At 74.2% G+C, this 44,483-nt stretch carries 41 protein-coding genes, 1 pseudogene and 1 riboswitch; of the genes and pseudogenes, 21 read left to right on the top strand and 21 right to left on the bottom strand.

Features of this window, described 5'->3' with window-relative positions; all coding sequences use genetic code 11:
• From ACFWA9_RS18485 to ACFWA9_RS18475, 3 genes are all read left to right on the top strand, one after another.
• Positions 1 to 1,102: hypothetical protein (locus ACFWA9_RS18485; protein WP_380388277.1), on the top strand; the 1,102-nt coding region annotated here is incomplete at its 5' end.
• Positions 1,103 to 1,109: 7 nt separating this feature from the next.
• A complete protein-coding gene (locus tag ACFWA9_RS18480; RefSeq protein WP_380388275.1) occupies positions 1,110 to 2,138 on the top strand; it encodes an N-acetylmuramoyl-L-alanine amidase in 1,029 nt (342 codons plus the stop codon).
• 210 nt (positions 2,139 to 2,348) lie between these two features.
• On the top strand, positions 2,349 to 3,284 hold the full coding sequence (locus ACFWA9_RS18475) for a hypothetical protein (protein WP_329487413.1): 936 nt from the start codon (positions 2,349 to 2,351) through the stop codon (positions 3,282 to 3,284).
• 114 nt (positions 3,285 to 3,398) lie between these two features.
• Here ACFWA9_RS18475 and ACFWA9_RS18470 read toward each other — a convergent pair whose 3' ends face one another.
• From ACFWA9_RS18470 to ACFWA9_RS18460, 3 genes are all read right to left on the bottom strand, one after another.
• Positions 3,399 to 4,478 carry a prenyltransferase gene (locus ACFWA9_RS18470; RefSeq protein WP_329487414.1) on the bottom strand — a complete coding sequence of 360 codons (1,080 nt, stop codon included), beginning with the start codon at positions 4,476 to 4,478 and terminating at the stop codon, positions 3,399 to 3,401.
• Entirely contained in the window at positions 4,475 to 5,287 is an 813-nt protein-coding gene (locus tag ACFWA9_RS18465) for a class I SAM-dependent methyltransferase (protein ID WP_380388273.1), read from the bottom strand. Before ACFWA9_RS18465 ends, ACFWA9_RS18470 begins: the two co-directional genes overlap by 4 nt.
• 126 nt (positions 5,288 to 5,413) lie before the next feature.
• Positions 5,414 to 6,724, bottom strand: a complete 1,311-nt coding sequence (locus ACFWA9_RS18460) for a glycosyltransferase family 4 protein (protein ID WP_352289552.1) — start codon at positions 6,722 to 6,724, stop codon at positions 5,414 to 5,416.
• A gap of 235 nt (positions 6,725 to 6,959) precedes the next feature.
• Between ACFWA9_RS18460 and ACFWA9_RS18455 the strand changes: the two genes are divergently transcribed.
• From ACFWA9_RS18455 to ACFWA9_RS18430, 6 genes are all read left to right on the top strand, one after another.
• The gene (locus ACFWA9_RS18455; RefSeq protein WP_380388271.1) at positions 6,960 to 7,601 is read left to right on the top strand and encodes a TetR family transcriptional regulator; all 642 of its coding nucleotides are present in this window, start codon (positions 6,960 to 6,962) and stop codon (positions 7,599 to 7,601) included.
• Between the two features lie 290 nt (positions 7,602 to 7,891).
• A riboswitch (cobalamin riboswitch) is annotated at positions 7,892 to 7,968 on the top strand.
• 109 nt (positions 7,969 to 8,077) lie between these two features.
• Positions 8,078 to 9,343 (top strand): hypothetical protein, encoded by a 1,266-nt coding sequence (locus ACFWA9_RS18450; RefSeq protein ID WP_380388270.1) that lies wholly within the window; start codon positions 8,078 to 8,080, stop codon positions 9,341 to 9,343.
• A gap of 125 nt (positions 9,344 to 9,468) precedes the next feature.
• Positions 9,469 to 10,140 carry an SCO2322 family protein gene (locus ACFWA9_RS18445; protein ID WP_352289561.1) on the top strand — a complete coding sequence of 224 codons (672 nt, stop codon included), beginning with the start codon at positions 9,469 to 9,471 and terminating at the stop codon, positions 10,138 to 10,140.
• 597 nt (positions 10,141 to 10,737) lie between these two features.
• Entirely contained in the window at positions 10,738 to 11,907 is a 1,170-nt protein-coding gene (locus tag ACFWA9_RS18440; protein ID WP_380388268.1) for a CbiQ family ECF transporter T component, read from the top strand.
• Positions 11,904 to 13,517 carry an ABC transporter ATP-binding protein gene (locus tag ACFWA9_RS18435; protein ID WP_380388267.1) on the top strand — a complete coding sequence of 538 codons (1,614 nt, stop codon included), beginning with the start codon at positions 11,904 to 11,906 and terminating at the stop codon, positions 13,515 to 13,517. The genes ACFWA9_RS18440 and ACFWA9_RS18435 overlap by 4 nt, the downstream gene beginning before the upstream one ends.
• Positions 13,518 to 13,675: 158 nt before the next feature.
• Positions 13,676 to 14,446 (top strand): ECF transporter S component, encoded by a 771-nt coding sequence (locus tag ACFWA9_RS18430; RefSeq protein WP_380388265.1) that lies wholly within the window; start codon positions 13,676 to 13,678, stop codon positions 14,444 to 14,446.
• Positions 14,447 to 14,719: 273 nt separating this feature from the next.
• Here ACFWA9_RS18430 and ACFWA9_RS18425 read toward each other — a convergent pair whose 3' ends face one another.
• Entirely contained in the window at positions 14,720 to 15,070 is a 351-nt protein-coding gene (locus ACFWA9_RS18425) for a DoxX family protein (RefSeq protein WP_329487421.1), read from the bottom strand.
• Positions 15,071 to 15,162: 92 nt separating this feature from the next.
• Between ACFWA9_RS18425 and ACFWA9_RS18420 the strand changes: the two genes are divergently transcribed.
• Positions 15,163 to 15,594: a winged helix-turn-helix transcriptional regulator gene (locus ACFWA9_RS18420; RefSeq protein ID WP_380388263.1), complete on the top strand. Its 432-nt coding sequence runs from the start codon at positions 15,163 to 15,165 to the stop codon at positions 15,592 to 15,594.
• A gap of 214 nt (positions 15,595 to 15,808) precedes the next feature.
• Here ACFWA9_RS18420 and ACFWA9_RS18415 read toward each other — a convergent pair whose 3' ends face one another.
• Both ACFWA9_RS18415 and ACFWA9_RS18410 read right to left on the bottom strand, forming a co-directional pair.
• The gene (locus tag ACFWA9_RS18415) at positions 15,809 to 16,141 is read right to left on the bottom strand and encodes an antibiotic biosynthesis monooxygenase (RefSeq protein ID WP_329487423.1); all 333 of its coding nucleotides are present in this window, start codon (positions 16,139 to 16,141) and stop codon (positions 15,809 to 15,811) included.
• 247 nt (positions 16,142 to 16,388) lie between these two features.
• Entirely contained in the window at positions 16,389 to 16,766 is a 378-nt protein-coding gene (locus ACFWA9_RS18410) for a cupin domain-containing protein (protein ID WP_359839469.1), read from the bottom strand.
• A gap of 60 nt (positions 16,767 to 16,826) precedes the next feature.
• Between ACFWA9_RS18410 and ACFWA9_RS18405 the strand changes: the two genes are divergently transcribed.
• On the top strand, positions 16,827 to 17,303 hold the full coding sequence (locus ACFWA9_RS18405; protein ID WP_380388261.1) for a MarR family winged helix-turn-helix transcriptional regulator: 477 nt from the start codon (positions 16,827 to 16,829) through the stop codon (positions 17,301 to 17,303).
• Positions 17,304 to 17,377: 74 nt separating this feature from the next.
• Here ACFWA9_RS18405 and ACFWA9_RS18400 read toward each other — a convergent pair whose 3' ends face one another.
• Positions 17,378 to 19,444, bottom strand: coding sequence for a DHA2 family efflux MFS transporter permease subunit (locus ACFWA9_RS18400; protein ID WP_380388259.1), 2,067 nt, complete (start codon positions 19,442 to 19,444; stop codon positions 17,378 to 17,380).
• Between the two features lie 316 nt (positions 19,445 to 19,760).
• Here ACFWA9_RS18400 and ACFWA9_RS18395 point away from each other — a divergent pair, with 316 nt between their 5' ends.
• Positions 19,761 to 20,849 carry a hypothetical protein gene (locus tag ACFWA9_RS18395; RefSeq protein ID WP_380388257.1) on the top strand — a complete coding sequence of 363 codons (1,089 nt, stop codon included), beginning with the start codon at positions 19,761 to 19,763 and terminating at the stop codon, positions 20,847 to 20,849.
• Positions 20,850 to 20,856: 7 nt separating this feature from the next.
• Here ACFWA9_RS18395 and ACFWA9_RS18390 read toward each other — a convergent pair whose 3' ends face one another.
• From ACFWA9_RS18390 to ACFWA9_RS18375, 4 genes are all read right to left on the bottom strand, one after another.
• Positions 20,857 to 21,444, bottom strand: coding sequence for a TMEM165/GDT1 family protein (locus ACFWA9_RS18390; RefSeq protein WP_329487428.1), 588 nt, complete (start codon positions 21,442 to 21,444; stop codon positions 20,857 to 20,859).
• Between the two features lie 210 nt (positions 21,445 to 21,654).
• Positions 21,655 to 22,434 carry an ABC transporter permease gene (locus tag ACFWA9_RS18385; RefSeq protein ID WP_359802854.1) on the bottom strand — a complete coding sequence of 260 codons (780 nt, stop codon included), beginning with the start codon at positions 22,432 to 22,434 and terminating at the stop codon, positions 21,655 to 21,657.
• Positions 22,435 to 22,437: 3 nt separating this feature from the next.
• Entirely contained in the window at positions 22,438 to 24,063 is a 1,626-nt protein-coding gene (locus tag ACFWA9_RS18380) for a dolichyl-phosphate-mannose--protein mannosyltransferase (protein ID WP_380388255.1), read from the bottom strand.
• A 151-nt stretch (positions 24,064 to 24,214) separates the two neighbouring features.
• Positions 24,215 to 25,510 carry an MFS transporter gene (locus ACFWA9_RS18375; protein ID WP_359802858.1) on the bottom strand — a complete coding sequence of 432 codons (1,296 nt, stop codon included), beginning with the start codon at positions 25,508 to 25,510 and terminating at the stop codon, positions 24,215 to 24,217.
• Positions 25,511 to 25,668: 158 nt separating this feature from the next.
• On the opposite strand from ACFWA9_RS18375, the gene ACFWA9_RS18370 reads away from it, so the two are divergent.
• Complete coding sequence (locus ACFWA9_RS18370) at positions 25,669 to 26,229, top strand: MarR family transcriptional regulator (RefSeq protein WP_329487432.1); 561 nt, start codon at positions 25,669 to 25,671, stop codon at positions 26,227 to 26,229.
• Positions 26,230 to 26,470: 241 nt separating this feature from the next.
• Here ACFWA9_RS18370 and ACFWA9_RS18365 read toward each other — a convergent pair whose 3' ends face one another.
• The 3 genes from ACFWA9_RS18365 to ACFWA9_RS18355 form a co-directional block, all read right to left on the bottom strand.
• Positions 26,471 to 28,291, bottom strand: a complete 1,821-nt coding sequence (locus ACFWA9_RS18365) for a glycosyl hydrolase family 18 protein (RefSeq protein WP_352289598.1) — start codon at positions 28,289 to 28,291, stop codon at positions 26,471 to 26,473.
• A gap of 299 nt (positions 28,292 to 28,590) precedes the next feature.
• A complete protein-coding gene (locus tag ACFWA9_RS18360) occupies positions 28,591 to 29,232 on the bottom strand; it encodes a hypothetical protein (protein ID WP_380388252.1) in 642 nt (213 codons plus the stop codon).
• 224 nt (positions 29,233 to 29,456) lie between these two features.
• Complete coding sequence (locus ACFWA9_RS18355) at positions 29,457 to 30,017, bottom strand: DoxX family protein (protein ID WP_329487436.1); 561 nt, start codon at positions 30,015 to 30,017, stop codon at positions 29,457 to 29,459.
• A gap of 117 nt (positions 30,018 to 30,134) precedes the next feature.
• Between ACFWA9_RS18355 and ACFWA9_RS18350 the strand changes: the two genes are divergently transcribed.
• Entirely contained in the window at positions 30,135 to 30,455 is a 321-nt protein-coding gene (locus ACFWA9_RS18350; protein ID WP_329487437.1) for a barstar family protein, read from the top strand.
• A 22-nt stretch (positions 30,456 to 30,477) separates the two neighbouring features.
• Positions 30,478 to 31,113, top strand: a complete 636-nt coding sequence (locus ACFWA9_RS18345) for a MarC family protein (RefSeq protein ID WP_352289604.1) — start codon at positions 30,478 to 30,480, stop codon at positions 31,111 to 31,113.
• Between the two features lie 25 nt (positions 31,114 to 31,138).
• Here ACFWA9_RS18345 and ACFWA9_RS18340 read toward each other — a convergent pair whose 3' ends face one another.
• Positions 31,139 to 31,573 (bottom strand): Lrp/AsnC family transcriptional regulator, encoded by a 435-nt coding sequence (locus ACFWA9_RS18340; protein WP_329487439.1) that lies wholly within the window; start codon positions 31,571 to 31,573, stop codon positions 31,139 to 31,141.
• Between the two features lie 234 nt (positions 31,574 to 31,807).
• Between ACFWA9_RS18340 and ACFWA9_RS18335 the strand changes: the two genes are divergently transcribed.
• The 3 genes from ACFWA9_RS18335 to ACFWA9_RS18325 all read left to right on the top strand — a co-directional run bounded on the left by ACFWA9_RS18335 (position 31,808) and on the right by ACFWA9_RS18325 (position 34,566).
• The gene (locus tag ACFWA9_RS18335) at positions 31,808 to 32,638 is read left to right on the top strand and encodes a tryptophan 2,3-dioxygenase family protein (protein ID WP_329487440.1); all 831 of its coding nucleotides are present in this window, start codon (positions 31,808 to 31,810) and stop codon (positions 32,636 to 32,638) included.
• Between the two features lie 29 nt (positions 32,639 to 32,667).
• The gene (gene kynU / locus ACFWA9_RS18330) at positions 32,668 to 33,891 is read left to right on the top strand and encodes a kynureninase (protein ID WP_380388251.1); all 1,224 of its coding nucleotides are present in this window, start codon (positions 32,668 to 32,670) and stop codon (positions 33,889 to 33,891) included.
• 177 nt (positions 33,892 to 34,068) lie between these two features.
• Positions 34,069 to 34,566 carry a F0F1 ATP synthase subunit B gene (locus ACFWA9_RS18325; RefSeq protein ID WP_380388249.1) on the top strand — a complete coding sequence of 166 codons (498 nt, stop codon included), beginning with the start codon at positions 34,069 to 34,071 and terminating at the stop codon, positions 34,564 to 34,566.
• 343 nt (positions 34,567 to 34,909) lie between these two features.
• On the opposite strand, the gene ACFWA9_RS18320 is transcribed toward ACFWA9_RS18325, so the two are convergent.
• Complete coding sequence (locus tag ACFWA9_RS18320; RefSeq protein WP_380388247.1) at positions 34,910 to 36,403, bottom strand: choice-of-anchor A family protein; 1,494 nt, start codon at positions 36,401 to 36,403, stop codon at positions 34,910 to 34,912.
• Between the two features lie 214 nt (positions 36,404 to 36,617).
• Here ACFWA9_RS18320 and ACFWA9_RS18315 point away from each other — a divergent pair, with 214 nt between their 5' ends.
• Both ACFWA9_RS18315 and ACFWA9_RS18310 read left to right on the top strand, forming a co-directional pair.
• Entirely contained in the window at positions 36,618 to 37,328 is a 711-nt protein-coding gene (locus ACFWA9_RS18315; RefSeq protein WP_329487444.1) for a 4'-phosphopantetheinyl transferase superfamily protein, read from the top strand.
• A 163-nt stretch (positions 37,329 to 37,491) separates the two neighbouring features.
• Positions 37,492 to 37,974: a DUF2269 family protein gene (locus tag ACFWA9_RS18310; protein ID WP_329487445.1), complete on the top strand. Its 483-nt coding sequence runs from the start codon at positions 37,492 to 37,494 to the stop codon at positions 37,972 to 37,974.
• Positions 37,975 to 38,056: 82 nt separating this feature from the next.
• Here ACFWA9_RS18310 and ACFWA9_RS18305 read toward each other — a convergent pair whose 3' ends face one another.
• On the bottom strand, positions 38,057 to 39,049 hold the full coding sequence (locus ACFWA9_RS18305) for an Lrp/AsnC family transcriptional regulator (protein ID WP_380388245.1): 993 nt from the start codon (positions 39,047 to 39,049) through the stop codon (positions 38,057 to 38,059).
• Between the two features lie 119 nt (positions 39,050 to 39,168).
• Here ACFWA9_RS18305 and ACFWA9_RS18300 point away from each other — a divergent pair, with 119 nt between their 5' ends.
• Entirely contained in the window at positions 39,169 to 39,978 is an 810-nt protein-coding gene (locus tag ACFWA9_RS18300) for an inositol monophosphatase family protein (RefSeq protein WP_380388243.1), read from the top strand.
• Positions 39,979 to 40,049: 71 nt separating this feature from the next.
• On the opposite strand, the gene ACFWA9_RS18295 is transcribed toward ACFWA9_RS18300, so the two are convergent.
• From ACFWA9_RS18295 to ACFWA9_RS18280, 4 genes and pseudogenes are all read right to left on the bottom strand, one after another.
• Entirely contained in the window at positions 40,050 to 41,003 is a 954-nt protein-coding gene (locus ACFWA9_RS18295; protein ID WP_380388241.1) for an amidohydrolase family protein, read from the bottom strand.
• A complete protein-coding gene (locus tag ACFWA9_RS18290) occupies positions 41,000 to 42,676 on the bottom strand; it encodes an acyl-CoA dehydrogenase family protein (RefSeq protein WP_380388239.1) in 1,677 nt (558 codons plus the stop codon). The genes ACFWA9_RS18295 and ACFWA9_RS18290 overlap by 4 nt, the downstream gene beginning before the upstream one ends.
• Positions 42,677 to 42,812: 136 nt before the next feature.
• Entirely contained in the window at positions 42,813 to 43,442 is a 630-nt protein-coding gene (locus tag ACFWA9_RS18285) for a TetR/AcrR family transcriptional regulator (RefSeq protein ID WP_352289629.1), read from the bottom strand.
• A 251-nt stretch (positions 43,443 to 43,693) separates the two neighbouring features.
• Positions 43,694 to 44,483 (bottom strand): annotated as a pseudogene (locus tag ACFWA9_RS18280) (aminopeptidase); the annotation flags it as partial.

The raw sequence follows: 44,483 nt of genomic DNA, 5'->3' as shown, positions 1-44,483 counted from the left end.
CGGCCGCCCCGGCGAGGCGCCGCAGCCGCCCGGCCCGTCGCCCTTCCCGCCGCAGCCGCCCACGGCGGGCGGCGTCGGCGACCAGGGCCCGCCGCTGGCCGCCCGCCCGTACCTGGCCGGTGGCCAGGGCCACCCCGCCCCGCCCACCGGACCGCAGCCGCCCGCGTCCGGCTTCCCGGGCCACGCGGCCCCCCAGGGCCCCGCCGGGGGCGGCTACGGCTACCCGCCGCCGCCCCCGGCCCAGCCGCAGGCCCAGCCCTCGTACGACGCCGGCCCGTACCCCCAGCAGTACCCCGGGTACCCGGCCCAGCAGTACCCGCCGTACCAGCAGCCGGACTACGCCACGGACTACGAGGACCTCGACGCCGAGGACCGCCCGGCCAACCGGCGCGCCCCGCTGCTGATCGCCTTCGCGCTGCTGTTCGTCCTGGCCCTCGGCGGCGGCATCCTGTGGGCCGCGAAGGGCAAGGACGACCCGGCCGACCGGAGCGCCGCCCCGGCTCCCTCCGCGAGCGCCGGCCAGAGCACGGCCGGGAACCCGCCGCCCGCGCCGGGCCCCGACGGATCGTCCGGCGCGCCGAGTCCCGCCGCCACCGACACCGCGTCCGCTTCCGCGAGCCCGACCTCCGGCGCGGCCGGGCCGGGCGCGCCGGAGCAGGCCAAGGCCCTGGACGAGCTGCTGACCCAGGGCGAGAGCGCGAAGGCGCCGATCGGCAGCGCGGTCGCCAAGGTGAGCAGCTGCCCCGCCAAGGCCGACATCGACAGCGCCGCGCAGGTCTTCGACAGCGGCGCCAAGCAGCGCGACCAGCTGCTCGCCAAACTCGCCACGCTGACCGTCACCGACCTGCCCGGCGGCGCGGACGCGGTGCAGTCGCTGAAGTCCGCCTGGCAGCTGTCCGCCGACATCGACCGGGCGTACGCCAGCTGGGCCCGCGCCGTCTCCGCGCAGGGCTGCTCGGGCTCGGCCCCGAACACCGCCGACAAGAAGCACGCGGACGAGCTCAACCCGCAGGCCACCCAGGCGAAGCGGGACTTCGTGACGAAGTGGAAGGCGATCGCCGACCCGTACGGCCTGACCGCGCGCACCCAGGACAGGATCTGAACCACCCGTGACCCGCACCACCGCCGCTCCGCACGACGAACCGCCGCGCCGCTCCCGGCTGCTGCGCACCACCACCGTGGCCGCCGTCCTGGTGCCGCTCTGCCTGGCCGGCTGGCTGGGCTGGCAGGCCGTCGCCGACCGCGGCCGGGACGACACCGCGGCCGCCCACGCCGCCGGGGCCGCCGCCCCGCCGCCGGGGCCGTTCTCCGCGGCGCCGTTCTCCGCACCGGCGGACACCTCCCCGCCGGGGGCCCCCACCGCGTCGGCCGACCCGCCGACGGCCGCCCAGGCCGCTCCGACAGCCGACCCGACGACCGCTCCGACGGCCGCTCCGACAGCCTCGGAGAGCGCCGGGTCCGCCACCGCGCTGGCCGGGCGGACCGTCCTGCTCGATCCCGGCCACAACCCCGGCAACGCCGCGCACACCGCCGAGATCAACCGTCAGGTCGACATCGGCAACGCCCGCAAGGAGTGCGACACCACCGGCACCTCCACCAACGCCGGGTACAGCGAGGCCGAGTACACCCTGGACGTCTCCCGCCGGGCCCGCGCGATCCTCACCGCCCGGGGCGCGACGGTCGTCCTGGTGCAGGACGGCGACCAGTCCTGGGGCCCGTGCATCGACGCGCGCGCGAAGGCGGGCGCCACCGCGCACGCCGACGCGGCGGTCTCGGTGCACGGGGACGGCGGCCCGCCCGGCGGCAGCGGGTTCCACGTGATCATGCCCGCCCGGGTGGTCGCGGGCACGGCGGACAACTCCGCGATCGTCGCGCCCTCGCACCGGCTCGGCCTGCTGCTGCGCGACAGCTTCCACGCGGCGACGGGCGAGCCGTACGCCGACTACATCGCGAGCCAGGGTCTGGACACCCGCTCCGACCTCGGCGGGCTGAACCTCTCGACCGTGCCCAAGGTGTTCATCGAGTGCGGTAACATGCGCAATTCGACAGACGCCAAAAGGATGACGGACCCTCAGTGGCGCCAGCAGGCCGCCCAGGGGATCGCCGACGCACTGACGGCCTTTCTGACCACGCGGTAGCCGGCCCGGGCGGCCCGGCCCGCGCCGCCGGAAGGTGGACAGCATGGGACCGGGCGCGCGCAGTTTGCAACGACTTCGCCCCATTCCCGAGCCCGCTGTGCACCCGCGAGGCGGTTGGCCCTAGGCTTCTGGTCCGTTCAGAGTTTTCCGGACCGGTCAGCCGACCGCGAGATAACCGCCGTCCACGACACACCAACGAGGGGAACGTTAGTGAATCTGCGCGCTCTCACCAGGGGAGACGCCGCCGTCGCAGGTGCGGCCGTCCTGCTCTTCATCGCCTCCTTCCTGCCGTACTGGACCGTGGACTGCAGTGGCAGGTACTGCGGCGACACGTCGCAGAACGCCTGGGACAGCGTCCTGTTCCCCGTGCTGCCCTCGGTCTTCCTGCTCGGCATCCTCTCCGCCGTGCTGATCCTGGTGCAGCGCTTCCAGGGCGCCGCCGCCGCCACCCGCCAGGTGCTCGGCCTGCGGCTGGACCAGTGGGGCATCGCGTTCGCCGTCGCCGCGCTCTGGACCTCGATCTGGGCCCTGGGCGGTGGCCCGAAGGGTCTGGACCACGGTTTCGGCGCCTGGCTGGCCGTCATCTCGCTCCTGGTCCTCGCCGGTGCCGCCGCGGCCGGTCCGCTGGTGCCCGCGCTGAAGGCCCCGCTGGTCACCGACAAGCCGGCCGTCCCGCAGGGCTACCCCGGCGGCTACCCGGCCCCGCAGCCGGGCCAGCCCGGCCAGTACGGCTACCCGGCCCCGGGCCAGGACCCGCAGCAGGTGCAGTCGCCCGCGTTCGGCGGCCAGCCCGGCGGCTACGGCTACCCGGCCCCGCAGGCCGGCCAGCCGCAGGACGCCGCCCAGCAGCAGGCCGCGCAGCACGCCGCCGCCCAGCAGGCCGCGCACCAGGCCCCGGCGCCCACCCAGGCGCAGCCGGCCCAGGCCCAGCAGGCTCCGGCGCCCGACTTCGCGCCGTTCTGGTTCGCCGTCCCGGCGCCGCGCCAGCTGTCCCCGAAGGACAACCCGGCCGGCGCCCCGGTCGGTGAACTCGTCCCGGGCACCTGGTACCTGGCGGTCGAGCAGCGCGGTGCCGCGCTGGTCGCCCAGCTCCAGGACGGTTCCCAGGGCTTGCTGGCCGACACCACCGGCATCCAGCGCGGCTGACGCACCGCCAGGCACGGCGAAGGGGCGGGACCGGATCGACTCCGGTCCCGCCCCTTCGCCGTGCGTGTTCGTCGTGCGTGCGCCGCGGTGTGCGGGCGGGTCAGCGGCGGCCGTTCAGCAGCAGTCCTGGACCACCAGCCCGGTGGGCAGCTGGTCACCGCCGAAGACCGTCACCGTGGCCGGGTCGCCGCCGAGCGCCGCGACGGCCAGCAGCAGCGCCCCCGCCGTCCAGGTGGTGCGCTCCTCGGGCCAGATGGCGTCGTCCTCGAACACGTAGCCGGTCCAGTACGAGCCGTCGCTGTGCCGCAGGTGCTTCTGGATCCAGCGCAGGATCTCGACCGCGCGGTCGGACTCGCCGACCGCCCAGAGCGCCATGGCCAGTTCCGCGCTCTCCCCGCCGGTCACCCAGGGGCGGTCGCTGACGCAGCGCACCCCGAGGCCGGGGACGACGAAGCGGTCCCAGTCCCGTTCGATCCGCTCCAGCGCGGCCCGGCCGCGCAGCGCGGTGCCGAGCACGGGGTAGTACCAGTCCATCGAGAAGCGGTCCTTGTCCAGGAACCGCTCGGGGTGGTGCGCGATGGCGTGCCGCAGCCGGCCGGCCGCCAGCTCCCAGTCGGGCTGCGGCTCCTCCAGGTAGTCGGCGACGGCCAGACCGCAGCGCAGGGCGTGCAGGATGCTGGAGGAGCCGGTCAGCAGCGCCTCGTCGGGCGCCTCGCCGTGCTCGTCCACCCGCCAGGAGATCGGACCGCCCGGCAGCCGCAGGCCGACGATGAAGTCGAGGGCGCGCCGCACGACCGGCCAGATCCAGTCCAGGAACGCGTCGTCCCCGGTGCTCAGGTGGTGGTGCCAGACGCCGACCGCCACGTAGGCGCAGAAGTTGGTCTCCTTGGCCGCGTCCGAGACCGTGCCGTCCGGGACGTCCTGCCCGTACGCGTAGGCGGCGTACCAGGAGCCGTCGGGGTTCTGGTGGGCCGCCAGCCAGCGGTAGGCGGCCTCGGCGGCGGCGTGCTCGCCGGCGGTGTCCAGGGCCATCGCGGCCTCGGTGTGGTCCCACGGGTCCAGGTGGTGGCCGGTGAACCACGGTATCGCGCCGTCGTCCTGCTGCTCGGCGAGGATGCTGCGGACGGTCCGGGCGGCCTGTTCGGCGTCGAGCACCCCGTCCAGCAGCAGCGCCTCGGGGACGGCGGCGGTCACTCGCCCGCCCGCCCGGCGTCGGCGCGGTCCGCCGCCTCGTCGGCGCGGCCGGCAGCGGGCTCGACGAGGTCCGCCATGGGCTCGGCGCGGTTCGGCTTGGAGGCGTAGGCGACGAAGCTCTTGCCGATCACCGGGTTGAGGGCCTTCTCGGCGGCCTTGGTGAGCTTGCTGATCACCGGGGTGCCGACGATGTCCCAGACCAGCAGCTGGTGGTAGGCCTTGACCGGCAGCGCCTTGTCATTGTCCACCCCCACCGCGCACTTGATCCACCAGTAGGGCGAGTGCAGCGCGTGCGCGTGGTGGGTGCCGTACGGCTCCAGACCGGCGTCCTTGAGCTTGTCGAGCAGCTCGTCGCCCCGGTAGATCCGGATGTGGCCGCCCTCCACCTCGTGGTACTCGTCGGAGAGCGCCCAGCAGATCTTCTCGGGCAGCCAGCGCGGCACGGTGACGGCCAGCAGCCCACCGGGCTTGAGCACCCGGAACATCTCGTTGAGCACGCCCTTGTCGTCGGGGATGTGCTCCATCACCTCAGAGATGATGATCTTGTCGAAGTACTCGTCCTCGAACGGCAGGGCCAGCGCGTTGCCCTCCATCGCGACCGCCGACGCGCCCTCCGGAGCCTCGCCGGCCTCCGCCATGGCGGCGAACCACTTCTTGACCTCGGCGATCTCCTCGGCGCTCTGGTCGAGGGCGGTCACCCGGGCCCCGCGCCGGTAGCACTCGAACGCGTGCCGCCCCCCGCCGCAGCCCAGGTCGAGCACCCGGTCGCCGGGGGCGAGCGGGAAGCGCGAGAAATCAACGGTCAGCACTGCGGGCTCCCATTCCTCTGGTACCAAACGTTTGTGACGCCGGGCCGGTCCCGGCCGGGCCGGCCGAGTCCGGCGGAGCGCCGGATCCGCCCGGGCGGGTCCGACGCGGACGGGTCCGGCGACCCGTCAGGCCACGTACCGCCAGCCCGGACCGGACCGGGCCCGCCGCCCGGCACCGGTGGCGATCGCCGCCCGGTAGCTGTCGGCGGTCAGCGCGGCGGCCCGCTCCCAGGTGAACCGGGCGAGCACCCGCTCGCGCCCGGCCTCACCGAGCGTGCGACGCAGCGCCGGATCGTCCAGCAGCCGGCCGAGCGCCGCCGCCAGCGCGCCCGCGTCGCCCGGCGGCACCGCGAGACAGGTCTCGCCGTCCGGCCCGGCCACCTCGGGGATCGCCCCGCCGGTGGTGGCGACCAGCGGCGTACCGGTGGCCATCGCCTCGGCGGCGGGCAGCGAGAAACCCTCGTACAGCGACGGCACGCAGGCCACCTCGGCCGAGCGGTACAGGTCGACCAGCTCCCCGTCGGTCAGGCCGTGCCGGAACTCGATGAACCGCTCCAGCCCGAAGCGGCGCACCGCCTCGGCGACCGGCCCCCGCTCCTTCTGCGGCTTGCCGACCACGACCAGGTGCGCGTCCCGCTCGGTGCGGACCTTGGCCAGCGCCTCGACCAGGTGGACCAGGCCCTTGAGCGGGACGTCGGCGCTGGAGGTGGTGACGATCCGGCCGGGCACCCGGGCGACCCGCTCGGACGGCGACCAGAGCCGGGTGTCGGCGCCGATCGGCACCACCGAGACGGCGCCCGGCGAGGCGCCCAGGTGCTCGGCGATCTCGCGCTTCGAGGTGCCGGAGACGGTGATGATGCTGTCCAGCCGGGCGGCCACCCGGCGCTGCATCCGGGTGAACGCGTACCAGCGGCGCAGCGACAGCCGGCGGGCCAGGCTCGGCGCCGCGTCCAGCTCCAGCTGCCGGTCCACGGTGATCGGGTGATGGATCGTGGTGACCAGTGGGAAGCCGTGCCGCGCGAGGCCGAGCAGCCCGTACCCGAGGGTCTGGTTGTCGTGCACCACGTCGTAACGGCCCTTGTGCAGCGCGAGGTACTGACGGGCGCGCAGCGAGAAGGTCAGCGGCTCGGGGAAGCCGCCGGTGCGCATGGTGGCGAACTCCAGCAGGTCCACCGGGCCCCGGTACTCGGCGAGCCCCGGGGTGCGGAACGGGTCGTCGGCGCGGTAGAGGTCCAGGCTGGGCAGCTCGACCAGGCGGACCGAGCCGGGGCCCTCGACCTCGTCCAGGACGGGGTAGGGCTGGGAGCCGATCACGTCCACGTGGTGGCCGAGGCGCGCCAGCTCGCGGGAGAGGTGCCGTACGTAGACGCCCTGGCCGCCGCAGAACGGGTCGCCGCGGTACGACAGCAGGGCAATCCGCAGCGGCTGCGCGGTCATCGTCGGCTCCCGTCCTTGCTGAAGTCTGTGCTGCCGGTCGCTAAAGTAGATCAGGTTTCAGTGCGGTGTGGAGTTCGCCCGTGACCATGTGAACAATGAGAGACCTCGAAGATACCGGCCCGTAGCTTCTCCTCAGATGCCAGGGCTGGTGATTCACGCCACGCCGGAGCACTGCCGGAGCGTCCGCCGGACCGGCCGGAGCACCCCCCGTCACTCTCGCGCCCCGGGAGCACCCTTGCCACCGCCCGTCACCTCCGTGCCCGCCGCCGCCCCCGGCCCCGCCGGGCCCGCCGGGCAGTCCGCCGACCCGCCGCTGACCGCCCGCCAGGCCGAACGGCGGCGGCGGATCCTGCGGGCCGCGACCGGGCTGGCCGCCCGCGGCGGGTACGAGGCGGTGCAGATGCGGGAGGTCGCCGAGGGAGCGGAGGTGGCGCTCGGCACCCTGTACCGGTACTTCCCGTCCAAGGTCCATCTGCTGGTCGCGGTCATGCTGGAGCAGTTGCAGGGCCTCCAGGAGCAGGTCCGACGGCACCCGCCGGCCGAGCAGGACGCGGCCTCGCGGGTCGCCGAGACGCTCACCCGGGCGTTCCACGCGCTCCAGCGCGAACCGCTGCTGGCCGAGGCGATGGTGCGGGCGCTGTCGTTCGCCGACCGCTCGGTGAGCGCCGAGGTGGACCAGGTGAGCTCGGCCACCGGGCAGCTGATCCTGGACGCGATCGGCCAGTCCGGGCCGCCGACCGAGAGCCAGCGTGCGGCCGTCCGGGTGATCGAGCACACCTGGCACTCGGCGCTGGTCTCCTGGCTCTCCGGGCGGGCCTCGATCGCCGAGGTCCGGGCCGATCTGCACACCGCAGCGCGGCTGCTCACGCTGCCCTGATGCCCCGCCCGCGGGCGGGGCAGGGAAGGGGCCGGGGAAGTGGAACCTGTTCTCGGGGCGCGGGCGGGATCGGTCGGGGTGGGTCGGGATCGGTCGGGGTGGGTCGGGGTCGGTCGGGGTGGGTCGGGGTCGGTGGTTCCGGGGCTCGGGTGGGTTCGGGGCCGGGGTGGCTCCGGGGCCCGGGCGCGGTCGGCGCCCCGACTCCTCCACGCGGCGACCGGAGGCACGGCGGTCACGGTCGCGGCGGCTAAAGTCGACGGGCAAGACAACTCCATCCCGCTTCTCCTCCGGGGAAAGCCGGTGCGAATCCGGCACTGACCCGCAACCGTGAGCCCGGCGCTGGACGGCCGGGGCAGTCGGAGTGCCCGGAGAGAGGCGAGCGGCCATGCCGGGCACCTTTGTACCCGGCACCGTCGAGGTCTACGGAACGGCCCACCCGGGCCACCCCACCGCTCATCGAAAGGCTCAACCCCACCATGCTCACCGCCGCCCGCCTGGGCGCCGCCGCCCTGTCCGCCGCCCTGCTGGCCGGCGCCACCGCCACACCGGCCCTCGCCGACAGCCCCTCGGCCGGCGCCACCGCGCCCGTCCCCGAGGGCCTCTACGGCAAGGGCGACCCGACGTACGACGGCGTGTGGCGCCAGTCCCTCGCCCTCACCGCGCTGGCGGGCGCCAAGGTGACCCCGGCCGACTCCGCCGTCTCCTGGCTCACCGGCCAGCAGTGCGCGGACGGCGGCTGGCCGTCCTACCGCGCGGACGCCTCCGCCGCGTGCGACCCCAAGACCGAGGACAGCAACGCCACCGCCGTCGCCGTCCAGGCCCTGGTCGCGCTCGGCGGCCACCAGGACTCCGTCGACAAGGGCGTCCAGTGGTTCAAGGCCAACCAGAACGCGGACGGCAGCTGGCCCTACAACCCCGGCAGCCCCGGTGACGCCAACTCCACCGGCCTGGCCGTGAACGCCCTGCTCGCCGCCAAGCTGGACCCGGCGGCCGTCGCCAAGGCGGGCCGGAGCGCCTACGACGGGCTGGCGCTCTTCCAGCTCGGCTGCGCCGCCCCCGCCGACCAGCGCGGGGCCTTCGCCTACCAGCCCGACCCGGCCGGCGCGCTCGCCCCGAACGCCCTGGCCAGTGCCCAGGCCACGCTCGCCGCGGCGGGCGGGAAGCTACCGGTCACCAACACCAACCGGACGGACGCCGCGCCCAAGGCCCTGCCCTGCGCGAACGGCTCCACGGAACCGCTCGTGGCGCGCGCGGACTCCGCCGAGGCGGCCGGCGCCTACCTCACCGCCCAACTCGCGGCCGGTGACCAGCACCTGACGCTGACCCTGCCCGGGGCCGCCCCGACCCCCGACTACACCGCCACCGCCTGGGCCGCGCTCGGCCTGATCCAGAGCGGGCACCCGCAGCAGGCGACCGGCGCGGTGGACTGGCTGGCCACGGAGGGCGGCACCTGGACCAAGGGCGGCACCGACGCCTCGGCCACCGCCACCCTGCTGCTGGTCGCCCAGGCCGCCCAGCGGGACCCCGCCGCGTTCGGCGGCGACCTGGTCGCGCAGCTGACGGCGCTGGGCCCGGCGCCCAAGGCGACCGGCGCGGCCTCCGCCCCCGCCTCCTCGGCGCCGGCCGAGAAGAAGAAGGACGGCGGCTTCGGCCAGTGGTGGGTGATCGGCGTCGGCCTGCTGATCGGCATCGGCGGCGGGCTGCTGCTGAGCCTGCAGCGCAAGCGGGGCCAGAAGCTGTGACCATTCCCGGCACCCCCCGGGCCACCGCCCCCGCCGCCGAAGCCGGTGCGGGTCGCGCTGGTGTCGGTCGCGCTGGTGCTGTTCGTGGCGCGTGGGCCTATGCCGACCCCCAGCGGCGTCGGCGGGTGGTGGCCGCGGTCGTCCGGTTCCTCGCCGGACTGATCGCCGGGGTGCTGATCCTGCTGGTCATCGGCGCGGCGCCCGCGCAGGCCGCCGGGTACCGGTACTGGTCGTTCTGGAAGTGGTCCGACGGCGCCTGGGGCTACCAGCAGCAGGGCCCGGCCGTGTACGTGCCGCAGGACGGGGGCGTGGACGGGTGGCGCTTCGCCGTCAGCCCCGACGGCGGCCGGGAGGCCGCCCGGCCCGGTGCCGCCGGGGACTTCGCCACCACCTGCGGCGGTACCGCCGAACAGCCGGGGCGCAAACGCGTCGCCGTCGTCCTGGACTTCGGCACCCCCGCCGACTCCCCCGGCGAGACCCCGCCCGGACTCCGCACGGCCTGCGCGGTCGTGCCCACCGGTGCCAACTCGGCCGAGGTCCTGGCGGCCGTCGCCCCACCACTGCGGTACGACACCAACGGCCTGCTATGTGCCATCGCCGGCTACCCGAAGTCCGGCTGCGGCGACCAGCTCGGCGCGGCGAACAAACCGGCCGCGAACGGTGCGGGGGACGGTTCCGGGGGCGGCTCCGCCGACGGTGACCACGGCAGCGGCCCCGACATCGGCCTGATCGCGGGGGCCGTCCTGGTTGCCGCCCTGGCCGCCGGTGCGGTCTGGCAGGCCCGCCGTCGCCGCTGAGTCGGGCCGAATATGTAGACCGGTCCACCTATGTAGACCGGTCTGCATAGAAGGGGTACCGGGCCGGGCGCGCACCACGCGCCCGGCCCGTCAGCCCAACCCGGCCCCCGGGCCGGGTCCGGGCCGGGTCCGGGCCCAGCGGGCCCCCAGCCACACCCCGGGCCGGATCGGGACCTTTATACCAACCGGTCTACATAGAGATCAGCCCATCCCTGTAGACCGGTCTACATATACCGACCGGTCTACAGAAACCCCGGGCCCCAAGCGAAAGCAGGGCCCCGCCCGCAGAAACGTGGACAAGGCCGCAGGAAGCGCCCGGAGTAGGAAGTCGGCCCAGCCGACTTCCTACTCCGCGGCCGCCCCCCCCCCCCCCCGCGGCGCCCGCCCCCCCCCCGCGGAAACCCCCCGGCCCCCCACCCCATCGCGGGCCCCCCCCCCAACACCGGTGCACCGCCCCGCCCCCCGCGCGGTTTTTTTGCCGGCCCCCCCCCCTACCACCAACCCCGCCCCGCCCCCGCCCCCGCCCCCACACCTGCACCCGCACTCGCATTCGCACCCCACCCTCTCCCCCACCCGCCCCGACCTGGACCCCACCCCGTGACCACACCCCGCGCCCCCGGCCAGCCCCACCCCCCGCGCCGCGCCCGCCTCCCCCGGCCTCCCCGCCGCACCCCGCGCGCCGCCCGCACCCCGCTCGGCCCCCGCCAACTGCACCCCGGCGCCTGGTGGCTGTGGGCACTCGGCCTCGGCGCGGCCGCCACCCGCACCACCAACCCCCTGCTGCTCCTCCTGCTCGCCGCCGTCGCCGGCTACGTCGTGGCCGCCCGCCGCGGGGACGCGCCGTGGTCCCGTTCCTACGGCGCGTTCCTCCGCCTCGGCCTGGTGGTCCTCGGCATCCGCCTGGTCTTCGCGGTCCTGCTCGGCTCCCCGATCCCCGGCACCCACGTCCTCCTCACCCTCCCCGAAGTACCGCTGCCCGCCTGGGCGCAGGGCGTCCGGATCGGCGGCCGGGTCACCGTCGAGGGCCTGCTCGCCGCGCTCTACGACGGGCTGCGGCTGGCCACCCTGCTGGTCTGCGTCGGCGCCGCGAACGCCCTCGCCAGTCCGACCCGCCTGCTGCGCTCGCTGCCCGGCGCGCTCTACGAGGCGGGCGTGGCCGTCGTGGTCGCGATGACCTTCGCGCCCAACCTGGTCGCCGACGTGCAGCGGCTGCGCGCCGCCCGCCGTCTGCGCGGGCGCACCGACCGGGGCGTGGCCGCCGTGCTGAGCGTCGGACTGCCCGTCCTGGAAGGCGCGTTGGAGCGTTCGGTCGCACTGGCCGCCGCGATGGACACCCGCGGCTTCGGCCGCACCACCGACGTCCCGCCCCGCCTCGCCCGCACCACCGCCGCGCTCACCCTGTCCGGCCTGCTCGGGATCTGCCTCGCCGCCTACGGACTGCTCACCGCCGGCGGTGCCGGCTGGGCGGCGCCCGTCCTGCTGCTCGGCCTGGCCGCGGCCTTCGCCGGTCTGCTGCTCGGCGGCCGCCGCTCCCCCCGGACGCGCTACCGCCCCGACCCGTGGGCCCTCCCCGAGTGGCTGACCGCCGGATCGGGCGCCGCCGTGGCCGCGTTGACGATCTGGCTCTCCGCCCTCGATCCCGCCGCCTTCGCCCCGACCGTCGTCCCGCCGACCGCTCCCGCCCTGCCCCTGACCGCCGTCCTCGCCGTACTGATCGGCCTGGTACCGGCGTTCGTCACCCCGCACCCGCCCCGGAGGGCCTCGTGATCACCTTCGAGCAGGTCTCCGTCCAGTACGCCGACGCCGAGGCTCCGGCGCTCAGCGGCGTCGACCTGACCGTCCCCGAAGGGGAGCTCTGCCTGCTGGTTGGCCCCTCCGGCTCCGGCAAGTCCACCCTGCTGGGCACCGTCAGCGGCCTCGTCCCGCACTTCACCGGCGGCGTGCTGCACGGCCGGGTGACCGTCGCCGGGCGCGACACCCGCGAGCACCGACCGCGCGAACTCGCCGACCTGGTCGGCACGGTGGGCCAGGACCCGCTCGCCCACTTCGTCACCGACACGGTCGAGGACGAACTCGCCTACGGCATGGAGTCGCTGGGCCTGGCGCCGGACGTGATGCGGCGCCGGGTCGAGGAGACGCTCGACCTGCTCGGCCTCGCCGATCTGCGCGACCGCGCGCTCGGCTCGCTCTCCGGCGGCCAGCAACAGCGCGTCGCCATCGGCTCGGTGCTCACCGTCCACCCGCGGGTCCTGGTGCTGGACGAGCCCACCTCGGCCCTCGACCCGGGCGCCGCCGAGGAGGTGCTGGCGGTCCTGCAACGCCTGGTCCACGACCTGGGCACCACCGTCCTGATGGCGGAGCACCGGCTGGAGCGGGTCGTGCAGTACGCCGACCAGGTCCTGCTGCTGACGCCCGGCGCCCCGCCCGTCCTCGGCGAACCGGCCGAGGTGATGGCGCACTCACCCGTCCACCCGCCCGTGGTCGGCCTCGGCCGGCTCGCGGGATGGACCCCGCTGCCGCTCACGGTCCGCGACGCCCGCCGCAAGGCCGCCACCCTCCGCACCCGACTGGACGGCCTGCGCCCCGCCGCCGCACCCACCGACCCGGCCACCGCCCCGCTCGCCACCGCCGACCGCCTCGCCGTCGAGCGCGGCCCCGTCCCGGCTCTGCGCGGAGTGGACCTCGCCCTCCACCCCGGGGAGATCACGGCACTCATGGGCCGCAACGGCGCCGGCAAGTCCACCCTGCTCGGCGCCCTGGTCGGCCTGCACGCCCCCGCCGCCGGCAGCGTCCGGGTCGGCGGCCGGACCCCGCACCGCACCCGGCCCGCCGAGCTGATCCGCCAGGTCGGCCTCGTCCCGCAGGACCCGCGCGACCTGCTGTACGGGGAGAGCGTCGCCGGTGAGTGCGCCGCGGCGGACGGCGACGCGGGCGCCGACCCGGGTACCTGCCGCGCCCTGGTGGAGCGGCTACTGCCCGGCATCGCCGACGCCACCCACCCGCGCGACCTCTCCGAGGGCCAACGGCTCACTCTGGCACTGGCCGTGGTGCTCACCGCCCGGCCGCCGCTGATCCTGCTCGACGAGCCCACCCGGGGTCTCGACTACGCCGCCAAGGCCCGCCTGGTGGAGATCCTGCGGACGCTCGCCGCCGAGGGCCACGCCGTCCTGCTCGCCACCCACGACGTCGAACTCGCCGCCGAACTCGCCCACCGCACGGTGATCCTGGCCGACGGAGAGATCGTCGCGGACGGCCCGACCCCGGAGGTGGTGGTCTCCTCCCCCACCTTCGCCCCGCAGGTCTCCAAGATCCTCGCGCCCGGGCCCTGGCTCACCGTCCACCAGGTCGAACGGGCCCTCGCCGGGAGCGCCGAATGAACCGAAGCCGAATGCCCCGAAGCCGAACGAACCCAAGCCGAACGAACCCAAGCCGAACGAACCCAAGCCGGACGAACCGCACCCCCCGCGCGGGGAACCGCCCCGTCCCCCTCGGCCGCCGCTCGATCGCCACCCTGCTGCTCACCTCCTCGGTCGGCGTGGCCGCCTTCGGCTGGCCGCTGCTCGCCGCCACCGACTCCGCCCTGGTCGGCCACTCCACCGACGCCCCCTGGCTGTTCGCCCTGCTCCTGCCGCTCCTCCTCGCGGTGGTGATCGCCCAGATCTCCGAGGGCCGCACGGCCGGCGGCGGCGCGCCGGGCCTGGACGCCAAGTCGGTCGCCCTGCTCGGCGTCCTGGCCGCGGCGGGTGCCGCGCTGCGCCCGCTCGGCGCGGGCACCGCCGGCCTGGAGCCGATGTTCTTCCTGATGGTGCTCGCCGGGCGGGTCCTCGGCCCCGGCTTCGGCTTCGTCCTCGGCTCGCTCTCGATGTTCGCCTCCGCGCTGCTGACCGGCGGGGTCGGCCCCTGGCTGCCGTTCCAGATGCTCGCCATGGGCTGGGTCTGCCTGGGCGCCGGCCTGCTCCCGGGCGCCGCCACCCTGCGCGGCCGCCGCGAACTCGCCCTGCTCGCCGGCTACGGCGCCGTCGCCTCACTGCTCTACGGCACGGTGATGAACCTCCAGGGCTGGCCTTATATCGCCGGCCTGTCCGGCTCGATCTCCTTCGTCCCGGGGGACGACGTGAGCGCCAACCTGGTCCGCTTCGCCGCCTACTGCCTCACCACCTCCCTCGGCTGGGACCTCCCCCGCGCCGTCCTCACCGTCGTCCTCTGCCTCACCCTCGGCACCACCGTCCTCCGCGCCCTCCGCCGGGCCACCCGCCGCGCCGCCTTCGCCGCCCCGGTCGAGTTCCGCCCACCGCCCACCCCCTGAACGGTGGTGCGCCCCGGCCGAATCCGGGGCACACCACCTCGACGGGCAGGACGGCCGAAACCCGCGAGAAGCACCGGGGGCAACGCGGCCGAACTGTGACCAGGCGCTTGGCGGCCTGGAACGCCTCCCCCACAGCAGCCGGCCGTTGACCCGCTGTGGTCCACGGTCACCGGCTGATCATCGTGGTCGACGACAACTCATGACGCCCACCGGTGGCCGCCCTCGGAGGAGACTCGGCACGGTCGAGGCCGGCGCCGGACCGGCCGTCCGCTGTCAGAGGGTGGCGGCGCGCAGCACGACCAGGGCGACGGAGACGATGGTGAGGACCGCCGCCGGAGACGCGCCCCTGCGGTCGCCGACGCGCAGGTGGAAGGCGACCGCCCCGGCGAAGTAGAGCGAAAGGCCTATCGCGGCGGCGATCCCGACGGGGCCCCACCGGAGTCCGGCGATCGCACCGGCCGCGCCCGCGATCTGAGCGCCGATCAGGAAGGCCATCATGCTCTGCGACAGTCCGAGTGTGGACATCTGCTCGGTGATGTGCCGCGTCCGCAGAGCCTTGGCCCCGGCCGATGCCAGGAGAAGCGCCGACATGACCACGGTGACGACGGCGAGTGAGACGAACATGGCTGGACCTCAATCATGCGATGCGAGTAAGAGGCGTGCGCACCTCCACGACGATAGGCGGCCATCAGGTACCTCCAGGTAACCTTCGGGTCATGAGCCTGCGACCGGGAATCGCCTTCCTCGCCGACTGTCCCGCTCTCCTGGCCATGGAGATCATCGCCAGCAAGTGGTCCATGGTCACGCTCTTCGCGCTGACCGACGGCCCGTTGCGTCACGGCGAGTTGGTCGAGCTGAGCGGCGGCGTCTCGCGCAAGGTGCTGACCCAGACGTTGCGCCGGCTCCAGGCCAACGGGCTGGTCGAGCGGCACGCGTACGCCGAGGCGCCGCCGCGCGTGGAGTACGGCCTGACCGATCTCGGGCGAACCCTGGAGGAGCCCATCAGGATGCTCACCGCATGGGCGCGGGAGAACGGCGAGGCGGTCGTCACCTTCCGGGAAGCAGCCGAGGCGGCCGGCGCCATCGAGGCGGATCGGGCGACCCCGACGCAGACCCCTCCTGTTGATGAGGACCCGAACCGCTTCTGATCAAGGGAAGAGGCCGGACCCGGAGACCCTGGCGTCGCCTCGGGCAGCTTCTCTCGGCACGGCGACGAAGGGCACGGCGGCGAAGGGCACGGCGCCCCTCGACGGCCCGTCCCGGTCGGCCGCCGCCCACCTCGCCGTCATCGCGGGCGGCTGAGAACGCGGTTCGGGCCCTCCCCCGCGAAACCCGTGCGAGGAGAGGGCCCGAGGGAAGCGATCAGCCCTTCGGGCCGGCCGACTGGACGACCTCGAAGGACCAGAGGGTCGAGCCGGAGGCCGCCGGGCGCTGCGGCGCCTCGCCCTCGGCGGGCGGCGGCCCCTGGCGGTGGGCAGCCTGCATGGGGCCCTCCATCCAGGCCTTGAAGGACTCCTCGTCGGCCCACCGGGTGTAGACGAGGTAGTTGTCGGTGCCCTCGACCGGGCGGAGCAGTTCGAACCACTCGAAGCCGTCGGAGTTCTCCACGGAGCCCGCGCGGGAGGCGAAGCGCTTCTCCAGCACCTCGCGCTGCTCGGTGGGGACGGTCAGTACGTTGATCTTGACTACGCTCATGGCTCCATCCTGCCCCACAAGCGGGTGGCGGCAGGCGCGGAACGTCTCCCCGACCGAGCGGTGGCGCGTCCCGAAGTCGCGGCAGCCTGACCCCGAACCCGCGCAACGACGGGGCCTCCTGGGCATGGTCGACCAGCTGGACCGCGGCGGCCACCTCCGCCTGGAACGACAGCCCCGGCGGCCGCCGAACCTCCAGCGGCCCCCGCACCGCTCCGGAAGGGGCGGTGCGGGGGCCAATGCCCGTTGATCAGGCGATCCAGCCGGGGACGAAGGGCTCCTCCTCGGGCCGGCCGGCGACGGACACCCGGGCCCCGCCCGGCGCGGCGACCAGCGCGGTGACGGCTTCCCCGGCGGAGATCCGGCGCGCCACACCGGCGGGCAGCACGGCCGTGTCGCCGGCCGCCAGCGCGAAGGCGTCCTCGCCCAGTTCGACGGACAGGGCGCCGGTCAGGACGGTCCAGACCTGCTCGACGTCGAAGACGTGCAGCGGGCCCTGGCCGCCGGCGGCCATCTCCACGCGCCACATCGCGAGCGCGCTGCCGCCCTGGGTGGGTGAGGCGAGGGTGGTCATGGCGGCGTTGGGCGTCTCGGTACGACGGGCTTCGGTACGGCGGATGACGGACATGGGCGTGGCCCCCTAGAATGGTCAATGACGTTGTCTATATGGTCAATGAGGTTGTCTATCGTGTCAAGCGACTCCGCTCCCCCCGGCTTCGAGCTGCCGCTGCGACTGCTGCTCGCCTTCCGCTTGATCATCGACGAGCTGCACGAGCGGATCGCCCGTGAGGGCCACCCCGACCTGCGGCCGATGCACGGCTTCGTGTTCCAGGCGATCGGGCCGGACGGCACCACCGCCGTCGAACTCGGCCGCCGCCTCGGCGTCTCCAAGCAGGCCGCCGGCAAGACCGTCGAACAGCTCGAACAGCTCGGCTACGTCGAGCGCGGCAGCGACCCCGCCGACGCCCGCCGCAAGGTGGTCCGGCTCACCGCCCGGGGCGTGGACTGCCTGGTCCGGTCCGCCCGGATCTTCGACGAACTGCGCGCCCAGTGGTCCGACACCCTCGGTGAGGAGCGACTGCGCGCCCTGGAGACGGACCTGCGCGCCCTCGCCCCCGGCGACCCGTTCCGGCTCGACACGCCCCGGTGGTTCGGGACCCCCTGACGCACCACCAAGCCACCCAAGCCACCCCAAGGCACCCCCCGGCACGCCCGACGCCCCACCGAGGCACCCACCCCCTACACCGATCGCCGCTCCGCGGGCTCCGCCCCGGCCCGGTCCGGCCGGTCGCGCTCGTCCGCGCAGAGCGCGGCGGAGAGCTTGGTCAGCAGCTCCGCCAGGTCCGCGTACTGCTTCTCGTCCCAGTCCCCGAGCAGTTCGGAGAGCTGCTCACGGCGGGCCGCCACCAGCCGGACCGCCGCCGCCTCCCCCGGCTCGGTGAGCCGCAGCGGCAGGCCGCCGGTGCGCGCGGCCAGCCCCCGGTCCTCGACCTCCCGGGCGGCCTCCTCGACGACCGCGAGCGGCACGATCCGGCGCTCCGCCAGTTCGGCGGGCTCGGCCGACCCGTGGTGGTGCATCTGCAGCAGCAGCCAGCTGGAGGCCGGCTTGAGGTCGAGCCCGGCGCCCTCCGTGATCCGCCGGAACAGGTCGCGCCGGGCCTCCCGGGTGCTCAGCACCGACAGGGAGCGGGCGATCTCGTCCAGCGAGGAGCGCTCCACCGGATTGAGGCCGATCGACTCGCTCAGGTCGGGAGCGGTCACCGTCGAGCGCAGCTTCTGCTCCCGCAGGAAGAGCGACAGCACGAAGGCGACCAACGCCACCGGTACCGCGTACAGGAAGACCCGGGTGATCGACTCGGAGTACGCGTGGTAGATCGCGTCCTGCGTGGCGGCCGGCAGGGCGGCGATCACCCGGGGGTCGGAGGTGATCGCGCCGGGGTCGAAGCCGGCCGGCACCGGGACCCCGGAGGCGAGCGCGTCGGAGAGCCGGCTGTTGAGCCCGGAGGCGAACACGGTGCCGAAGATGGAGACGCCGAACGACGCCCCGATGGACCGGAAGAAGGTGGCGCCGGCGGTGGCCACGCCCAGGTCCTGGTAGCCGACGGAGTTCTGCACGATCAGCACCAGCACCTGCATCACCAGGCCGAGGCCCAGGCCGAAGACCAGGAAGTAGCAGCTCATCTCGAAGGTGCTGCTGTGCTCGTCCAGGCCGGAGAGCAGTAGCAGGCCCACCGTGGTGACGGCCGTTCCGGCGATCGGAAAGGCCCGGTAGTGGCCGGTCCGGGCGACGATCTGGCCGGAGCCGATCGAGGTGAACAGCATCCCCAGCACCATCGGCAGCATGTGGATGCCGGACATGGTCGGCGAGACCTGCATGACCACCTGGAGGAACGTCGGCAGGTAGGTGAGCGCGCCGAACATCGCGAAGCCGACCACGAAGGAGATCACCGCGACCAGGCTGAACGTCCGGGAGCGGAACAGCCGCAGCGGCAGCACCGGCTCGGCCGCGGTCCGTTCGACCAGGACGAAGGCGACCAGCAGGACGACGCCCAGCACGCCGAGCCCGACGATCTGCCAGGAGCTCCAGGCCCAGGTCGTCCCGCCGAGCGAGGTCATCAGCACCAGGCAGGTGGCCACCGAGGCGATCAGGACCGTGCCCAGGTAGTCGATCCGGTGCCGGCGCTTCACCTCCGTCCCGTGCAGGACGGCGGCGATCACCACCAGGGCGACCACCCCCACCGGCAGGTTGATGTAGAAGACCCAGCGCCAGCTGAGGTTGTCCACGAAGAGTCCGCCGAGCAGCGGTCCGAGCACGCTGGTGACGCCGAAGACCGCGCCGAACAGGCCCTGGTACTTGCCGCGGTCCCGGGGTGAGACCAGGTCACCGACGATCGCCTGGGAGAGCACCATCAACCCGCCCCCGCCGAGGCCCTGGAGGGCCCGGAAGGCGATCAGCTCGCCCATGTTCTGGGCGATGCCGCAGAGCACCGAGCCCACCAGGAAGATCACGATCGAGGCCTGGAAGAAGCGCTTCCGGCCGTACATGTCGCCGAGCTTGCCCCAGAGCGGGGTGGCCGCCGTGGAGGCCAGCATGTAGGCGGTGACCACCCAGGAGAGGTGTTCCAGGCCGCCGAGGTCGCTGACGATGGTGGGCAGCGCGGTGGAGACGATGGTCTGGTCGAGCGCGGCCAGCAGCATCGCCAGCAGCAGCGCGCCGATCGGCACCCAGAGGTTGGGGGCGGTGACCTCCGGCGGCCCGGGCTCGCCGGCCGGGCCGCGGTCGGACGCGGCGATCGGATCCGTCATGGAGACTCCAGGGGTCGCGGATCCCGGTCGGCGGGGTCCGTGCGGATGATCACTCCCAGCCACCATGCTGTCAGAAATGCCCCGGTCTGCGCCGTTCAGTTGAGCCGAACGTAAGAACGGCGGCCGTTCGGGGGACGTCGCCGACCGGCCGGCCGTTCATCGGGTCACAACCACCACCAACCGTCACAACACCCCCGCGGTGGCCCGGACGCCCCTGTCCACCCCTGGGACCGTCCTGCATAATCAGGCGCGTTCGCCCCCGGGGACACCCCTCCGGGGCGGGCGGAAGACGATTCGAGACCGAGGAGGACCGGCGATGCCGGACCAGCACTGCCCGACGTGCGGCACCGCGCGCTCCGCCGGGTGCCGGTGCCTCCCGGATCCGGGCCTGACCGAGACCGCCGTCCTCCCGCACCTCGAAGGCCCGCCGCTGGTCCGCCCGTACGTGCCGCAGGCCCTCGGCCCGATCGTGGACGCCCCGCCGGCCGGCGCCCCCGCGGACCCGTTCGCCACCACCGTGCTGCCGCCCGCCCAGGCCGCTGACGGCCCGCCGGCGCGACCGGCCGGGCCGGACGCGGACGCCTACGCGACGACCGTGCTCCCGCCGGTGATGTCGGTGCCGCCGCCGGGCCCCGGGCCGACGGTGGGACAGCCCCCGGCCGACGGCGCCGAGATCGGCTACTTCCCGTTCCACCCGGCGGCGCCCGACGCCCCGGGGCCGACCGGCGGCCGGGCCGCCCGGCGCACGGCGGAGCAGGCCGAGGAGGGCATGCCCGCCCGGCGCAAGGGCCTGCTGGCCGCGGCCGGCGCCGGGCTGCTGGTGCTCACCGTCGGCCTGGCGTACGCGGTGACGCCCTCCGCCGAGCCGGGCGACCGGGCGCAGCCCGCCCCCTCCACGACGCTGGCGCCCGTCCCGGTCGACCCGACCGCCCCGGCGCCGAGCCCGAGCGCGCCACCGTCCACCAGCGAGGCCCCGAGCCCGTCCCCGAGCAGGACGGCCAGACCGACCACGAGCCGGCCGGCGGCGCCGAGCGCCACGGCCGTGACGAGCACTCCGGTCCCGGCGGCTCCCCCGGCGCCGGCCCCCACCTCCACCGCGCCGACCCCGACGGCCACCGCCGCGCCGACTCCGACGGCGACCACCCCGGCCCCGACACCGACGGTGCGGGTGCTGGAGCGCGGGATGACCGGGGCGGACGTCAAGGACATGCAGCTGCGGCTCGCGGCCACCTCGTGCGGATTCGTCGACAAGTCGATCGCCACCAGCACCTTCGACTGGTGGACCGCGACGGTGCTCGGCGACTACCAGCGCAGCTTCAAGATCAAGGGCGAGACGGGTCCGAGCGGCGCCTTCTACGGGCCGAAGACCCGGGCCGCCCTGGAGAGCGACCCGGGTACCTGCTGACCCCCGGTCAGCCGGTGATCGCCTGGAAGATGCTGAACCCGGCCATCAGCACCATGATCCCGGCCGCCACCCGGATGATCATCTTCATCGGGACGTGCTTCAGCAGCTTCTGGCCGCCGAGGATGGCGATCCCGGCGACGGCGCAGAGCGCCAGCCAGGCGCCGAGGCCGACGGCGAGCGGGTCGGCGTACTTGGCCGCGAGGTTGGCGGTCATGATCTGGGTGAGGTCGCCGAACTCGGCGATCGCCACGACCACGAAGCTGGCCCCGGCGACCTTCCAGAAGCTGTTGGCGGACGGCTCCTTGGCGGCGTGGCCGTCCTCGTCGTCACCGCCGCCGTGGAAGAGCAGCATCGCGGCCCCGGCCAGGAACAGCAGGCCGGTGACTCCCTCCACCCAGCGGTGCGGGAGCAGCGCGAGCAGGTGCCCGGCGACCAGGGCGATGCCGACCTGGAGGGCGAAGGCGGCGGCGATGCCCGCGAAGACATAGCTCGCCCGGTACTTGGCGCCGAGCATCAGGCTGGCCAGGGCGGTCTTGTCCGGCAGTTCGGACAGGAAGACGATGCCGAAGGTGATCGCGGCTACGGTCAGGCTCATCGGGGGTTCGGTATCCCTCAGGGTCGGGCTGCCCGGCCTCGGCAGCTCCGTGAGGGGTCGCTCCGGCCCGACAGCGCTGGTCAGAACATCACAGCACTGCGGCCGAAGGTCTCGCCGGCATCCAGCTGACAGATGCCCCGGGCGCCGGGCCCCGAGGGGCCAGTATGTCGACGGTCCGGTGGAGGGCTACTCCCCTTCAACGCGCCAAGCCTACCCGACGGCGCCGGGCGGCGAGGCGCCCAGCAGCCCGCGGGCGACCAGCTCCAGCACCACGACGACCGCCACCGACTCCACCGCCAGCAGAGCGACCAGCACGAACAGCTGCACGGCGCCGGCCTGCACCGGGGAGGCGCCGCCGAGCAGCATGCCGACGAACGCCCCGGGCAGCGTGACCAGGCCCACCGTCCTGGTCTGGTCGAGGGCCGGGACGAGCGAGGTCGCGGCGGCCGTCCGGCAGATCTCCAGCCGGGCGTCGCGCTCCTCGAAGCCCAGCGCGAACGCCGCCTCCACCTCGCCGTGCCGCTGGCGCAGCTCGTCCAGGGCACGCCGGCCGGCCAGCGAGGTCGCGGTGAGCGCGCCGCCGATCAGGATGCCCGCCACCGGGATGACCGAGAGGCCCTTCGGCGGCAGCAGCCCGACCCCCAGCAGCAGCCCGAGCACCGGCAGCACCCCGGCGCCGATCGGCACGGCCGCCCGGACCCACTGCGGGCCGGCGGTCAGCCGCCGCCCGGCGGTGCGCACCGCGACCGCGAACATCAGCAGCACGAACAGCGCCGACCACCAGAGCGAGCCGACCACCCAGGTGATCACCAGCGCGACGGCGGCCAGCTGCGCCGCCGCGCGCAGCCCGGCCCGCAGCACCGCGTGGCCGTGCCCGAGCAGGCCCCACCCGGCCACCGCCACGGCGGCGGCCAGCAGCACGGCGGCCACCACCCCCAGCAGGGGGGTGACCGGCAGCAGCTGGTTCCCCGCGGCCGCCGCGAGCGCCATGCCTCAGATCCAGCTGGTGAACCACATCCGGTCCTGCCAGGACGTCATGGGGATCACCTCCGCCGTGTAGAGCGGATAGAAGAAGGCGAAGCAGGCCACGATCGCCAGCACGATCAGCCCGGCCCCGGCCGCACCCACCCGGCGCCGCTCGGGCGAGCACCCGGCCGGGCCGAGCATCGCCCCGAGCATCTGCGCCACGGCCAGGCAGAGGAAGGGCACCAGCACCACCATGTAGAACGAGAAGACCGTCCGCTCCTGGTACTGGAACCACGGCAGGTAGACGCCGGCGACGCCGCAGAGCACCGCGCCCGAGCGCCAGTCCCGGCGGAAGAACCAGCGCCAGAGCAGGTAGGCCAGGGCGAAGCAGGCCGTCCACCAGAGCAGCGGGGTGCCGAGGCCGAGGATCTGCGCGGCGCAGCCGCCGGAGGCCGTGCAGCCCTGCTGCCCGTTCGGCACCTGCTCCCAGTACATGGAGACCGGGCGGCCCTGGACCAGCCAGCTGAACGGGTTCGACTGGTAGGTGTGCGGGGTGCTCAGGCCGGTGTTGAAGTCGTACATCTGGGCGTGGTAGTGCCAGAGGCTGCGCAGCGGCGCCGGCACCCAGCTCATCGGGACCTGCGGCAGCGGGATGCCGAGGAAGCTGTCGGCGGAGAGGCCGGCCCGGTCGTCGGCCCAGTGCCGGTCGTACCCGCCGCCGGTGCGGCCGCCGGTGGCGAGCCAGCCGGCCCAGGAGCCGACGTACACCACGAGGGCCGAGCCGACCATGGCGAGCAGGGCGGGCGGCGCGTCCCGGCGCAGCATCGAGCGCCAGGGGCGGCGGGCGCCGGCCCAGCGGCGGCCGGACTGGTCCCAGAGCACGGTGAGCAGGCCGAACGCGGCGAGCACCATGACGCCGTTCCACTTGACCGCGCAGGCGGCGCCGAGCGCGACCCCGGCGGCGATCCGCCAGGGGCGCGGGCCGAGGCGGATCCGGTCGCCGTCCGGCCGCGCGCCGTCGCGGGCGGACGCCAGCCGGGCCCGGGTGCGGTCGCGGTCGACCAGCAGGGAGCCGAAGGCGGCGAGCACGAAGAACATCTGGACGCCGTCCAGCAGGCCGACCCGGCTCATCACCAGCTGGAGCCCGTCGACGGCCATCAGCAGGGCGGCGGTGCAGCCGATCAGGGTGGAGCCGAACAGCCGGCGGCCGATCCGGGCCAGCATCAGCACGGTCACCGTGCCGAGCAGCGCGGTCATGAAACGCCAGCCGAAGGGGTGCAGGCCGAAGCCCCATTCGCCGAGCGAGATGACCCATTTGCCGAGTGGCGGGTGGGCGATGAACTCCGGCGCGGAGGTGAGCGGGATGCGCTGCGGCACCCCCAGGATGTCGGCGTTGGCACTGTCCGGCCAGGTGCCCTCGTAGCCCTGTCGCAGCAGCGACCAGGCGTCCTTGGGGTAGTACGTCTCGTCGAAGACGAAGGCGTTGGGGTAGCCGAGGTTCCAGAACCGCAGCAGTCCGGCGAAGAGCGCCACGCCGATCGGCCCGAGCCAGCCGGCCCGTTCGGCCGCCCAGCGCGGCAGCCCCCGACGGGCCGGTACGGGGGCTGCGGGGGCCGCTGGTGCGGGTGGGTGCGTGAGCGCCGCTTGCGTCATAGCCTCGCCGATTTCGCCTGTCTCGCCTGTGCCGGTCGGAGCCGGACGGTCAACAGCCACTGACACTATGTGCCGGTGGTCACGAATCCAAGCGCGACGAGCGCCGTCCAGGTGACCCGGACGGCGCAGTCGTGGCATGTCAGGCCGGGCGTCACGCCGCGGTCTGGAGCTCCCGGACCGGGAGGGTCGTCCGAACGACGGCCGGGGCCGCGTTGTCCTGGACGGCGGTGAGGTACGGGCGCAGCCGCAGCGCCAGGACCACGATCAGCACGGTGGAGCCGGCCATCGCCGCCAGGTAGAGCGGCCAGGTGCCGGAGCCGACCAGCAGCACGCCGACGGCCGGGCCGACCGCGATCGCGACCTGCTTCACCAGGGCGTACCCGGAGTTGTAGGTGCCGAGCAGCCGGGCCGGGGCGAGATCGGCGACGATCGGGCCCAGGGTGGGGGCGAGCAGCGACTCGCCCACCCCGAACAGGGCGTAGATCGAGACGATCGCGACCGTGGCGGCCATGGTCTCGGTCCGGATCAGGCCGGCCACCAGGGCCATCGCCCAGGCACCCAGCCAGACCACGCCGGCCGCGGCCATCGCGGTGGTGCGCCGGCGGCGGGCGGTGATCCGCACCACGAACATCTGCAGCACGACGATGGTCAGCGCGTTGGCGCCGATGGCGATGCCCAGGGTGGAGGGAGCGGTGCCGACGGTGTCGGTGGCGAAGGCCGCGACACCGGACTCGAACTGGCCGTAGCAGGTGAAGAAGATCAGCCCGGCGAGCACGCAGAGCCGCAGCATCGCCTTGTCGGCGACCAGCGCCCGCAGGCCCTGGGGGCCCTTGGCCGCGCCCGGGACCAGGACCGGGGCCGCGTTCGGGATCCGGGCGCTGCCGGTGACCAGGGCCAGGCCCAGGAAGGTGACGGCCTCGATGGTGAACAGCCGGGTCAGGCTGGCCGGGTCGGCGACGTCCACGATCTGGCCGCCGACCAGCGCGCCGATGCCCATGCCCAGGTTGATCAGGGTGAACTGCAGCGCGAAGGCGTGCGACCTGGTCGCGGCGGTCGAGCAGCGGACGATCATGGTGGCGAGCGCCGGCTGGCAGGTGGTGACACCCGCGCCGAACAGGAAGGACGAGACCAGCAGGGCCGGGGTGCCGGTGGCGTGGCCGAAGGCGAACGCGCCGGTGGCGGCGAGCGCGGCACCGGCGAGCAGCACCGGGCGCGGGCCGTACCGGTCGATGCCGCGGCCGGTGAACGGGAGCACCGCGAGCGCGGCCAGCGCGAAGACGGTGAACACCATCCCGGCGGCCAGCGAGCCCAGCCCCCGCACCTGGTCCACGTACACGAACATGTACGGCATCGTGAATCCGCTGCCGAACGCACTGAGCGCGTTGCCGATCTGGACGCGGCGCAGCGGGCCGCCCGCCCCATGACGCCGCTGCCTCTGCTGCTTCACCGTGCCGGTCACCGTGCACACCCCTTCGCTGGTTTCAATGAATACTCTTAAGGGCAGAAGATTTAAGAGCTAAAGTCTGCCGAGATAAAGTCTTAGCACCGGAAGACTGTGGAGTCAAAGGCTTAAGGTCTGCACCCCCACGTGCGACACTGGTCCGCATGACAGCAGACAAGCCCGCGCCGGCCGCCCCCGACGAGCTGGGCATCGCCGAGCAGGTGGCCGTCTACCAGCGGGAATTCCCCACCGTGGACCCGCAGGTGGAGACCATCGTGCAGACCCTCTCCCGGGTCGCCCGGCGGATGGGCGTCTCCTACAGCCGGCAGCTGACTGTGCTGGGAATCACCTCCGCCGAGTGGGAGGTGCTCAAGGCCCTGGTGGTCGCCGGGAACCCCTACCGGCTGGGACCGGGCGAGCTGGCCAAGCGGCTCGGGCTCACCCCGGCCGCGATGACCCACCGGATCGACCGGATGGTCGCCGAGGACCTCGTCACCCGGGAGCGGGACGAGACCAACCGGGTCCGGGTGATCATCGAGCTGACCGAGAACGGCCGCGACAAGTGGCTGGAGTCGATGCGGATGGCGGCCGTCTTCGAGGAGGAGCTGCTCCAGGACGTCGTCGGCGAGGACCGCACCGTGCTGTCCGCGATGCTGGCCCGGATGCTGCGGCGGATCGAGGAGAGCCAGCCCGACGCCCTCGGGCGCACCGACGACCTGGCCTGAGCCCGACGGGCCGGTGGCCCGGTGGGGCCGGCCCGAGCCCGGTGGCCCGGTGGCCCGGTGGCCCGGTGGCCCGGTCGCCCGCCCCGGGCCCGGGAACGTGGAAAGTCCGGCCCGCCGGGGTGTCGTCCCCCGGCGGGCCGGACTCGTGGTGCGAGGGTCCGTCAGGGCCCTCAGATCTTCAGGTGCTCAGGTGCGCGGGCCCACGGACGGCCGGGCGCCTGAACGGTGGAGCGGTACGGCCTCAGCAGGGACCGTTGTCGGTCCAGACGCCCCACTGACCGGTGGTGGTGGGGTCCTCGCCCTTGGTCCACCACTTGTTGGTGTAGTAGTGACCCTTCCAGGAGACCTTGGTCGAGGTGGCGTAGGTGGCCGCCGCGTCCCAGCTCGGGGCGGCGGAGCAGCCGGCCGGAGAGGTCGGGGTGGTGGTCGGGGTCGGGGTCGTGGTGGGGGTCGTGGTGGGGGTGGCCGTCGCGGTCGGGGTCGGCGTGGGGGTCACCGTCTTGGTCGGGGTCGGGGTGGGGCTCGGCGCGGCCGGGCAGGCGGCGGCGGACCCGTTGGTGGCCTCGACCATCTTGTCGAACAGCGCGGTCTTGGTCCCCAGGTCGTACAGCGAGAAGGCGAAGGAGCCCCCGAGGCCGTTGCAGTGGGCGTAGTCGACCTTGGCCTGGATCGACCGGGTGTCCTCACCGCTCCAGAACGTGGAGCCGTCGTAGAAGTACGTGGTCTTCGCCGTGTCGTCCCAGAAGGTCCGGGCCGGGTTGTCGACGAAGCCCGCGAGCTCCTTGTACATCTGGATGCCGGGGACGTTGCCGGACATCGCCGCGCCGGTGGCCGGGCCGGTGGCGGGCTGGAAGAGACCGTTCTTGCCGTTGTTCTGGACGCCGGTCCAGCCGCGGTAGTAGAACGGCACACCCACGTTGATCTTCTTGGCGGGGAAGCCGCCCGGGATGCCGTAGTCGGTGTCACCGGCGGTGTACGCCTTGATCGCGGCATCGACCGAGTACTTGCCGTTGCCCGGCGCGGCCGGGGTCATCGGGTCGTCCGGGCCGGAGTAGATCGGGGCCTGGTGGTTGGTCGGGCCCTTGGCGTCCCAGGCACCGTGCATGTCGTAGGTCATGATGTCCAGGAACGTGAGGTACTGACCGATCTTGTCGGTCTCCACGTTCCGGATCTTGTCCTGGCCGGCGCCGACCGCCGCCGCCGTGGCGTAGGTCTTGCCGTCGGTCTTGCCCTGGGCGTCCAGCTGCTCGCGCAGCTCCTTCAGCAGCAGGGTGAAGTTCTGCTTGTCGCTCGGGCTGGAGATGTTGCCGGTGTGGCCGCCGCCGCCCGGGTACTCCCAGTCGATGTCGATGCCGTCGAAGATGCCGGCCGCCGAGCCCGGGCCGCCGTAGCCGGCGTCCGTCGGCAGGTTGCCCTTGATGAACATGTCGATGCAGGACGAGACCAGCTTCTTGCGGGAGGCGTCCGTGGCGGCCGCCGCCGAGAAGTACTTGGAGTACGTCCAACCGCCCAGCGAGATCAGGACCTTGAGGTTGGGGTTCTTCGCCTTCAGCTTCTTCAGCTGGTTGAAGTTGCCCGCGATCGGCTGGCCCCAGGCGTCGCCGACGCCGTCGACCGAGATGTCCGGGCCGAAGCTCTTCTGGTAATCGGCGAACGCGTCGCCCGCACCGTCACCCGCGTTGGGGTTGTTGTCGTCCTGGCTCGCGGCCTTGGTGGCCTCGAAACAGTTCAGGTTGGTGGGGTGGATGTTCGCGAACGAGTAGATCAGGTAGTCCAGCTTCCCGGCGACGCCGGTGTCCTGGATCGTCTTCGGGTAGTACGCGTTCGCGTAGATCGACCACTGGTCGAAGTAGGCGACCTTGATGCCACCGCTGGTGGCGGGCGCGCCGGTGGAGTTGGTGACGGCCGCGCTGGCCGAGGCACCACCGGTGAGGGCGAGGCCCGCGCCGAGCAGCAGGGAGGCGGTCGTGCCGACCGCGAGGGCGGCCAGGCTCTTCGGGCGCCGCCGGCGGCCGCCCTCCTGAGCCGGGGTCCCGGCCCTTTCGATACGTGAACGGAGCATGGGTGCGTGACTCCTGGTTGTGGGGGATCCGCCGCGCCTGGCGGGCTCGTACGGGGTGGGGCCGTACGACCAGGGCATGACAGAGCGGGGGAAAGGGAATCGAGCGGGTACATGCCTGACGGACACCGGGATATGCCGAACCGGCGCCCGCGGCCACAGACCGCTGACGCCGGTTCAGGGGCTCCCTGCACCTGTGGATTAAAATGGACTAGACCAACTCGCCCGTCAAGGGGTGATGTTGAGGCTTGAGTCGCGCTTAAGGTTGGCCCCCCGCCGGGCCGGCCCCGCTGACCTGCGGATCAGTACCGGACGGCGTTGGCCACCACGACCTTCACCGAGCCGGAGAGGTCACGGTTGCTCCGGGCGGTGGCCTGGGCGGTCTGCCCGGCGGCCACGTCCGGAACGGTCACCGCCGTCGCGTCCAGGACGTTGCCGGAGTCGTCGGTGAAGTTGACCTGAATCACGTACCGGTTGGACTGCTGCTCGTGGTTGGCGACGGAGAGCGTCGCCTCGGCCTTGCCGTCCGAGCCGATCGTCACCCCGCTCACCGTGACGTCCCCCTTGGCGTCCAGCCCGCCCTTGACGTTCGCGACCGCCGAGGAGGCCGCCGCCTGCGCCGAGGCGGCCACCGACGCCACCGCGGAGGAGGCCGCCGAGGAGAGCCCGCTCGCGGCCGACTCCACGGCCGAGGCGGCGGCGGAGGCGGCGGCCGAGAGGCCCGACTGGACCGCGCCGGCGGCCGAGGAGACGGCCTTGCTCGGCTCGCTGTCCGAGGAGCAGCCGGCCAGCGCCGCGGTGCCCAGGGCGGCCGCGGCCAGGACGCCGGCCACCGCCCGGCGGGGACGGCGCACCACCGCGGCGGTGACGTCCTGGGCGGTGGTGCGGGTCGGGTGGGTCGGGCCGGTCGGGCGGTTCGCCCGGGTCGGCGACTGGCGGTCCATGGGTCCTCGATTCTGCGCGTCGTCGTCCGCGCTGCTCTCGTCTCCGCGCTGCGGCGGCTCTGTGCTCCGGCTCGGCGCCGGGCTGCCCGGCACACCTCACGCCCACCCTCCGAGGGCGCGACCGCGCCCGCCAACAGGGATGGGCATCCGGGTGAGGGTCGCGGCGGGCCGCGACCGCGGGGTTCCGCGCACCGCCCGGCGCGCGGAACCCCGGCGGGGCGGTTTCAGGACAGCCCCGAGCCCTCCTGCGTCTGCGCCTCCACGGCGGCCCGCTCCTCGCGCAGCCGCACCACGTGCCGGCGGCGGGCCACCACGCCGTACGCCGAGGCGGCGCTCGCGGCGAACGCCACCAGGCCCACCCAGGGCCGGTCGAAGGCGTGGCCGGTCAGGTGGTCGAGCGAGTACCGCCCCGGGCCCGCCAGGCCCAGCGCGAGCCCGGTCGCCCCCAGGAACGCCGGGTACTCGTAGCCGCCCGACATCACGAAGAAGCCGGACGGGGCGTGCACCGCGACCGCGCCCGCCATGGTGCCGGCCACCACCGCGCCGGCCGCCGGGGTGGCCAGCCCGGCCACCAGCAGCGCGCCGCCGCCGGCCTCGCCGAGGCCGGCCGCCAGGGCGCTCTGCCGGGCCGGGTGGAAGCCCATGTGCTCCATCGCCTGGGTGGTGCCCTCCAGGCCGCCGCCACCGAACCAGCCGAACAGCTTCTGGGTGCCGTGCGCGATCAGCACCCCGCCGACGGCGCCGCGCAGGGCCAGCAGGCCGAGATCCTTACGGTTCAGACACATGTCGAGTCCTCGTTCCAGCGGAGGTGATCCGGCTTCCATAGGAGCCGAAAGGGCGGGCCGGCTCGACCCGGGGCCGCCATCCGGGCGAACATCGGAGCACCGAGGAATGGAGGAACGATGGCCACCGACCCGCCCGCGCCGCCGCCCGCGTACCAGCTGGACGGCCACGCGATCACCGACCGCGTCGCGTTCTACACCGCCCTGGGCGCCGCCCTGAACGGCCCCGGCGGCTACTACGGCAGCAACCTCGACGCGCTGGCCGACTGCCTGCACGGCGGCTTCGGGCCCGCTCCCCCGTTCACCCTGGTCTGGCGGGACGCCGGCACCGCCCGGCGGCACCTGACGGGCACCGTCGTCATCGGCGGGCGGCGGCTGAGCTACTTCGACGCGATCCTCGACACCCTGCGCACCGAGGGCGTGGCGGTCGAACTGCGCTGAGCGTCCCGATCATGCTTGGCCCATGTTCGTCTTCAACCTGAGCAGCGCGTTCATCGCCTTCTTCGCCGTCGTCGGCCCGCCGAAGGTCCTGCTGTCCTTCGCCCGGCTGGCCGCCACCCGCAGCACCCACGAACTGCGGCGGCTGGCGGCCTGGAGTTCCCTGATCACCGCCCTGATCGGCCTGGTGCTCGCCTACAGCGCGGACTTCGTGACCTCGCTGTTCCACATCAGCGACCAGTCGCTGCAACTGGCCGGCGGGACGATCTTCTTCGTCTACGCCGTCGCCCTGGTCCTCGGCATCCACCTCGGCGCCGGCACCGGCGAGGACGACGACCACCTGCCGAACCCGATGGTGGACGGCATCCGCGAACTGATGCTGCCGTACGTGGCCAGCCCGCTGGCGGTCACCGCGGTGCTGGTGGGCTCGCTCAGCAAGGACGACTGGGGCTGGCGGACCACCGTCGTCGGCGCCTACATCGCCGTGGTGGTGATCAACTACATCTGCGTGGCGGCGCTCGCCCCGCTGATGCGGCGCACCCACCGGACGTCGCTGGAGGTGCTCTCCCGGCTGCTCGGCCTGCTGCTGGCGGCGGTCGGCGTGGAGCTGTTCCTGAACGGCCTGGCGGGGCTGGGCCTGCACCTGCCCGAGGCGCACTGAGGACGGCGCGGCGCCGGCGCGGGCGTCAGGGCGCGACCACCGGCCGCCAGGGCACCGGGCTGGAGAGGATCATCGAGCTGGCCGGCTGCCCGTAGCCGCCGAGGCGGTCGATCAGTGCCTCGAAGGCGGCCATCGCGGGTACCGCCACCAGCAGCACGCAGCAGGCCCCGCCGGTCACCCGGTGCAGCTGGAGGACCTCCGGCCACCGCGGCACCTCCGGGTCGCGCAGCACGCAGCGCGGGCCGTAGCACTGGAGCTGGACCAGCGCGGTGATCGGCAGCCCGGCCCGGGCGGGGTCGACGTGGGCGTGGTACCCGCTGATCACCCCCTCGGCCTCCAACCGGCGCACCCGTTCGGCGACGGCGGGTGCGGAGAGGCTCACCCGGCGGGAGAGTTCGTTGTACGAGAGCCGGGCATCGGCCTGCAGCTCGGCCAGCAGGCGGCGGTCGACGGCGTCCATGGCGGCTCCCGGAGAGGTTGATCGACTGGCTGGATCCCGCTCTTTTGCGATCGTAAAGGGAATCGGTGGGAAGACCTCTCGATCGGCAGGTCCGGCTGCGGTTGCCGTGCCCGGTGCCCATTCAAGTGGGGGCAGTGACCGCCGCACAATGGGGCCCCGGCCACTACGGACCAGCAGGCGGCCGCGTCACCGGTAGGGCGGCATCCGCCGGCCGGGTCATCAGGAGGGATCGGGATGGGGCACGACACGGTGGAGACACCCAACCTGTCGTTCGGTCGGGGCGGTGAGCCGGGTCGGGGCACCCCCTACGCCCGGTACGCGCGCCTGGAGGAACTGCACAGCCTGCAGCAGCCGCGCAGCAAGGTCCCGGCCGAGCTGTCGTTCATCGTCACCACCCAGGTGATGGAGCTGCTCTTCGGCCTGCTCCGGCACGAGTGGACGCTGGCCCAGCAGGCCATGCGCGAGGACGACCTGCCGGCCGCGCTGGCCGCGCTGCGGCGCGGCACCCATGTGCAGGACGTCCTGGTGGAGTCCTGGGACCTGCTGGCGACCATGACCCCGCAGGAGTTCAACGCCTTCCGCTCGGTGTTCGGCGAGGCCTCCGGGTTCCAGTCCTCGGCCTTCCTGCACCTGGAGTTCCTGCTGGGCAACAAGAACGCCGGCCTGCTGCGGATGTACGACGAGATACCCGAGACGCGGGCCGAGCTGAGCGAGGCGCTGCGCGCCCCCGGTCTGTACGACGACGCCCTGGCGCTGCTCGCCCGGCGCGGACTGGCGGTGCCGCACGAGCCCTCCGAGCAGCGGCACCGGGCCGATCCGGCCGTCGAGGCCGCCTGGCGGCAGGTCTACGCCGACCCCGCGCACGCGGCGCTGCAGCCGCTCGCCGAGGCGCTGCTGGACGTCGCCGAGCGGGTCACCCGCTGGCGCCAGCGGCACCTGGCAGCGGTGAAGCGCGCGATGGGCGCCAAGCCCGGCTCGGGCGGCTCCAGCGGCCTCACCTGGCTGCGCAAGGCCGCCGAGCAGGACGTGTTCCCCGAGCTGTGGACCGTACGGGACGAGCTGTGAGCGAGAGAGTGGGCAGGACGTTGGGCATCATGACGCGCGAGGAGTGCGCGGCGCTGGACGCCGTCGACCCGCTGGCGGCGTTCCGCAAGGAGTTCGCCCTGCCCGAGGGCGTCGTCTACCTGGACGGGAACTCGCTCGGAGCACTGCCGGCCCGCACCCCGGAGCGGGTGCGGCAGGTCGTCGAGGAGGAGTGGGGCCGCGAGCTGATCCGCAGCTGGAACGAGGCCGGCTGGTTCGAGCAGCCCTACCGGCTCGGCCGGCGGATCGCGCCGCTGATCGGGGCCGGGACCGAGGAGGTCGTGGTCTGCGACACCACCTCGGTCAACCTGTTCAAGGTGCTGACGGCCGCGCTGCGGCTGCGCCCCGGCCGGCACACGGTGCTCGGCGACGGCGCGGCCTTCCCCACCGACCTCTACATCGCCGAGGGCGTGACCGGGCTGTTCGAGGGCGCGCGCAGCGTGCTGACCACCCCCGGGGAGCTCGACCGGCACCTGGACGCGGACGTCGCCGTCGTCGTCCTCTCGCACGTGGACTACCGCACCGGCGAGCTGCTGGACATGCCCGGGATCACCGCCCGGGTGCAGGCCGCGGGCGCCCTGATGATCTGGGACGTCTGCCACTCGGTGGGCGCCCTGCCGATCGAACTCGACGCGAGCAACGCTGACTTCGCGGTCGGCTGCACCTACAAGTACCTGAACGCCGGCCCCGGCGCGCCGGCCTTCCTGTACGTGGCCCGGCGCCACCTCGCGGCCGGCCCGCGGCAGCCGCTGAGCGGCTGGTTCGGCCACGCCCGCCCGTTCGCCTTCGAGCCCGGGTACGACCCGAAGGAGGGCATCGGGCGCTTCCTGACCAGCTCGCCCTCGCTGCTCGGCCAGGCCGCGCTGGGCACCAGCCTGGACATCTGGGAGCGCGCCGACCTGGACGCGGTACGGACGAAGAGCCTGGCCCTGACCGACCTCTTCATCGCGCTGGTGGAGGGCCTGGAGGGGATCGAGGTGGCCACCCCGCGCGAGCACGCCCGGCGCGGCAGCCAGGTCGCCCTGCGGCACGCCGACGGCTACCCGGTGGTGCAGGCGCTGATCGAGCGCGGGGTGATCGGGGACTTCCGCGCACCGGACCTCATGCGCTTCGGCTTCACCCCGCTGTACCTGTCGTACGTGGACGTCTGGGACGCCGCGCGGCAGCTGGCGGAGGTGCTGGAGACCGGCGAGTGGCGGGCGGAGCGGTTCGGCCGGCGCGGCGAGGTGACGTGACCTGCCTGACCTGACCTGACCGGAGCGGGGCTGGCTCAGGTGCGGGACCGGCTCCGGTTCGGACCGGCCCGGGAACGGGACCGGCCCAGGAGCCGGTCCGCGGTTCGGCTGCGGTTCGGCCACAACCAGGACGGGCAGCACCTTCTATGACGGGACATCAGGTCATAGGGGGAGCAGATGAACTTCGAGCTCGGTCCGCTGAAGCCCGAACCCGGCCAACTGATCGTCGGCCTGATCTGCTTCCTCCTGATGGTCCGGGTGCTGGGCCGCCGGGTGCTCCCGCGGATCGAGCGGCTCCAGGCCGATCGCCGGGACGCCACCGAGGGCGGCGTGGAGCGGGCCGAGGCGCTCCACGCCGAGGCGGATCGCGTCTACGAGGCCTACCGGAACGAACTGGCGGACGCGCGGCACGAGGCGGCGCGGATCCGGCAGGAGGCCGCCGAACAGGGCGCGGCCGCCATCGCGGCGGCCCGCGAGGACGGGGTCCGGGAGCGCGACCGGCTGGTCGCCGAGGCCCACGCCCGGATCACCGTCGACCAGGCACTCGCGGCCGTCACCCTCCGGCAGGACGTCGGCGAACTGGCGGTCGACCTGGCCGGCCGGATCGTCGGCGAGTCGCTGGCGGCCGTCGCCGCCGAGCGCGACACGGTGGAGCGCTTCTTCGACGAGCACTGAGCAGGTGCGGCGTACGCCCGTTCGCGCCGGCCGAACGGGTCCCCACCCGCCAGGACGGGCCTGCCCGGGGCCGGTCGATCCGGTGGCCAGCTCAGATCACCGCGGATCACCGCAGGACAGCTCCCGGACCGGGGCCCCGGCCGACGGGGGCCGGTCGCGGGTCGGGGGGGGCCGGGGGGGGGGCGGGGGGGCGCGCGGGGCGGCCGGGGCGGGGGGGGGGGGGGCCCCCCGGGGGGGGGCCCCGGCCGCCCCGACGGAGCTCCGGCGCCTCGGCGGTCAGGCGCCTCGGTCCGGTGGGGCCTGCGGGTCTGGTGGATCTGGTGGATTCCGCAGGCCCTGCGGGCTAGCTGTGGCGTCCGCGTCGGCGGGCGACCAGGACGGCGAGGCCGCCGAGGCCGAGCACGGCGACACCGGCCAGGCCGAGCACGACCGGGCCGTCACCCGCGCCGGTCGACGGCAGCTGCCCGCCCCCGCCGGTCGACGAGCCGGGAGCCGGCAGATGGCTGGTCGGCCGGTGGCTGCTGGGCCGGTGGCTGGTCGGGCGCTCGCTCGGACCGGTCGGAGCGGGGCTCGACGACGTGGGGGCCGGGGTGCTGGACGTGGAGGTCGGCGACGTCGGGGAGGGTGAGGTCGGGGTCGGGGTCGGGGACGGCGAGGTGGAGGTCGGCGTGGGGCTGGGGGAGGTCGGCGACGGGCTCGGCGAGGTCGGCGAGGGGCTGGGCGTCACGGCGCAGTCCGGCAGGTCCCCGTCGAACGGGTAACCGTGGATCTCGTAGCCGCCGTTGCCGGTCTGGATCAGATTGCCCGCCAGGTAGACCCGGCCGTTCATGCCGGGCTGGGCGATGGTCGTGGTGCCGCCCGCGTTGCCCGCCATGACCGAGCCCTGGAACTGGGCGCTGCCGAGGATCCGCGCGTCGGTGGCGGTGGGGAAGTTCCACATCAGCCTGGAACGCATCTCGGTGGTCCGGTCCCCCGGGAGGCCGGTACCGGTGTAGGTGTTGATGACCGGGTCGGCCGCCAGCATGTTGACGACCACGGTGGCACCGGCCGGGACGCCGGTGAAGACCAGGCCGATCTGCCGGGTGGTCGAGCCCAGGTTCCCGGTGACGTTGAAGACCTGCTTCATGCTGGTCCCGTCCCCCGCGAAGGTGGCCTCGCTGCCGGTCACCGAGACCGTGCCGGTGGCGGTCGCCCTGGCGACGCAGGCGGAGACCTTCTCGATCTGGTTCAGCACCGACCGGTAGGGCGCGGCGGCGTCCGGATCCGCGACCGACCGGCCGGTGGGGTCGATGTCGACGGTGCCGGTGACCGTGCCCGCGTGGCGGAGGTTGCCGAAGGCCGCGCCCTTGGAGTCGCTGCCGCCGATGAGGATCCGGTTGCCGGTCTTGACGTCCACGGCGCCGCCGACGGTCACGAAGTCGCTGCCGTTGGGCGGCACCACCCGCGAACCGACCCCGACCACCCCCATGTTGAAGGCGCCGCCGCCCTGGCTCTTGTCGACGGTGAGGTCCCCCAGGATGACGATCTTGCCCTCGACCTCGGCCGCCCGGCCGTTCACGGTGTAGTCGCCGCCGGTGAAGACGTTGATCGTGGCGTCCCGCCCGGCGAAGTCCCCGTTGTGCGGCGGCGTCGGCCAGACCGCCGGGCAGTCGGGCCCGGAGCACGCCCCCAGCGGCGGGGCCAGTGGTGCGGCCGAGCCCACCGTCAGCACCGCGGCCATCGGGAGCGCGGCGACGGCGGTCGCCACCGCCAGTCGGACCGCCCGGCGTCCGCGGACGGCCGACGGCCTCCGGTCGGCGGCCGTTCTGCGCTCCGGCGAACCCATGCCCTGCTCCATCGACACATTCCTCCGCACAGAGAGAGCGGCGGGTAGCACAACCCGCCACGTTTCAGTTGATCCCATCCGATATACGACAGATCCGGTACATCCAACACCAAATCGGACGAACCACACCCTACAGACCGTCAGGATCGATCCCAAGCAGTCCGGGCGGGCGCCGATCACGCCCGCGGGCGGCCACGGTCACGGGCGGCCCCGCTAGGTTGGGACCATGACTTCCGAGGACCAGGACCCGCAGGCTCCGCTCGCCGCCGTCTCGGCCAGCGCGGACGTCCTGCGGCACCCCGAAGCCGGCGACCACCTGCTCACCGCCCTCGAACACGAACGCGCCGCGCGCTTCCGGCACGAGTCGGGGCGGGTCGACTTCACCGCCGCGCACATCCTGGTCCGGCTCTGCGCCGCCCGGCTGCTCGGCGTACCGGCGACCGGACTGACGCTGGCCCAGAACTGCCCCGACTGCGGCAAGGGCGACCACGGCCGGCCCTACCTGCCGGACCACCCGGACGTCCAGGTGAGCCTCTCGCACACCCGCGGCGTCGTCGCGGCCGCCGCCGGGTACCAGCCGGTCGGCGTCGACGTCGAGCTGACGGCCCGGAGCGGCTCGCTCCTCGACGTCGCCGCACGGGTCCTCAGCCCGGCCGAACTGCGGCAGGTCGAGGCGCACCCGGAGCCCGGGCGGGCGTTCCTGCGCCTGTGGGTGCGCAAGGAGTCGCTGATCAAGCTCGGCCGGGCCAGCCTGGACACCCTGGCCGGCGTCGACCTCTCCGCACTGCCGCTCGACGTGCCGGCGGGCGAGCCGCTGCACAGCCGCTACCAGGACCTCCACCTGCTCGACTGGGCGGACGTCCGACAGGGAGCGGCCGTCTCGGTCGCCAGCACCGCCGCCCCCCGGGTCGTGGTGCTGACGCCGCCGGCCGGCTGACCCACGGGCCCGCCCGCCCCCTGGAGCGTGGCCCCACCCGCGCGGCCGGGGCCCGGATAAGCGGTGTTAGCGTGCCTGCTCGGGGCTCGGAAACCGGACGCCCCGGCTGCCCGCGCCGCGTCCCCGGCTCGCAGCCCCCGTTGGATCAAAGGGTGTTCCCGCCATGGCCAAGTTCCTGCTGAGCCTGCACGTCCTCGCCTCGGTGCTGTTCATCGGCCCGGTGGCGGTGGCCGTCAGCATGTTCCCGCGCCGGGCCGCTGCCGCACTGGCCGGCGGACCGGAGCGGGCCGCCGAGGCCGGCACCCTGCGACTGCTGCACCGGATCACCCAGGTCTACGCGCTGCTGGGGATAGCCGTCCCGATCCTGGGCATCGGCGTCGCCCAGGTGATGGACGTGCTCGGGCAGTCCTGGCTGATCGTCTCCATGGTGCTCACCGCGCTTTCGGCGCTCGCGCTGCTGCTGTTCGTACTGCCCGCGCAGCAGGCCGCGGTGGACGCGCTCGACCTCGACGCCGGGGCACCGGAGCACGGCAAGGCCGTCCAGGGCCTGCGGCTGCTGCCGATGACGGCCGGGGTGTTCAACCTGCTCTGGGCCGTGGTCGTCGTCCTGATGGTCATCCGGCCGGGTTCGACCACCGGCGCCTGACCCTCGGCCGCCCGCCGGGGGATACCGGCGCGGGGGATACCGGCGCGGGGGCGCTGCCGCCTGCCCGGCGCCGCGATCCGGTTCAGGTCCGTGGTCGCGGACGCCACACCGGGACGCCCGCCCGCTTCACCGCGCGGGCGACGATCGCCGTCTCGGCCCGGTCGACGCCGAGCGGGCCGAGTGTTCCGGTGAGGAAGCGGTAGAGACCGCCGTGGTCCGCGCAGAACAGGGTGGCCACCAGGTTCGCCGGACCGCTGGTCGCGAACACCCCGTGCACCTGGGGGTGGCGGGCCAGCGCCGTACCGACCTCGGCGAGCCGGCCCGGGGGGACGTCCAGCCAGAGGTTGGCGTCCACGGCCATGCCCAGCAGCCGTGGATCGACGGTGGCGTGGGTGCGCAGCAGACCGGCGCCGGCGAGCCGGTGCAACCGGCGGCGGACGGTCGACTCGGGAGCGCCGACGGCCGCCGCCAGAGCGGCGTGGGACTGGCGGGCGTCCACGCCGAGGCGGGCGAGCAGCGCGTGGTCCAGCGCGTCGAGCGGGGGCTTCTCCGGGGCGGTCGCGACGGGCGGTGGGGTCAGGGCGGCCACCTCGGCCTCGTCCAGGTAGCCGGCCCGCCACTGCCCCGCGTCGGAGAAGGCGTGCAGCACCGCGTGCGCGGTGGTCTCGGTGACCGCCGCGGTGGCGGGCAACCGCCCGTACAGCAGCTGGTCCCGGCCACCGGCGTCGCCCTGCATCACCGCACCGATCTCCTGGCCGCCGAGCATGACGTCGACGAAGGGGACGTCCGGGCGGTCGGCCAGGGCCTGGGCGATGGTGTCGGCCTTGCCGCGCAGCACCCGGACGCGCAGCAGCAGCGCACCGACGGCGGCGTCCTCGACGTCGGGCATCCGGACCACCCGCAGCAGCCCGGTCTGCTGCAGCCGGGCCAGCCGGCGGGTGACCGTCCGCGCGGAGACGCCGAGCACCTCGGCGATCCGGCCGGTCTCGGCCCGGCCGTCGACCTGCAGCGCGCAGACCAGGCGGCGGTCCAGCGCGTCCAGCACGCTGTCCGGATCAGCAGTCGAGAGGTCCATGAAGTCCGATCTCCGCCGGAACCGCCCGGCTGTCCGTCCTGTTCGGCAGCACCGACGGTACTCCTGGTACCCGACGGCCGGGGTTCCCCTCCCGGCCCGCGACGGATCGGAGGACGGCCATGGACGAGGTACGGGCGCTCAGGGAACTGCTGCCCGGGGTCGAGGCGGCGGTGCGGGAGGTCGGCGCGGAGCTGGCGGCGGCGCGGCCGGCCGGCCCCACCCCCGGGCGGACGCTCGGGGAACTGACCGCGCGCTTCGCCGAGTTGGACGACCCGGCCGCCGCCCGGCTGCGGGCCCGGCTGGGCGCGCTGCGTCCGCAGGCCGGCTGGGTGAGCGACGAACCGGCGGGCACGGTACCGGCCGAGGGCGAGTGGTGGCTCTGCGACGCGACCGACGGCGCCGTGCAGTACCTGCTCGGCCAGCAGCCGTGGGCGGTCACCGCCACGCTGGTCCGGGACGGCGTCGCGGTGCTGGCCGTGGTGCACACCCCCGAGCTCGGCGGGCGGACGTACCGCGCGGTCCGCGGCGGCGGCGCCGAACTGGACGGGCGGCCCGTCGCACCGCTGGAGCGCGACCCGGCGGTGGCCGTCGCGGGGACGGCGCAGCCGCCGCTGGTGGCCGCGGACCCGGTGGCGCTGCGCCGCGCGGGCGAGTCGCTCACGGCGGTGCTGGGCTCGGTCCTGGCGGTCCGCTGCCTCGGCCCGACCTCCTTGCAGGTCGCCCAGGTCGGCTCCGGACACCTGACGCTGTTCTGGGAGTACGGGGCGGACGCGGGCAACCTGCTGCCGGGCGCCCTGATCGCGGCCGAGGCGGGCGCGACGGTGACGGACGCCGCCGGGGCGGCCTGGACGCCCGGCTCGGACAGCTTCCTCGCCGCCGCGCCCGGGCTGCACCCGGCCCTGGTGGAGGTGCTGCGGACCGTGCGGTGACCGGGGCGTGGTGGGTGCCCGGCCGGGCCGGCCGGGCACCGGGCGGCCCGCCACTGGTCGGCCCGCCAGGGTCAGCCCGTCGGGGCGAGCCCGAAGAGTGCGGCCGCGTTGTCGTGGCAGACCGCCCGCAGCCACTCCTCCCCCAGCCCCAGCCCGGCCAGCGCCTCCAGCTGGTGGACGTACCGGTACGGGATGTTGGGGAAGTCGCTGCCGAGCAGGACGCGGTCCTGGAGCGCGCGCAGGCGGGGCAGTTCACTGCGCGGGAACGGGTCGTCGGCCTCGACGAAGTCGGTGAACGCCATGGTGGTGTCCAGCCGGACGGACGGGTGGCGCTCGGCGAGGTCGAGGAAGTCCCGGTACTCGGACATGCCGAGATGGGCGACCACCAGGACCAGCCCCGGGTGCCGGTCCAGGACCTCGCCGATCGGGCCCGGGCCGGTGAACTTGCCCGCCACCGGCCCGGATCCGCAGTGGGTGACCACCGGCGTACCGGTCTCGGCCAGCAGCCCCCAGACCGCGTCCAGCCGGCGGTCCGTCGGGTCGTAGCCGCCGACCTGGAGGTGCGCCTTGAACACCCGGGCGCCGTCCTCGACCGCCCGCGCCACGTAACCGGGCGCCTCGGGTTCGGCGAAGAAGGTCGCGGTGTGCAGGCAGTCCGGGGTGCGGGCGGCGAAGTCGGCGGCCCAGGCGTTCAGCCAGGCCGCCATCCCGGGCTTGTGCGGGTACAGCATGGAGGTGAACGCCCGGACGCCGAACTCCCGCAGCCGCTCGACCCGTTCGGCCTCGGCGACGCGGTAGGTGATCGGCCAGGGCCGGTTGACGAGCGGACCGGCCAGGTCGAAGTACGCCCACACCTTGTCGAGGACGTTCTTCGGCATGAAGTGGGTGTGCACGTCGATCAGGCCGGGGAGGCCGAGCGCCTGCCAGAAGCCGCGGACCGCATCGGCCTCGTCCGCTTTGGTTGCCTTGTCTGCCTCGGTCGCCGTGTCCGCCTCGGCGGTCTCGGCCGCGTCGTCCGCGCTCATGCGGGCACCGGGCGGGCGCGGTCGATGATCGCCCCGGCGTCGAGGCCGGCGGGCAGGGTGCCGAAGGCCGCGCCGTGGTCGCCGCCGAGGCGGGAGGCGCAGAAGGCGTCGGCCACCGCCGGGTCGCCGTGGCGGACCAGCAGCGATCCCTGGAAGGCCAGCGCCATCGCCTCGACCAGTCGGCGCGTCCGGTACTCGAGATCGCTCAGATCGGTGAGCTGCTTGCGGAGTTCGGCGACGGCGGCGTCCAGCCGGCGGTCCGCGCCGGCGGCGGCGTCCAGCTCGCCGAGGAAGGCCTCGACGGTCTCCGGGTGCTTGGCCATGGCGCGCAGCGCGTCCAGGGCGGCGACGTTGCCGGAGCCCTCCCAGATCGAGACCAGCGGCGCCTCGCGGTAGAGCCGGGGCATCCCGGACTCCTCGACGTAGCCGTTGCCGCCCAGGCACTCCAGTGCCTCGGCGGCGTGCGCCGGACCGCGCTTGCAGACCCAGTACTTGGCGACGGCCAGCCCCAGCCGGCGCACCAGCGCCTCGGCCCCGTCCCCGGCCAGCGCCCGGTCGGTGGCCTCGGCGAGGCGCATCGCCACGACGGTGGCCGCCTCGGACTCCACCACCAGGTCGGCGAGCACGTTGCGCATCAGCGGCTGGTCGACCAGCGCCTTGCCGAACGCCCGCCGGTGCAGGGCGTGCTGGACCGCCCGGGTGGCCCCCAGGCGCATGCCGGAGGCGGCGCCTACGGTGCAGTCGAGACGGGTCATGTTGACCATCTCGATGATGGTCCGGACCCCCCGGCCCTCCTCCCCCACCAGCCAGCCGACCGCGCCGTCGTACTCGAGCTCGGCGGAGGCGTTGGACTTGTTGCCCAGCTTGTCCTTGAGCCGCTGGAGGTGGAGGCGGTTGCGGGTGCCGTCCGGCAGGACGCGGGGCAGCATGAAGCAGCTCAGCCCGCCCGGCGCCTGGGCGAGCGTCAGGAAGAGGTCCGACATCGGCGCCGAGGTGAACCACTTGTGGCCGGTCAGCCGGTAGGTGCCGTCCGCCTGCGGAGCGGCGGTCGTGGTGTTGGTGCGGACGTCCGAGCCGCCCTGCTTCTCGGTCATCGACATGCCGGCGATCAGTCCGCGCTTGCCGTGCGGCTCGCGCAGCCCGAAGTCGTACTCGGTCGCGGCCAGCAGCGGCTCCAACTCGGCAGCCAGCGCCGGGTTCGCGCGTAGGGCGGGGACGGCGGCGTAGGTCATCGAGATCGGGCAGGTGTGACCGGCCTCGACCTGGCCCCAGACGAAGAACTTGGCGGCGCGGGCGGAGTGCGCGCCCGGCCGGCCGTCCCGCCAGGGCGTGGCGTGCAGACCGTGGCCGACGGCGGTGCGCATCAGCTCGTGCCAGTACGGGTGGAACTCGACCTCGTCGATCCGGTGACCGAACCGGTCGTGCGTGCGCAGCACGGGCGGGTTCTCATTGGCCAACCGCCCCCAGTCGGCGGCCTGTTCGGAGCCGGCCAGCCGGCCGAGCTCGTGCAGCTCGGCCTCGGCCCAGCCCGCGCCGGCCCGGTGCAGGCCTGCGAGCAGGGTCGGGTCGGCGGCGGTGTCGTGCCCGTACGGCAGCGGCACCTGGTTGGTGACCTCGTGCGTCCGGGAGGGCGCGTACACCGGAGCGGGGGCCACCGGAGTGGGTGCGGTCACGTCGGGCGCGGTCGTGTCGGGCGCGGTCGTGTCGGGCGTGGTCGTGTCGGGCGTGGTCGTGTCGGGCGTGGTCGTGTCAGGCGTGGTCGTGTCAGGCGTGGTCGTGTCAGGCGTGGTCGTGTCAGGCGTGGTCGTGTCAGGCGTCGCTGTCATCGCGTCCTCCCAGGGCACGCAGGGTGAAGGAGACCAGGGCGGGGACCACCTCGGGCGGGGTGTCCCCGGAAACGGGTGCGTGGGCCGCGGCGAGCGGACCGGCCAGTGCCTCGCCCACCGCGCCGACCAGGGCAGCCGCGGTCAGCTCCGGGTCCTGCCGGGGCAGTTGGCCGGCCGCCACGGCGGTGGCGATCTCGGTGGCGATCACATCGCGGAACGCCCGCCGGAACACCAGCCGTTCGGCGTCCACGACGGCGTCGGCCGGCTCGACCAGCAGTACGTGGGCGAGCCTGGGCGCCCGCAGGGCGCGGGCGGCGAAGGTCTCGACCACGGCGGCGATCCGCCGCTTCGGGGTCTCGTGGCGGGCGACGGCCGAGGTCACCGCGGCGATCTCGCGGTTGACCACCCGGCGGAACAGCTCGACCGACAGCTCGGCCTTGTTGGCGAAGTGCTGGTAGAGGCTGCCGGTGGCGATCCCGGCGCGGTCCGCGACGGCGGCCATCGAGCAGCCGCCGTAGCCGCGCTCGGCGAGCAACCCGACCGCAGCCTGCAGAACCGCCTCGCGCTGGGCGTCCAGTCGGGCTTGTACGGCGGGGGTGCGTCGATAGGCCATGAAAGTATTGAAGCACCGATTCATTGCTTCGGGGAGGGGGCGCGCGGCGTTCTCCGCGTCCGGCGGGGGGCTTGCGTCCGGGGAGGATTCCGCGTTCGGCGCAGGTTCCGCAGCGGGCGGGGACGCCGAAGGGCCACCCGTCGCGATGGCGACGGGTGGCCCCGGTGGGCCGGTCGGCTCACGCGTGACACTCGGTGATGCGTGACGGCCGGCGACGCGTGACAGCCGTGGCGCGTTACAGCCGTGGCGCGTTACAGCCGGTGATGCTCCAGCTTGAGGCCTTCCTCGTCCAGCGGCCCGAACGGCGGGATCTGGTGGGACTGCGCGAGGGACTTTGCGGCGGCCGGGTCGGCCAGGCCGGCCCACTCCAGCACCTTGGCGGTGGCCTGGACCGACTCGTCGGCCTTCAGCTTGCCGATGTTGGACCCGTGGTTGCCGCCGGCCACGGTGTAGACGTAGCTGTCCTCACTGCCCCGGCCCAGCCGGAACGGCTCGGCGCCCCACGGGTCGTTCTGGCCGTAGACGAAGATCATCCGCTCGGCGGAGTGCTTCACCCAGCGGTCGATGTCGCGCATCGCGGACGCGTCGAAGCGCATCGGGATGTTCTTCGGCACGTACGTGCGCGGCGAGTACAGCTCCTTGTAGTCGTAGTGCTGCAGGCCCGTCAGGTGCGAGACGTCGAAGGACGGCGAACCCAGCTGGGTGCCCGCCTGGTAGTAGTACGCGGTGTACCGGGCGAGCGACTGGTCACTGTTGCCGGTGATGCCGGACTGGGTGTCGAACCACGCGTACAGCTGGTCGTCGGTGGCGGTGGCCGCCACCGGGACGTCGGCGCAGTCCGCCTCGGTGCTGTACTGCCAGAACGCCCAGACGACGTCGAGCACGCCCGCCTCGTAGGCCCGGTCGGCGCTGCCCGTGGTGGCGAAGGTGGAGCCGGCCGCCGCGTTGTCGGCCACGTAGCGGGCCTCCAGGCGGTCGCGGCGGACGAGCAGCTCGCGCTGCGCGGCGGCGAGCGTGGCCCGGCACTCCGGGGTGCCCACG

The sequence above is a fragment of the Kitasatospora sp. NPDC059973 genome (assembly GCF_042737525.1).
GTDB lineage: Bacteria > Actinomycetota > Actinomycetes > Streptomycetales > Streptomycetaceae > Kitasatospora.
This window is presented reverse-complemented; position numbering and strand designations above follow the sequence as displayed.

What these genes read in the sequence shown, in the direction of transcription:
- ACFWA9_RS18450 (WP_380388270.1), top strand. Translation starts at nt 8,078, where the DNA reads ATGCTCACCGCCGCCCGCCTGGGCGCCGCCGCCCTGTCCGCCGCCCTG.
- ACFWA9_RS18390 (WP_329487428.1), bottom strand. Translation starts at nt 21,444, where the DNA reads ATGAGCCTGACCGTAGCCGCGATCACCTTCGGCATCGTCTTCCTGTCC.
- ACFWA9_RS18420 (WP_380388263.1), top strand. Translation starts at nt 15,163, where the DNA reads ATGAGCCTGCGACCGGGAATCGCCTTCCTCGCCGACTGTCCCGCTCTC.
- ACFWA9_RS18350 (WP_329487437.1), top strand. Translation starts at nt 30,135, where the DNA reads ATGGCCACCGACCCGCCCGCGCCGCCGCCCGCGTACCAGCTGGACGGC.
- ACFWA9_RS18335 (WP_329487440.1), top strand. Translation starts at nt 31,808, where the DNA reads ATGGGGCACGACACGGTGGAGACACCCAACCTGTCGTTCGGTCGGGGC.
- ACFWA9_RS18300 (WP_380388243.1), top strand. Translation starts at nt 39,169, where the DNA reads ATGGACGAGGTACGGGCGCTCAGGGAACTGCTGCCCGGGGTCGAGGCG.
- ACFWA9_RS18410 (WP_359839469.1), bottom strand. Translation starts at nt 16,766, where the DNA reads ATGTCCGTCATCCGCCGTACCGAAGCCCGTCGTACCGAGACGCCCAAC.
- ACFWA9_RS18460 (WP_352289552.1), bottom strand. Translation starts at nt 6,724, where the DNA reads ATGACCGCGCAGCCGCTGCGGATTGCCCTGCTGTCGTACCGCGGCGAC.
- ACFWA9_RS18305 (WP_380388245.1), bottom strand. Translation starts at nt 39,049, where the DNA reads ATGGACCTCTCGACTGCTGATCCGGACAGCGTGCTGGACGCGCTGGAC.
- ACFWA9_RS18345 (WP_352289604.1), top strand. Translation starts at nt 30,478, where the DNA reads ATGTTCGTCTTCAACCTGAGCAGCGCGTTCATCGCCTTCTTCGCCGTC.
- ACFWA9_RS18315 (WP_329487444.1), top strand. Translation starts at nt 36,618, where the DNA reads ATGACTTCCGAGGACCAGGACCCGCAGGCTCCGCTCGCCGCCGTCTCG.
- ACFWA9_RS18415 (WP_329487423.1), bottom strand. Translation starts at nt 16,141, where the DNA reads ATGAGCGTAGTCAAGATCAACGTACTGACCGTCCCCACCGAGCAGCGC.
- ACFWA9_RS18325 (WP_380388249.1), top strand. Translation starts at nt 34,069, where the DNA reads ATGAACTTCGAGCTCGGTCCGCTGAAGCCCGAACCCGGCCAACTGATC.
- ACFWA9_RS18370 (WP_329487432.1), top strand. Translation starts at nt 25,669, where the DNA reads ATGACAGCAGACAAGCCCGCGCCGGCCGCCCCCGACGAGCTGGGCATC.
- ACFWA9_RS18310 (WP_329487445.1), top strand. Translation starts at nt 37,492, where the DNA reads ATGGCCAAGTTCCTGCTGAGCCTGCACGTCCTCGCCTCGGTGCTGTTC.
- ACFWA9_RS18380 (WP_380388255.1), bottom strand. Translation starts at nt 24,063, where the DNA reads ATGACGCAAGCGGCGCTCACGCACCCACCCGCACCAGCGGCCCCCGCA.
- ACFWA9_RS18285 (WP_352289629.1), bottom strand. Translation starts at nt 43,442, where the DNA reads ATGGCCTATCGACGCACCCCCGCCGTACAAGCCCGACTGGACGCCCAG.
- ACFWA9_RS18340 (WP_329487439.1), bottom strand. Translation starts at nt 31,573, where the DNA reads ATGGACGCCGTCGACCGCCGCCTGCTGGCCGAGCTGCAGGCCGATGCC.
- ACFWA9_RS18385 (WP_359802854.1), bottom strand. Translation starts at nt 22,434, where the DNA reads ATGGCGCTCGCGGCGGCCGCGGGGAACCAGCTGCTGCCGGTCACCCCC.
- ACFWA9_RS18395 (WP_380388257.1), top strand. Translation starts at nt 19,761, where the DNA reads ATGCCGGACCAGCACTGCCCGACGTGCGGCACCGCGCGCTCCGCCGGG.
- ACFWA9_RS18365 (WP_352289598.1), bottom strand. Translation starts at nt 28,291, where the DNA reads ATGCTCCGTTCACGTATCGAAAGGGCCGGGACCCCGGCTCAGGAGGGC.
- ACFWA9_RS18355 (WP_329487436.1), bottom strand. Translation starts at nt 30,017, where the DNA reads ATGTGTCTGAACCGTAAGGATCTCGGCCTGCTGGCCCTGCGCGGCGCC.
- ACFWA9_RS18295 (WP_380388241.1), bottom strand. Translation starts at nt 41,003, where the DNA reads ATGAGCGCGGACGACGCGGCCGAGACCGCCGAGGCGGACACGGCGACC.
- kynU (WP_380388251.1), top strand. Translation starts at nt 32,668, where the DNA reads ATGACGCGCGAGGAGTGCGCGGCGCTGGACGCCGTCGACCCGCTGGCG.
- ACFWA9_RS18360 (WP_380388252.1), bottom strand. Translation starts at nt 29,232, where the DNA reads ATGGACCGCCAGTCGCCGACCCGGGCGAACCGCCCGACCGGCCCGACC.
- ACFWA9_RS18320 (WP_380388247.1), bottom strand. Translation starts at nt 36,403, where the DNA reads ATGGAGCAGGGCATGGGTTCGCCGGAGCGCAGAACGGCCGCCGACCGG.
- ACFWA9_RS18400 (WP_380388259.1), bottom strand. Translation starts at nt 19,444, where the DNA reads ATGACGGATCCGATCGCCGCGTCCGACCGCGGCCCGGCCGGCGAGCCC.
- ACFWA9_RS18425 (WP_329487421.1), bottom strand. Translation starts at nt 15,070, where the DNA reads ATGTTCGTCTCACTCGCCGTCGTCACCGTGGTCATGTCGGCGCTTCTC.